The sequence below is a fragment of the Thermogemmatispora sp. genome, from assembly GCF_042408735.1.
In the GTDB taxonomy this organism is placed as follows: Bacteria; Chloroflexota; Ktedonobacteria; order Ktedonobacterales; family Ktedonobacteraceae; genus Thermogemmatispora.
On record NZ_JBHOQV010000017.1, the window covers coordinates 1 to 52771 of the forward strand.

General features: G+C 62.4%; 40 protein-coding genes and 1 pseudogene. 27 read left to right on the top strand and 14 right to left on the bottom strand.

The features are described from left to right. The first annotated feature begins 227 nt into the window (after positions 1 to 227). The 4 genes from ACFMO7_RS01345 to ACFMO7_RS01360 all read left to right on the top strand — a co-directional run bounded on the left by ACFMO7_RS01345 (position 228) and on the right by ACFMO7_RS01360 (position 6067). Positions 228 to 2123 carry a PrkA family serine protein kinase gene (locus ACFMO7_RS01345; protein ID WP_376793740.1) on the top strand — a complete coding sequence of 632 codons (1896 nt, stop codon included), beginning with the start codon at positions 228 to 230 and terminating at the stop codon, positions 2121 to 2123. Positions 2124 to 2383: 260 nt separating this feature from the next. Continuing rightward, the gene (gene yhbH / locus ACFMO7_RS01350; RefSeq protein WP_376793741.1) at positions 2384 to 3532 is read left to right on the top strand and encodes a sporulation protein YhbH; all 1149 of its coding nucleotides are present in this window, start codon (positions 2384 to 2386) and stop codon (positions 3530 to 3532) included. A gap of 18 nt (positions 3533 to 3550) precedes the next feature. Further along, positions 3551 to 5008 carry a SpoVR family protein gene (locus ACFMO7_RS01355; protein WP_376793742.1) on the top strand — a complete coding sequence of 486 codons (1458 nt, stop codon included), beginning with the start codon at positions 3551 to 3553 and terminating at the stop codon, positions 5006 to 5008. 258 nt (positions 5009 to 5266) lie between these two features. Then, positions 5267 to 6067 (top strand): hypothetical protein, encoded by an 801-nt coding sequence (locus ACFMO7_RS01360; RefSeq protein ID WP_376793743.1) that lies wholly within the window; start codon positions 5267 to 5269, stop codon positions 6065 to 6067. Positions 6068 to 6244: 177 nt separating this feature from the next. Here ACFMO7_RS01360 and ACFMO7_RS01365 read toward each other — a convergent pair whose 3' ends face one another. Then, on the bottom strand, positions 6245 to 6862 hold the full coding sequence (locus ACFMO7_RS01365; protein ID WP_376793744.1) for a sulfite oxidase-like oxidoreductase: 618 nt from the start codon (positions 6860 to 6862) through the stop codon (positions 6245 to 6247). A gap of 438 nt (positions 6863 to 7300) precedes the next feature. Between ACFMO7_RS01365 and ACFMO7_RS01370 the strand changes: the two genes are divergently transcribed. The 4 genes from ACFMO7_RS01370 (at position 7301) to ACFMO7_RS01385 (ending at position 12404) form a co-directional block, all read left to right on the top strand. Then, entirely contained in the window at positions 7301 to 9259 is a 1959-nt protein-coding gene (locus ACFMO7_RS01370) for a hypothetical protein (protein ID WP_376793745.1), read from the top strand. Positions 9260 to 9335: 76 nt separating this feature from the next. Continuing rightward, positions 9336 to 9737, top strand: a complete 402-nt coding sequence (locus ACFMO7_RS01375) for a DUF2203 domain-containing protein (RefSeq protein ID WP_376793746.1) — start codon at positions 9336 to 9338, stop codon at positions 9735 to 9737. 75 nt (positions 9738 to 9812) lie between these two features. Continuing rightward, positions 9813 to 10682, top strand: a complete 870-nt coding sequence (gene prmC / locus ACFMO7_RS01380; RefSeq protein ID WP_376793747.1) for a peptide chain release factor N(5)-glutamine methyltransferase — start codon at positions 9813 to 9815, stop codon at positions 10680 to 10682. 327 nt (positions 10683 to 11009) lie between these two features. Next, the gene (locus ACFMO7_RS01385) at positions 11010 to 12404 is read left to right on the top strand and encodes a glycosyltransferase family 4 protein (RefSeq protein WP_376793748.1); all 1395 of its coding nucleotides are present in this window, start codon (positions 11010 to 11012) and stop codon (positions 12402 to 12404) included. Positions 12405 to 12790: 386 nt separating this feature from the next. Here the strand turns inward: ACFMO7_RS01385 and ACFMO7_RS01390 are convergent, their stop codons facing one another. Beyond that, on the bottom strand, positions 12791 to 14431 hold the full coding sequence (locus ACFMO7_RS01390; RefSeq protein ID WP_376793749.1) for an FAD-dependent monooxygenase: 1641 nt from the start codon (positions 14429 to 14431) through the stop codon (positions 12791 to 12793). Between the two features lie 223 nt (positions 14432 to 14654). Between ACFMO7_RS01390 and ACFMO7_RS01395 the strand changes: the two genes are divergently transcribed. The 4 genes from ACFMO7_RS01395 to ACFMO7_RS01410 all read left to right on the top strand — a co-directional run bounded on the left by ACFMO7_RS01395 (position 14655) and on the right by ACFMO7_RS01410 (position 16783). Continuing rightward, positions 14655 to 15149 (top strand): MarR family winged helix-turn-helix transcriptional regulator, encoded by a 495-nt coding sequence (locus ACFMO7_RS01395; RefSeq protein ID WP_376793750.1) that lies wholly within the window; start codon positions 14655 to 14657, stop codon positions 15147 to 15149. A gap of 417 nt (positions 15150 to 15566) precedes the next feature. Then, positions 15567 to 16217: a hypothetical protein gene (locus tag ACFMO7_RS01400; RefSeq protein ID WP_376793751.1), complete on the top strand. Its 651-nt coding sequence runs from the start codon at positions 15567 to 15569 to the stop codon at positions 16215 to 16217. A 103-nt stretch (positions 16218 to 16320) separates the two neighbouring features. Next, the gene (locus ACFMO7_RS01405; RefSeq protein WP_376793752.1) at positions 16321 to 16512 is read left to right on the top strand and encodes a hypothetical protein; all 192 of its coding nucleotides are present in this window, start codon (positions 16321 to 16323) and stop codon (positions 16510 to 16512) included. A gap of 1 nt (position 16513) precedes the next feature. Beyond that, a complete protein-coding gene (locus ACFMO7_RS01410) occupies positions 16514 to 16783 on the top strand; it encodes a hypothetical protein (RefSeq protein WP_376793753.1) in 270 nt (89 codons plus the stop codon). Positions 16784 to 16908: 125 nt separating this feature from the next. On the opposite strand, the gene ACFMO7_RS01415 is transcribed toward ACFMO7_RS01410, so the two are convergent. Then, entirely contained in the window at positions 16909 to 18414 is a 1506-nt protein-coding gene (locus tag ACFMO7_RS01415; protein WP_376793754.1) for an NB-ARC domain-containing protein, read from the bottom strand. Between the two features lie 510 nt (positions 18415 to 18924). On the opposite strand from ACFMO7_RS01415, the gene ACFMO7_RS01420 reads away from it, so the two are divergent. From ACFMO7_RS01420 to ACFMO7_RS01435, 4 genes are all read left to right on the top strand, one after another. After that, a complete protein-coding gene (locus ACFMO7_RS01420; RefSeq protein WP_376793755.1) occupies positions 18925 to 19692 on the top strand; it encodes an ABC transporter ATP-binding protein in 768 nt (255 codons plus the stop codon). Beyond that, on the top strand, positions 19673 to 21205 hold the full coding sequence (locus ACFMO7_RS01425) for a hypothetical protein (protein ID WP_376793756.1): 1533 nt from the start codon (positions 19673 to 19675) through the stop codon (positions 21203 to 21205). The genes ACFMO7_RS01420 and ACFMO7_RS01425 overlap by 20 nt, the downstream gene beginning before the upstream one ends. A gap of 76 nt (positions 21206 to 21281) precedes the next feature. Next, positions 21282 to 21614, top strand: a complete 333-nt coding sequence (locus ACFMO7_RS01430) for a hypothetical protein (RefSeq protein ID WP_376793757.1) — start codon at positions 21282 to 21284, stop codon at positions 21612 to 21614. A 661-nt stretch (positions 21615 to 22275) separates the two neighbouring features. Beyond that, positions 22276 to 23253: an SMP-30/gluconolactonase/LRE family protein gene (locus tag ACFMO7_RS01435; protein WP_376793758.1), complete on the top strand. Its 978-nt coding sequence runs from the start codon at positions 22276 to 22278 to the stop codon at positions 23251 to 23253. A 156-nt stretch (positions 23254 to 23409) separates the two neighbouring features. On the opposite strand, the gene uvrA is transcribed toward ACFMO7_RS01435, so the two are convergent. Continuing rightward, the gene (gene uvrA / locus ACFMO7_RS01440) at positions 23410 to 26622 is read right to left on the bottom strand and encodes an excinuclease ABC subunit UvrA (protein ID WP_376793759.1); all 3213 of its coding nucleotides are present in this window, start codon (positions 26620 to 26622) and stop codon (positions 23410 to 23412) included. A 444-nt stretch (positions 26623 to 27066) separates the two neighbouring features. Between uvrA and ACFMO7_RS01445 the strand changes: the two genes are divergently transcribed. Next, on the top strand, positions 27067 to 27744 hold the full coding sequence (locus ACFMO7_RS01445) for a hypothetical protein (RefSeq protein ID WP_376793760.1): 678 nt from the start codon (positions 27067 to 27069) through the stop codon (positions 27742 to 27744). A gap of 281 nt (positions 27745 to 28025) precedes the next feature. After that, positions 28026 to 28868, top strand: coding sequence for a signal peptidase I (lepB, locus tag ACFMO7_RS01450; RefSeq protein WP_376793761.1), 843 nt, complete (start codon positions 28026 to 28028; stop codon positions 28866 to 28868). A gap of 553 nt (positions 28869 to 29421) precedes the next feature. Here the strand turns inward: lepB and ACFMO7_RS01455 are convergent. Then, positions 29422 to 29571 (bottom strand): annotated as a pseudogene (locus ACFMO7_RS01455) (zinc-ribbon domain-containing protein); the annotation flags it as partial. Positions 29572 to 29642: 71 nt separating this feature from the next. After that, entirely contained in the window at positions 29643 to 30128 is a 486-nt protein-coding gene (locus ACFMO7_RS01460; protein ID WP_376793762.1) for a hypothetical protein, read from the bottom strand. 349 nt (positions 30129 to 30477) lie between these two features. On the opposite strand from ACFMO7_RS01460, the gene ACFMO7_RS01465 reads away from it, so the two are divergent. Continuing rightward, entirely contained in the window at positions 30478 to 32937 is a 2460-nt protein-coding gene (locus tag ACFMO7_RS01465) for an endonuclease MutS2 (protein WP_376793763.1), read from the top strand. Between the two features lie 69 nt (positions 32938 to 33006). Here the strand turns inward: ACFMO7_RS01465 and ACFMO7_RS01470 are convergent, their stop codons facing one another. Then, a complete protein-coding gene (locus ACFMO7_RS01470) occupies positions 33007 to 34074 on the bottom strand; it encodes a DUF1611 domain-containing protein (RefSeq protein ID WP_376793764.1) in 1068 nt (355 codons plus the stop codon). A gap of 263 nt (positions 34075 to 34337) precedes the next feature. Between ACFMO7_RS01470 and ACFMO7_RS01475 the strand changes: the two genes are divergently transcribed. Together ACFMO7_RS01475 and ACFMO7_RS01480 are read left to right on the top strand one after the other, a co-directional pair. Beyond that, positions 34338 to 34808, top strand: coding sequence for a hypothetical protein (locus ACFMO7_RS01475; protein ID WP_376793765.1), 471 nt, complete (start codon positions 34338 to 34340; stop codon positions 34806 to 34808). A 240-nt stretch (positions 34809 to 35048) separates the two neighbouring features. Next, entirely contained in the window at positions 35049 to 35738 is a 690-nt protein-coding gene (locus ACFMO7_RS01480; protein ID WP_376793766.1) for a molybdenum cofactor guanylyltransferase, read from the top strand. Positions 35739 to 35777: 39 nt separating this feature from the next. On the opposite strand, the gene fni is transcribed toward ACFMO7_RS01480, so the two are convergent. The 3 genes from fni to purB form a co-directional block, all read right to left on the bottom strand. Then, the gene (fni, locus tag ACFMO7_RS01485) at positions 35778 to 36974 is read right to left on the bottom strand and encodes a type 2 isopentenyl-diphosphate Delta-isomerase (protein ID WP_376793767.1); all 1197 of its coding nucleotides are present in this window, start codon (positions 36972 to 36974) and stop codon (positions 35778 to 35780) included. Next, entirely contained in the window at positions 36971 to 38653 is a 1683-nt protein-coding gene (locus ACFMO7_RS01490; RefSeq protein ID WP_376793768.1) for a hypothetical protein, read from the bottom strand. Before ACFMO7_RS01490 ends, fni begins: the two co-directional genes overlap by 4 nt. Before the next feature lie 73 nt (positions 38654 to 38726). After that, positions 38727 to 40040, bottom strand: coding sequence for an adenylosuccinate lyase (gene purB, locus ACFMO7_RS01495; RefSeq protein ID WP_376793769.1), 1314 nt, complete (start codon positions 40038 to 40040; stop codon positions 38727 to 38729). Between the two features lie 443 nt (positions 40041 to 40483). Here purB and rpmE point away from each other — a divergent pair, with 443 nt between their 5' ends. From rpmE to ACFMO7_RS01515, 4 genes are all read left to right on the top strand, one after another. Next, a complete protein-coding gene (gene rpmE, locus ACFMO7_RS01500; protein ID WP_376793770.1) occupies positions 40484 to 40705 on the top strand; it encodes a 50S ribosomal protein L31 in 222 nt (73 codons plus the stop codon). A 297-nt stretch (positions 40706 to 41002) separates the two neighbouring features. After that, entirely contained in the window at positions 41003 to 42346 is a 1344-nt protein-coding gene (locus tag ACFMO7_RS01505) for a glycosyltransferase (RefSeq protein ID WP_376793771.1), read from the top strand. Then, complete coding sequence (locus tag ACFMO7_RS01510) at positions 42343 to 43326, top strand: DUF1385 domain-containing protein (RefSeq protein ID WP_376793772.1); 984 nt, start codon at positions 42343 to 42345, stop codon at positions 43324 to 43326. The genes ACFMO7_RS01505 and ACFMO7_RS01510 overlap by 4 nt, the downstream gene beginning before the upstream one ends. Positions 43327 to 43478: 152 nt before the next feature. Next, positions 43479 to 44216: a dual specificity protein phosphatase family protein gene (locus tag ACFMO7_RS01515; protein ID WP_376793773.1), complete on the top strand. Its 738-nt coding sequence runs from the start codon at positions 43479 to 43481 to the stop codon at positions 44214 to 44216. Here the strand turns inward: ACFMO7_RS01515 and ACFMO7_RS01520 are convergent. After that, positions 44153 to 45052 carry a Cof-type HAD-IIB family hydrolase gene (locus ACFMO7_RS01520; protein ID WP_376793774.1) on the bottom strand — a complete coding sequence of 300 codons (900 nt, stop codon included), beginning with the start codon at positions 45050 to 45052 and terminating at the stop codon, positions 44153 to 44155. The two genes, ACFMO7_RS01515 and ACFMO7_RS01520, sit on opposite strands and share 64 nt — an antisense overlap. Before the next feature lie 670 nt (positions 45053 to 45722). On the opposite strand from ACFMO7_RS01520, the gene ACFMO7_RS01525 reads away from it, so the two are divergent. Continuing rightward, positions 45723 to 47228, top strand: a complete 1506-nt coding sequence (locus ACFMO7_RS01525) for an HD domain-containing protein (RefSeq protein ID WP_376793775.1) — start codon at positions 45723 to 45725, stop codon at positions 47226 to 47228. 93 nt (positions 47229 to 47321) lie between these two features. Here ACFMO7_RS01525 and ACFMO7_RS01530 read toward each other — a convergent pair whose 3' ends face one another. Next, positions 47322 to 48356: a tetratricopeptide repeat protein gene (locus ACFMO7_RS01530; protein ID WP_376793776.1), complete on the bottom strand. Its 1035-nt coding sequence runs from the start codon at positions 48354 to 48356 to the stop codon at positions 47322 to 47324. A 429-nt stretch (positions 48357 to 48785) separates the two neighbouring features. Between ACFMO7_RS01530 and ACFMO7_RS01535 the strand changes: the two genes are divergently transcribed. Continuing rightward, positions 48786 to 50090, top strand: coding sequence for a S1C family serine protease (locus tag ACFMO7_RS01535; RefSeq protein WP_376793777.1), 1305 nt, complete (start codon positions 48786 to 48788; stop codon positions 50088 to 50090). Positions 50091 to 50281: 191 nt separating this feature from the next. Here the strand turns inward: ACFMO7_RS01535 and ACFMO7_RS01540 are convergent, their stop codons facing one another. Next, on the bottom strand, positions 50282 to 51070 hold the full coding sequence (locus ACFMO7_RS01540; protein ID WP_376793778.1) for a hypothetical protein: 789 nt from the start codon (positions 51068 to 51070) through the stop codon (positions 50282 to 50284). A gap of 547 nt (positions 51071 to 51617) precedes the next feature. Next, on the bottom strand, positions 51618 to 52340 hold the full coding sequence (locus ACFMO7_RS01545) for a hypothetical protein (protein WP_376793779.1): 723 nt from the start codon (positions 52338 to 52340) through the stop codon (positions 51618 to 51620). Positions 52341 to 52771 lie beyond the last annotated feature (431 nt).

The following is a 52771-nucleotide window of genomic DNA, read 5'->3' on the forward strand; positions in this document are numbered from 1 at the left end:
GAAAACCAGCCCTTTGATATCATAGTTTACCTGTTTTTCGCGCCGGAAGGAGCAGCAGTCATTGTAGTCATAGCAGGCATAGAAGGAAAGGAACCTCGGCAAAGGCGTACACCCGGTGTAACGGTCAGTAAGCGTTCTTCCCGTCCCGCCGGCGGTGGTCTGCGGCGAAGCGTCCCGCCTGAAGGGCCAGCCGGCAGCCTAGCAGACAGAAGAAGAAAGGGTAACCTATGGACCTGGTGAAGCGGTTAGAGGAATATCGGGACCGAGAGCGAGCACTTGCGTGGGAGGGGACGTTCGCCCAGTACTTTGAGATCGCGTGTAAGAGGCCGAAAGTCGCCCGCCTCTCGCATGAGCGCATTTACGACATGATCATGGAGGCGGGGGTCGAGACTACGCGCAACGGCGAACTGCGGTACAACTTCTTCAGCCAGGAGATTTTCGGCATCGAGAAGGCGCTGCAGCAGATCGTCGACTACTTTCATTCGGCAGCCCAGCGCCTGGAGGTGCGCAAGCGCATCCTGCTGCTGATGGGGCCGGTCGGAGGCGGCAAGTCGACCATTGTGCAGTTGCTCAAGCGGGGCCTGGAAGCCTACACGCGCACCGAGGCCGGCGCCGTCTACGCGATCAAAGGTTGCCCGATGCATGAGGAACCTCTGCATCTCATCCCCCAGGAGCTGCGCCCCGATATCGAGAAGGAGTTCGGCCTCTACATCGAGGGCGATCTGTGCCCGCGCTGTCGCTACATGCTCGACAACGAGTATCACGGGCGCATCGAGGATGTGCCCGTCCAGCGCATCGCCTTCAGCGAGAAGTATCGCATCGGCATCGGCACCTTTACCCCGTCCGACCCCAAGAGCCAGGACATTAGCGAGCTGGTGGGGGGCATCGACCTCTCGACGATCGGGGAGGTCGGTGTCGAGAGTGATCCCCGCGCCTACCGCTTCGATGGCGAGCTGAATGTTGCCAACCGCGGCCTGATGGAATTCATCGAGATGCTCAAAGTCGATGAGAAGTTCCTGTATGTGCTGCTCACCCTCAGTCAGGAGCAGAACATCAAGACGGGCCGCTTCAGCATGATCTACGCCGACGAGGTGGTGGTCAGCCATACCAATGAGCACGAGTATCAGGCCTTCGTCGGGAACAAGAAGTCCGAGGCGCTGCAGGACCGCATCATTCTGGTCAAGGTGCCCTACAACCTGCGCGTCTCCGATGAAATCAAGATCTACGAAAAGCTCCTCAAGCAGAGCGCCCTGCGCAACGTGCATATTGCCCCCTACACCCTGCGCATCGCCAGCATTTTTGCCGTTCTGACGCGCCTGGAACCTTCGAAGAAGGCCGGCATGAGCCTGATGAAGAAGTTGCGCCTCTACGACGGCGAGGACATCGAGGACTTCAAGCAGAAGGATGTCCGCGAGCTGCAGGAAGAGGCCCAGCGCGAGGGAATGGATGGCATTTCGCCGCGTTACGTCATTAACCGCCTCTCGAACGCTCTGGTGCGCCAGAACGTGGCCTGCATCAATCCCATCGATGCCCTGCGGGCCTTGCGCGATGGCCTGGATCAGCATACGAGCATCACGCGCGAGGAACGTGAGCGCTACCTCAACTTTATCAGTGAGGCGCGTAAAGAGTACGACGAGCTGGCCAAGAAAGAAGTGCAGCGGGCCTTCGTCTACTCCTACGAGGAGGCGGCGCGCACGCTGCTCAATAACTACCTCGACAACGTCGAAGCCTACTGCAACAAGACCAAGCTGCGCGATCCCATCACCGATGAGGAGATCGATCCTGATGAGCAGCTGATGCGCTCGATCGAAGAGCAGATCGGCATTACGGAGAACGCGAAGCGGGCCTTCCGCGAGGAGATTCTGATCCGCATCTCGTCGCTGGCGCGCAAAGGGCTGACCTTTGACTATACCAGCCACGAGCGACTCAAGGAGGCCATCGAGAAGAAGCTCTTTGCCGATCTGCGCGATGTCGTCAAGATCACAACTTCGACGCGCACGCCCGACAAGGAGCAGCGGCGCAAGATCAATGAGGTGGTTGATCGCCTGGTGACGGAGCATGGTTACTGCCATATCTGCGCCAATGAGATCTTGCGCTACGTTGGAAGCCTGTTGAATCGCTAGACCACCGTTCGCAGGGGGTGAACCGGCCAGCCGCCGCCAGCGCTTGCCCCGCCCTGCCGACTCAGGTTGGCGGTGGCCGCGCGCAAGAGCAAGCGAGCAAGCAAGCAGGCAAGCAATGGCGACTGTCGGACCGTCCGGGGCCAACCAGGGTCCCGTGGGAGCCTCCCATGGGACGCGGCCAGGCGGCCTGGAGGCCGCGCTCTGGTTCATCCCCTGCTCTCTTTTCCGCTTCCGCTTCCGGCCAGGAAGGAGTGTGCGCTATGTCCGTCTCGCAGCACGATTGGTCGCTGCACCGCAAGGGGCAGATCGATCAGGAGCGCCACAAGGAGAAGATCCGCGAGGCTATCAAGAAGAATCTGCAGGAGATTGTCAGCGAGGAGAGCATTATTCTCTCCGATGGCAAAAAGACTGTTCGCGTGCCCATTCGCTCGCTAGAGGAATATCGCTTCCGCTACGATCCAGGGCGCCAGGCCCATGCCGGCCAGGGCGATGGCAAGAGCCGGGTCGGCGATGTGATCGCTCAGGAGCCGCGCGCGGGCCGCGGCAAGAAGGGCGAGGCCGGCAAGGATCCTGGTTACGACTACTACGAGGCCGAGATCAGCATGGAAGAACTCTCCGAGCTGATCTTCGAAGATCTGGAGCTGCCCAACCTGGAGCAGAAGCGCCAGCAGGAGCTGCAGACCGATGCCGTGCGCTTCACCGATATCCGTAAACATGGCCCGCTGACGAATCTCGATAAGAAGCGTACCATTCTGGAGAATATGAAGCGCAACGCCGCCAAGGGCGAGCCACGCTTTAAGGATATCAAGAATGAGGACCTGCGCTTCAAGGTCTGGGAGCCGACGATCCGCTATGAGTCGAACGCCGTCGTGATCGCCATGATGGATGTCTCCGGCTCGATGGGGGAGTTCGAGAAGTATATCGCCAGAAGCTTCTACTTCTGGATGGTACGCTTCCTGCGCACAAAGTATAACAACGTGCACATTGTCTTTATCAGCCACCACACCGAGGCCAAGGAGGTCACGGAAGAGGAGTTTTTCCATAAGGGCGAGAGCGGCGGCACTCAGGTCTCGTCGGCTTATGAGCTGGCGCTGCAAATTATTAAGGAGCGCTTCAATCCCCACGATTGGAATATCTACCCCTTCCACTTCTCAGATGGCGATAATCTCCCCTGGGACAACGATCGCTGCGTGCAGTTGGTGCAGCAACTCATCGAGCTGTGCAATATCTTCGGCTACGGCGAGATCCGCGAGGGCCACTATCGTTCCCCAAGTACGCTGATGTCGGCCTATAGCCGCATTACGGATAAGAAGTTTGTGGCGGTGACGATCTCCGATAAGAAGGAGGTCTATCCGGCGCTGCGCAAGTTCTTCGCGCGCCGTGGCGATGCTGTGCCTGCGGGCAGATAAAGCAAGGGAGAGATGCCTATGGCGGATACCGATCTGGAGCGCCTGCGTGATCGCATCGGCTATGCCTGGGATATTGCTCATGAGTTCGGGCTGGACCCCTTCCCGACTCATTTCGAGCTGGTCCCGGCAACCATCATGTACGAGTTCGCTTCCTACAGCCTGCCGGGCCGCTTCAGCCACTGGACCCACGGGAAGGCCTACTATCGGCAAAAGATGCTCTACGACCTGGGGCTGAGCAAGATCTACGAGATGGTGGTCAACACAAACCCCAGCTACGCCTTCCTGATGGAGATGAACGATCTGCTCCAGAATACTTTTGTGGCGGCGCATGTCTTCGGCCATACCGACTTCTTTAAAAATAATGTCTACTTCCAGCATACGTCACGCCGCATGATCGAACGCGCCAGCCTGAACGCGGAGCGGATCGCGAAGTATGAGTTCGATCACGGCAAGCTGGAGGTGGAGCGCTTCCTCGACGCCGTGCTCTCGATTCAGGAACATGTCGATTACCACCTCTTCTTGAAGGGCGAGGAGGATGAGGACGAGCCGCAGTGGCGGCACGAGGAGACGCGCACTCGGCCTTCAACGGAGTATGACGACCTCTGGGAGCTGGACCGCGAGGAGCGGGAGCGCCGCGCGGAGGAGGAGCGTGAGCGCCGGCGTGGGCGCCCTCCTAAGTTCCCCGAGAAGCCCCAGAAGGATCTCTTGCTCTTTTTGATCCGCCACTCGCCCATTCTGGAGCCGTGGCAGCGCGATGTCATCGAGATTGTGCGCCAGGAGTTCTTATACTTTGTGCCACAGATGCAAACGAAGGTCATGAATGAGGGCTGGGCCTCGATCTGGCACTCGCGCATCATGCGCGAGATGGCCGACCGCGGGCTGATCTCCGATGCTGAGGCGCTGGAGTTCGCCCGCATGCATGCCAGTGTCCTCTCGCCTTCGCGCACGTCTCTCAATCCCTACTACCTGGGGTACAAGATCTTCGAGGATATTGAACGTCGCTGGGACCAGCCGACAAAGGAGGAGCAGGAGCGCCTGGGACGCAAACCAGGCATGGGCCGCCAAAAGATCTTCGAGGTGCGCGAGCTGGATAACGATGTCTCGTTTTTGCGCAACTATCTGACCAAGGAGCTGGTCGAGGAGCTGGATCTCTACCTGTATAAAAAGGAAGGCGATGAGTGGGTGATCGTGGAAAAGAACTGGGAGAAGGTCCGCGATGGCATCGTGGCCAGTATGACCAACTTTGGCTTCCCCTATATCGTTGTCGACGATGGCGACTATCGCGGCAATCGCGAGCTGTATCTGCGCCATTTGCATGAGGGCCAGGACCTCGACCTGGTCTACGCCGAGAAGACGCTTCAGCATGTCTATCAGCTCTGGGGACGCCCCGTGCACCTGGAAACGGTCTACGATGGCAAGCGCATTCTGCTCTCTTACGATGGCGAGCGCAACAGCAAGACAACCCTGGAGCGCTGAGTTGGCCCGCTTGCCTGCCCGAGCCGTGGCCAGCACGGCAGCAGGGGCAAGACCTGTCTTCTTCTTCTGCTGCCGTGTTCCCTTTCCCTCTCTTGTCTGCTGCTCTTTTCTGGTCTAGAATAAGAGGGCGCGCAAGTACACGGCGCTATCCTTTCTTGCGTTCCTTCCAGGCACTTGAGGAGCCGGGTCCATCCTGTATGGAGCCTCCCCTCTTTCTCTCCTGGCATGGGTTGGCTATCTCGTCTAAAGGAGGACCCTATGCCATTTGGGCCCCATATGCTGATTTCTACTGAGGAAAAGGGTTGGATCATCAACCGCGTGTACTATGAGCCGCAGCAGGACGATGGGGAGACCTTCGTGAAGGCTCTGGACGATGTGATCGAAGACGCTCAGCGCTATGCGGTGACGGAGGATTTGCCCTATGATGCTGGCCTGCCCAGAGGAATCTTGCTGCGCATCTGTTGTCAGAGAGAGGAGGTATTGCCCTCGCCCCATCAGGAGGCGCTGCAGGAGAGGGGGTTTGTCCCCGATCCTTTGGGATGGGCACTGGCCTTTCCGCTGAGTTGGGAGCTGGATCAGGGCTATCGCTCCCTCCAGGAGGAGCTGAATCGTCGCGTTGAGCAGGGCGACCCGCGTGCTCCTCATGGAAAGGAGACCACTATCGCGGCATATAATATGCGCGTGCTCAGCGAGGTGGCCCGGACTACGCTTGGTCTTGAACTGGACGGCTCTTTTGAGAGCATCCAAAAGCTGGATGAGCTGCTCTTGATGGAGAGGGTGGAGCCGGAGTGGCGCTTTCGGGTCTTCTCGCCGGCGACCCTGGTGGCCTGCGGGGACTATACGTCCGAGGTGGCCATTCGCTCCTTCCCCGAACTGCATTGGGGCAGCGATGAGAAATATCCGCTGGAGTTCGAGGGTCACCTCAGACCTGGTGGAGCCGGCGGCGGCAAGCTTAATCCGCGCGGTAAAGCTGTCAAGCGCTGCCTCTACGGAGCTTCCGACTCGCTCTATAGTCTGATCAGCGTGATTATCTCCCTGGTTCGCCAGAATCGTTCCTAGCGCGAGAGGGATTGGTGGAGCGCCGGGGGCCTCTCGCTGTCGGCGCTGTCCGACCGTGGTCAGGAAGGCCTTTTCTGGCTAGCTGGCTCGTGAGCGCACTGGCAGGACAGTCGCGAGACGAGCCAGCCGGCGCTCCACCTGCTGTTGTCGGCAGAGCCTCAGCGGAGGCTCCCCTATCTACCAGTAGCGCTCTTCTTCCCAGGGGTTGCCGCGGTTATGGTAGCCGCGCATCTCCCAGAATCCTGGCCGATCCTCGGCCATGAACTCCAGCCCGTCGAGCCACTTCGCGCTCTTGTAAAAGTAGAGCTTGGGCACGACCAGGCGGACAGGACCACCGTGGTCCGGCTCCAGGTCCTTGCCGTCGTGCTTAAGGGCGATCAGGACGTCATCGTCATCCAGGCTGGACAGTGGCATGTTCGTCGTGTAGCCGGTCCAGGAGTGGGCCATGACATACTTGGCCGTTGGCAGCGGACGGGCCCGTTTGAGAATCTCGCGGATATGGACACCTTCCCAGGTGTTATCGAAGCGGCTCCAGGTGGTGACACAGTGGATGTCGGTTGTAATGGTCACCCGTGGCAGCGCGAGAAATTCTTCCCAGGTCAGTTCAAAGGGATGTTCAACCTCACCGGTGATCTTGAGCCGCCAATCGGGCGGAAAACTCGGCGTGCGCTCATAGCTCAGCACTGGCCATTTCTTGGTCAGATACTGGCCGGGCGGTAGCCGATCCTGCCTGGCCTCCTCTTTGGCGGCGGCGTTGGTGGCTGTGTCGGAGGTCTGTCGTTTGAACAGACTCATGCTACTTGACTCCTTATTGCCTGATAATGCCGGATAGGCATTTGTTGGCTGGCCTCTTCTTTCCTTCTGTGGGTATGTTACAACACTAACAACAGTCTCGCCCAGGGGAAAATTCCCTGAGCCGCCGGCGGACCAGCTTGGGGAGTGCTGCCCGTTGCCTTGATGGGCCAGGTGTTGTGCTTTATCCGACCAGCCACTACAATAGAGGGGCGCCTGTTCTGACGAGGGGCTGGCCTGTGAAGGCGGAGGCGAATTGCAGAAGCCTGGGGCGATCGACAGGAAGGAGGCCAGCGGGCGCGCTGGCTGCGACCGGGCTGGCTCCGCTCCAGGCTGACATGGAGCCTGGCCTTACCTGGCCGACCAATGGCTAGCCCTTCACAAAAGGAAAGAAAGCCTATCCCATCTCCTATCGGAGGCCGAGGCAGGAGGGAGCGAGCGATGATCACGATCTTTCTGGCAATCTGCGGCGCGCTGATTGTCATGGCGATACTGACGGTGGGGCGTCTGGGATTTGGCCGGCGGGAACCGTTTGAGGTCCGCGGCTTCCTGCGCTGGTTCGGGGGCTATTTTCTCTTCAATGTTCTCTTTTGCTTTCTGCTGGTCTATTTTGAACTACCGGCCCTGACTGGACCGCTGGGGGGCTGGCAGTGGGTGCTCTGGCCACTGGCCATCAGCAGTCTGGCCAATCTCTTATCCCTCTTGCGTCCCATTCTGGGAGCCAGAGAGGAGGAGCCGGAGGGAGCGGGGAGGCGCAGGTCGGGGGGACGAGGGCAAGGGAGTGGATTGGAAGAAAGCCAGGGGCGGAGCCGGATGATCTCGCGGGCCAGTGTGGCGGCTGGCCTCTTTGGGCTGGTGGTTGTGGGGGTAGTCGGCCTGCTGGTCTCGGGACTCATCGTCGTCTTCACTACCTGGTTTGACGGCAATGCCAAAGCGCTGGCGGCCATCCCTCAGCTGAAAACGGCCAATTCGCCAACGCTGCCGCCGACAGATCCCAATCACATTGTACTGGTCAGCCAGGGTGTCGCGGCCTACGAGGGCCAGCAGATCCTGGGGTCCACCGGTCAGAATCTGGGGTCGACCTATAATCTTGATCCCAGCAGCTACACGCTGCAGTCGATCAACCACCATCTCTACTATGTGGCCCCGCTGAGCTACAACAACATCTTCGTCAACCTCTCCAACCCCTACACTCCTGGCTTCGTGGTCGTCGACGCCGAGAACCCAGAGGCCACGCCGAGGCTCATGACGGGAGGAGATAAGACGCTGGCCTATCTACCGGGCGCCTTGCTCAATCAGGACCTGCTGCGTCATGTCTATCTGAGCGGCTACACCTATGGGCGCCTGGTTGATCCAACGCTAGAGCTGGATGACCACTATCATCCCTACTGGACCATCTCTTTGCTGCAGCCTTCGCGGGGCTACAGTGGGGACGTGCTCAGCGAAGTCTTGCTGGTCGACGCCCATACCGGTCAGATTACGCGCTATCGTCCCCAGGATGTGCCGGGCTGGGTAGATCGCGTCATGCCGGCCGCGACCGTCACGCAGTATCTGCAGTGGTGGGGACTCTACCATGCTGCCCCCTGGTTCAACCCGTCGGGGGCCAATCAGCAGGTGCCGGCCAGCGAGCCTCAGCTCCTCTACAACAGTGTTGACCAGCCAGTTTGGCTGGTGCCGATGACCTCCTCCTCGCTCAACGACAATTCCAGCACTGGCATTGTTCTCTTTGACACGCACGCCAATCGGGGCACCTTCTATCCGTTGACCGGCATCGGCATTGGCAGCAATGTCGAGAACACTATTCAGTCGACGCGAGCCAATCTGCGCAGCTACGACGTCGATAGCGTTCAGCTCTATCAACTCTATGGAGAGCCGACCTGGGTTGCCATTTTTGTCCAGCATGTCAGCAGCGGCAGCATCTTTCAGGCGGTAGGCATTGTGGACGCGCGCAACCTCAATGGCAGCAATGTCCAGTACGATACCACACTGAGCGGCGCCCTGCAGGCCTATCAGCAGTGGCTGACGCAGCAGGCGAGCGCTGCCAATCGCCCGACCAGTGGGGTCGTCAAGAGCGTGGTCGCCCGCGTGCTGCGCATCTCTTCGGTCCAGGAAGGATCAAATACTGTCTTTTACCTGCAACTGGCCGGCCAGCCGTATATTTTCACGGCCAACCTCTCGCTTTCGCCGAAGTTGCCGCTGGTGCAGCCAGGGGATGTGGTGAAAGGCGATTATTATGATAGCGGTGGGCAGGTGATGGTCTTCAAGACCTTCGATGATCTAAGCATTCAGCTGGCGGGATCATCGTCGACCCCGCAGCCGACGGCTTCTCCGCTGGTGACGCCGACGCTGACCCCGCGGCCGCAGCCCACTGGGACGCTTACCCCCTCTGCAGGTCGCTAGCCGCAGAAACGGATGAACGGGTCAGAGAGGGACAGACGGGACCTGTGACCGTCGAAGCAAAGGAAGGAGGGTTGGGATGCCTCACTATTTTACGCGCGAGGAGGCCGAGGCCCTGCTGCCAGTGGTCGCGCCGATCCTGCGCCGTATTCAGGAGCAGCGCAGCAAGCTCAGGGAGGGGGAGGAGCGTGCTCATGCTGTTCGGCTGCGCATCATCAAGAATGGTCACGACATCAACGAGACCATGATGGAGATCCAGCGTGCTCAGGTGCTCCATCTGCAGCGCCTGCAGGAGGCGCTGGCTCAACTGAGCGAGTTGGGTTGTGAGTTGAAAGATCCCGATATGGGTCTCATTGATTTTTTGAGCTTGCGTGATGGGCGCGAGGTCTATCTGTGCTGGCGTTTGGGAGAAGAGCGCATCAAGTACTGGCATCCGCTCGATGCGGGCTTTCAGGGGCGTCGTCCCCTCGATGAGGAGTAGCGGGAGAGAGGAGCTGAGGCCAGCTCTCTGTGGCGGAGTGCGGGACCAGTCAAGAAGTGTTATGGGAGAACGGCTATGACCGTGAAGGAGGCCCTGGAATGGGGGCGACGCTGCTTACAGGAGGCGGGCCGTGAGGCGCAGGAAGCGGGACGCGATGTCCAGGTCTTGCTCGGCCATGTTCTGGGAGTAGAGCGAGCCGCCCTCTTCGCCCATCCTGAGCGGGAGCTGAGCGAGGAGGAGAGGCGGCGCTTGATAGCTTTGCTGGAGCGACGGCGGCGTGGCGAGCCGGTGGCCTATCTGCTCGGTCACAAGGAGTTTTTCGGGTTGGACCTGCTTGTCGATCGGCGTGTGCTTATCCCGCGCCCCGAAACAGAGCTGCTGGTAGAGGAGGCCCTGACCGAGACGCGCGAGCGCCTGAGCCGTGGCGAGGTGCCGCTTCTGGCCGATATCGGCACTGGTTCGGGCGCCATTGCCGTTGCCCTGGCCGTCAACGAGCCGCGTTTGCCCTACCTGTATGCCTGTGACTGCTCGGCAGCGGCCCTGGAAGTGGCGCGGGTCAACTGCCAGCGCCATGGGGTCGCTCAGCGGGTGCGCCTGCTGCAGGGGGACCTGGCCGGGCCGTTGCCCGAGCCGGTTGATCTGCTGGTGGCCAACCTTCCCTATGTGGGCACCGAAGAGCGGGAGCTGCTTGCCCCGGATGTACGGGATTTTGAGCCGCCGGAGGCCCTGTTTGCTGGCCCCCGCGGTTTAGCTCTTCTTGAGCGTCTGCTCCTGCAGCTCCGTGAGCGTCCCGTCCTCAAGGAGGGGGCCACGGTTTTGCTGGAGATCGGCTATCGGCAGCGTGAGGCGCTTGAAGCCTTGGTGCGCCAGCTCTGGCCCATGCTGAAGCTGACCTGTCGACGAGATTACGCCGGTCAGGAGCGTCTCCTCGTCCTGTCCTTCTAAGGGGGGCTTCTGGCTGCGGGCGACTCAGCGTAGCGCGAGGAGGAACCCGCCGCCGGGCCCGGGCCTGGGGAGATTCAGCAGAGGCGCGCAGCTTAGGGAAGAGCCTGGCAGGAGAGGCCCTATTCTTCTTGCTCCCCCCATTCTAGACTAGTATAAATCGGGGAACTCGTTGCGTTCCTTTTGAGGGAGTCCGTATAATCGGACTACCGCTACGTCCCTGGTTGGGCCTCTCCAGAGTGGTGGTGGCGGAGCGGCCAGCCAGGATGACGGAGAGGCAGATGAAGAATACGGTGAGGGGCGGTGAACGGCCCTCACAGGAGACGGTACATGGTCCAGGCCGGTGACTTGCAGTTGACTGTGGCGGCGCTTCTGCCCGTGGCTTCCTGGCTTCCTCCGCTGGCGCTGCCCTTGCTCGGAGGCATTGCGGCTTTTGTCCTGACCTATCTGCTGACCTTTGCGGTGCGGGCCCTCTGTCTACGCATGGGTTGGCTCGACTATCCTTCGGAACGCCGAGTGCATACGGTTCCGGTTCCCCGTTTGGGCGGTGTAGCCATTTTCCTCTCGTTTGTGGTGGCTTCCTTGCTCTTCTATACCCCGGCGCGCAACATCCCTACTTCTCTGTATATGGAGAGCACGGTCTATTGGCTCTTCTTGCTAGCTTCCCTGCTCTTGGTAACGGTCCACCTTATTGATGATCTGATCGGTTTAAAACCCCTGATCAAGTTGCTGGCTCAGACGGTGGCGGCGGCGATTATGCTCGCTCCCTGGGAGGGCCGCTTTCATGGGATCTTCCTCTTCTCGTTCAATAATCCTTTTGCGCCTGGTCTGGTTTATCTCGGCGTGCATGATAATGCGATTACGCTGGCGGCTATCCCTGCTCTCTGCTTTACCTGGTTCTGGATGGTAGGGATGATGAATACGGTCAATCTGATCGACGGGGTTGATGGGCTGGCGGCAGGTGTGGTGGGGATCACTGGTCTGTTTACGGCCTTGATTAGTTGGGTCTTCCATCAGGAAAGCATTGCGGTCCTGGCGGCGATTTTTACTGGCGCTGTGCTCGGCTTTTTGCCGCACAATTGGAATCCGGCCCGCATCTTTATGGGAGATACGGGAGCGATGTTCCTGGGTCTGGGGCTGGCGGTGATGTCAACGATCGGTGGGGCGAAGCTAGCCCTGGCCTTGATGCTGCTCGGGGTGCCCATCCTTGATGTTGCGGTGGTGGCGATCAATCGTATCCGCCACGGCCAGCGTCCCTGGCACTACGATAAGACCCATCTGCACCATCGCCTGATGGCGGCCGGCCTGACGGTCAAACAGATCTGTTATCTCTTCTACGGGGTGACCCTGGCCTTCGGGTTGCTGGCTGCCGGTCTGTCGATCCTGTCACTGGATATCGCTAATCGCCAAAATGCTCATCTTTTTAAGTTCATGAGTATTCTGCTGGTGGTAGTAATTATGGTGGCGCTGATCGTCTGGATCGATTATCGTCAGCGCCAGCGTGGAGGGCGTTTGCAGCTCAGTGGCCCTACCGACAGCCCGACTGACCCAGCTCTGAGTGCGCGCGAAGTGGGGCTGCCGCCAGTCTCGCTGGAGTCGGCGCCAGGCGCGGGGGAAGGGCAGTCTGGGGCAGATGGGCACGGGCAGTCGTCCGAGGTAGATAGTGCTGGCCCGGCTGGCTCGGAGCCAGGTGAGCTGCGCCTGCAGGCTGGTTGGGAGCCATAAGTCAAGTCAAGCCAAGCCAGCTTGCAGGTCCAGGCTGGGCCGCTCTCTTCGACGCTCAGGCTGGCTTTGGGGATCTGGCAGACAGTCATCGGCTCGCGCCCTGGAAACCTGGCCTCGCGGTCAGCGCTTGATCGCTGACTCCGCTTCTCTTTGCTTTGATGCGCCAGATCCTCCTTAGTCCTCTTGTCTCCATGTCCCTTTTCATCCTGGCCCGATCGGTCTCTAGGGTTGCGGAGCCATCTGAGTGGCCTGCTCTGCCTTTATGGAAGAGCATGTGGCCTGGCTCTCTCTCGATGAGCAAAGGGCCGTATTTGCGGCCTGCCAGCGACGATCGTCTCCTTCGCCGCCGGCAGGCGTGATCTCGCGGTAGTGGCGGGATCCTTAGCTCAACGAAGACTCAGTAGATGTCTCAGAACCCGCTCCAGCTCCGGCCCTGTTTGGGCACCAGGACCAGTTGTGCGCCAGGCTACGACGCCGTCTGGGCGTACGAGGACAGCCCCGATCTTTCCGATGCTGTAGGCTTTGAGAAACGAGCCATCGACATCTCTGAGACTCTCTTCTGGGCCGATGGGGCAGATTAGCAGGGGCAGCCTATTCCATCGGCGCTGTACTGCCTCTTCCCAGCCGGCGGGAGGAGCGACAGTGAGCAGGACCCAGCCTTTTCCGAACAGATCGATGCTTGAGAGTCGAGAGCCATTGCGCTCCAGGATCACCTGTGGGGCGCGCGTTCCTGCTTCACCACTGAGGGTACTGGGGTGTTGGGTAAGTGGAGCAGTCTCCGATCCTGGTTCAGGCACCAGCGCTCCGCTGCGGTAGCGAAAGCCGAAGATCAGGGAAGCATCATCCACCAGGGTACTCTCCTGACTGCCCGTACGAGAGAAAAAGCGGTGCAGCGTCTGCTCGACGGTCAGTGTCCCAATAGGGAGACGTTCCTCCTCATAGGACTCCAGTAGGGCGGAACCGGCTTTGCCGGCCAGCACGAGTGCCAGCTTCCAGGCGAGATTAAAGGCATCCTCAATGCCGGCTCCGGCCCCCAGTGAGCCGCTCGGCAGAGTCGTATGGGCGGCATCTCCTGCCAGAAAGACTCGACCTTTGTGATAGTGTGAGGCCCATTGTGCTGCCAGCTCCCAGATGTTGACCTTGACTGGATCCCAGGGGTAGGCTGGCAGGATCTTGACGGCCAGATCAGGGATGCCCACCGCAAGGCGAATCAGCTCAATACAGCGTTCATCGCTCAGGTCCTCGCGCCGCTCCCCGCGTTCAGGATGGAAGGCCGTATTGAAGCTCCACAGCCTCTGGTTATCGATTGGCATCAGCATTCCCTGCCCATCGGGAAGAGCAGGGTTATTGACATAGCAGAGCATAATCCTGCGTCCCCGCAGGGCCTCGCGCAGATCCGCCTCGAACAAGATGGTCATCACATGAGCGATGCTTCCTGGCCCTTGGGTCGTAATCCCGAGCATCCGACGGACCTGACTGTTGGCTCCATCAGCGGCGATCAGATAGCGTGCACGCACGTGCCGCTCTTTCCCTGTGGTTCGCTCGACGATAGTGGCCGATACGCCGCTCTCGTCCTGGGTAAAAGCCACTAACTCAGTATTAAGGCGGATGTCACCACCTAGGAGCTTTGCCTGGGCGTAAAGAATGGGTTCGAGATGATCCTGATCGATGAGACACCAGGTGGTGGGAGAGACGGCTGTCATGCTCGACGGCCCTCCCTCGTTGATCCGCATCAGCTCGCGCCCGGCCAGCGACTCGACGCGCACTATCTCTGTATTGCCAGCGATAGGCGATTGAGCGGCACGGATAGTCTCCTCCAGGCCTGGCCAGCGGAAAAGTTCCATCGCCCGCGGGTTGAGCGCCCGAGCGCGAGGTAAGCGCGCCAGCTCTGGATGCCTCTCCACTACCAGCGATGCGACGCCTCGCCAGCTCAAAAAGAGTGACAAGGAGAGTCCAACTAGCGAACCACCGACAATCAGAACGGGAATCTGGAGCGTTTCTTCGGCTCGCAGTTTATCAGAAGACATGGAAGTGTTTCCTTCCCTGTGGGAAGCTGAGCATCGCTACGATAGATCGTGAGGGAGGCTGCTCGCCAACGCTGACCAGACCAGCATTGACCAGGACCCTCGCGGATCTTCCTTCTGTCACCTGCCCGGCTCCTGTGCTATACTAGAGCCTGGTAATTTGATCGCTTGATATCTAGATTTTCTAGATATCAAACATTCGAAGTATAGCAGGGAGAAGCCACCCTTGTCAAGCGAACGTGCTCGCCTTGAGCAGGCTGTCAAAGAACATTTTGGGCGTGAGCTGAGCGCGTATACGCTCATGTTTCACCAGGCGGTCGCAAGCCGTCTTGGTTTGAATATGACCGACCTGAAGTGCCTGGATCTGGCGCGCGAAGGAAGGCAGTTGACACCAGGTCGCTTAGCCGAATTGACGGGCCTCACCACTGCGGCGGTCACAGCGATCCTTGATCGACTCGAAGAAGCTGGATTTGTGCGACGCGAGAGGGACCCCAACGATCGCCGCAAAATCCTGGTGCGGCCACTTCCAGACCGCATTGAGGAGGTTACCCACCTCTTCGCTCCACTCGATAAAGCCGTGACTCACCTCCTGGGGCAATACACCACCGAGGAACTTGCCTTCCTGGATACCTTTGCCCAGCGGATGAGTCAGATCCTCCGGCAAGAAACTGCCAGACTGCGAGAGCCATCGTCTACGCAGGTCGAGAGGACGCGAGACTAAGCGAATCTCTGGCCTGGGGCACAGTCGTACTTACGCTCGTTGTTCGACGAGCACTGGAGTAGGCTGGCGCCCTCTGCCCTTATCTCTATGCTGCTGTGACCTGCAGGCTACTTCAGACAGAGTTTTGCTTCCCCCGCCCGTAGTCCTCCTGGGCATCAGTGGCAAGGCAGGGGAGGCATCGTTGTTGTGGTCAGGACTGGTGATTTGGAGAGGCGGCTGACTGGGCGGGCGCTTCTGGCCTGATAAGGAGAGACGCAGCGTATGTTGGAGAAGAAGACTAGCCAAAAGACTAGTAAAGTGCTGGCACTGCTGCTGAGCATCTGGCATCCTTGACTCAGACGTCCTTCATACCTACATCTGGCGAGATGTGAAGGACGAAGGAATGAATCTATGAGTAGCTGAAAGGAGTCAGGCAAGATGCTGCAGAGAGGTCGTCTCTACTTTCTAAGCGCATTGGCTATCGTCTTTGTCCTGGGCCTGGCGCTGGCACCGACTGGATCTGCTCATGCCCGGGCCGCCAGCAAGCAGGAAGCGAAGAACGCTGCGGCTTCTGGAAGCGTGATCAACGCGATACCTGAGTGGGTGAAAGAGGCTTTGCCCTATGTGCACGTAGTGAACTATACTGCTTCCATTGATCCTGCGCTTGCTCACGTCGTCAGTTCCCAGATCCTTGCTCAAGTCCAGCAAGCCGTGAGCCGATATAATGCCTTGCCACTAGCTGTCAAGCGGTCGTCAGGAGGTGCCCATCCTGCAACGGCGGTTTCTCCGGCTGCAGGGTGCCAGCCTCAATTCAGGGAGTATATCAACTGGTGGGGATACTCCTTTTATCTCAATCATTGCCTTGTCTATGACATAGCCTCTGGTCTTACTGGTGGTGCTGCGCTGGCTGGCATCGTTGCTGCTCTCTGTGGCCCTTGTGCTCCGGTTGCTGGAACTATTGCAGGCGTACTTGTGATCTATAGCGCCTGGCTCTTCTGGGCTGACAGCCAGTGTAATGGGGCGGGGGCCTATTTGAATGAAACCAGCCTTGTCGGTTCTCCAGTCGTGTGGGTGAGTACCGCTTGTTGACCTTGCTCGATACTGGCCGTGGCTGGAGGGAGAGGCTCTGCGGCCGCTCGCTGGCCATCGGTTGTGGATGGGCCGTTTCGACTCTCGTAGAGAGGAACCAACCGTGCTTTTACGAGTTTTTGCTCTTCTCTGCTTCCTGACATTGCTGATCAGCGATGTGGTCCTCTGGCTACGAGTGTGGCGTCTGCCGCCGGGGCAGGAGCGCACCGGGCAGCTAGTGGGAGCTGTAGGGGTACTCGTTGCCCTGGTAGCCGCTACTTTCATTGTCTACTTGACGCTCAAAGGAGGTTCCTGAGATGCCCTGCCCCGAACAGCTCGTGATCATGGAGGTGGCAATCCCCGTACTCAGCGTGACACTGCTGCTGGCCCTGGTAGCGCTTGCCTGGGAGGTCCGGCTGAGTATGGCGGCCTGGCAGGCGCGTCGGCAGCGGCAGCGAGCGCTGCGGGAAGCCCTGGAGGTGCTGCAAGCGGGGGCCGCCAGGCTGATTGCGGAAGAGCACAGGACCGCTGCCCGGTCCCTGGCCTCCTCCTGCGGTTCTGACAAGTGCCAGGTCCTGACGGTCTAAGTGCGCTGTTGCACCAGTGGGCCGATCCACGGTCACAGGAAGCGGGACAGCCCTCCAGGGTTGTCCCGTTCTGGTTTCCTCTGGCCCTTCGGCTGACAGCTCTCGCCAGGTCCAGGTGCTCATGCTCATATTGCCCCGGCGAGAGCGTTGGCAGCCGCTTCAAGGAAACGTTGCTCCTCGAGGAGGGCATGCTGTCTGGCCAACTGCAGGGCGGTCTGCACGTTCTCACTCTCAATGGGTGCTAGCGAGGCGCCGGCGCTGAACTGCTCCCTGACCAGCGCAGCATAATAGCCAACCAGGGCCTGCTCGGCGGTCATAAGCTCCTGCCGCCGGACGAGGCGCAGGAAAGCCCGGATCACTGGGTGGAGATGGTAGCGTGCGGACTGGCAGGTGACCAGACCACTGTCGCAGAGCTGGTCGATGGCACTGGCGAAGGTGGCTGGATCGAGCTGGCCTACGGCGGCAGCGGCCTCTTCGCTGAAGCTGGCAGGTTGAGGAGGAAAAACTGCCAGAGAGTGGATCAGGGTTAGGGCTGCCGAGGACAGGCGAGCCAGGCTGCGTTGCAGCGTCTCTCCCAGCAAGCCCGAGCTTTCTTGGCCTGGCAGCGAGAGAGAGAACCAGCGTAAGGGATGGTCCAGAAGCTGCTGAAAGGCGGCCCGAATGCGGCGCGGCTGCTCGTACAGCGACTCCTCGTAAAGATAGGTGCCTATGAGCTGCAGAGCCAGAGGTAGGCCGCCGGCAGATTCGCTCAGGCGCCTGGCCAGGGCTGGCTCCTGGCCGATGGCCTGGGGAGCAAGCAGGCGCAGCAGTTCCAGGGCTGGCACTGCTTCAAGCGGAGGCACGTAGACAATCTGGTGTGGGGCCAGCCGAGCTGCTAAACGAGGTGAACGAGTTGTAAAGAGATGGACGCTGCCCGCGGCGCCCAGACGAAAGCGCAGAGCCGTCTCATGCTCCCAGACATCGTCGATGATCAGCAGCAAACGAGGGCGGGTGCTGACAGTGGGTAATGATTGGTGGCCCGCTCTGCCAGAGCGGGCTGCGAGCTGTGAAGGCCGGGAAGAAGGAGGAGGAGGAGAAGAAGAGAGGCCCAGAGGAGCAAGGTGGCTGCTCCAGCGAAGAAGCAGCCCATCGATGTCGGGAGACTCTCCCAGCGAGACCCACAGCACCCCGTCGCAGAAGTGCTGCTGGATCTGCCGATCCCGGCTGAGGGCACAGGCGAGGGCGGTTTTGCCACTCCCCGGCAGGCCGTAGAGGGCGATATCTGTCGGGGGCGACTCACAGCAGAGCAAGTTCCGCAGCCGCTCAAGTAGAGCCTCACGCCCCTGCAGCGGAACAGGAGGCAGAGGCTGAGGCGCCGCGCCAGTCACAGCGAGCGAAACGCCAGGCAAATTCCCTGCCCGCCTGGGCCGCACACCGAACAGACCAAGAGCCGCAGGCTCACAGCCGAAGACCGCAGACAGCTTCTGCCGAAAGTAGGGTCCCGGCCTGGCCCGCCCGCTCTCCCAGCGATAAATTGTAAAGGCATTCGTTCCAAGCAATGCGGCGAGCTGCTCACGGGTCCAGCCGCGTTCCTCGCGGGCATGCCTCAAGGCCTCGTTCGCTTCCTGCTTCTGGCTAAATTCCTGACCCATGAATCCCTCCAACAGCGTTGCCGAAGGTCCTCCTGTATTGCCTCTTTAGTCTAACCAGACAACCTGCGTTGGATTATAGAATATAAGCTCTTCGATGTCAATCTGCCAGGATAGAGATGAATATAGACACGATTGCCAGAAAACAGAGCTTGGACTGGAGTATCATCCCTGGCTCATAAATGATCCTATCTCTGGTACAATGAAGTCGACGTCAGTCGCAGATCGCTCATGAATAGCTCTGAATGCTGATTGTAAAAAACCATGTGAGAGGCGTTCCTAGTATTAGTGAATGAGCGAGTACGACAGTCAGTGTGTCCACGAGACGAGAGAGATGGAGCGCGCAGCGGCTATGGTCGGCGAGGAGCTTATCAGGCGCAGCGGAATGAGCAAGAGAGGTAATGAAGCGACGCGAGAGGGAAAAGCCGACACTCCAGGCTCGCCGATTGTGGCGCAGTGTGACGAAGTGCTTGCGCTTCCCAGGTTTCTCAGCCAGGAGGAAGACAGCAACGGATGCAGTCAACCTTGCTTGAAGTGCGCCAGCTCACCCGGCGCTTTGGTCCCCTGACGGCGGTCAATGCCGTCTCATTCAGCGTCCCCCGCGGGCAGATCGTGGGCCTGCTGGGCCCCAACGGAGCTGGAAAGACAACCTTACTCTCGATGCTCGTTGGTCTCCTGCCGCCCAACGCCGGCACGATTATTCTTGACGGCGAGCCGCTGCAGCGCATTCCGGCCCACAAAAAGCGTCTCTTCGGTTTCGTCCCCGATTCCCAGGAAGTGATCAATCATCTCACCGGTCTGGAGTATCTCCAATTCTTGCGCCGTATCTACGGCCTCTCAGAAGAGCAATGGCGCATGGCTCAGGAATATCTGACCCTGCTGCGCCTGGAAGAGAAGGCGCGGCACTTGCTCGAGACCTATTCCCATGGTCAGCGCAAGAAGCTGCAGTTCATTGCGGCGCTGGTGCATCAGCCTCGTCTCCTATTGCTCGATGAGCCGCTCTCGGGACTCGATCCCGAGATGGCCATTCTCATCAAGCGTCTGCTGCGCAAGCTGCGCGAGCGCGAGGTGGGCATTCTCGTCTCAACCCATGATCTGCTGATGGCTCAGGACCTCTGCGATATAGTGATCCTCTTGCATGAGGGCCGTGTTCTGGCCCAGGGCAAGCCACCGGCCCTGCTGGCGCAGTACGCAGTCGCGAATCTCGAGGAAGCTTTCTTGAAGGCTCTCGGTCTAGAAGGACAGGAGGAGGCGGTCGATCGTGTCCTGGCAAATTTCTAGCCTGGTCCTGCGAACCTGGCGCCATTGGCTGGGGCAACTCCTGCGCCGCACCCCAATCCTCTGGCTGCTTTTCCCGTTGGGGTTGGCCCTGTTGCTCTGTCTGGGCCTGCTGAACTACACCCTCTTTGCTCGTGTGACAAGCCTGGTGCTGGCCGGGCCGCAGCTGCAAGCTCTGGCGCCGCTCTTGCTGGTGGGGTTCTTCAGCTTCTTTGGGCTGATGGTCTTCCTGATTCTAACGCTGGTTTTGCTGATATCGCCCGAAGATACGCTGCTTCGGCGGCTATTAGCGCCCCTGCCGATCTCGTCGATGCAGATAGGTATCGGGCTGCTCCTGCCCGCTCTATTTCCCTTGCTCTTGATTCAGGGAGTATTTTGGTTGCCGGGACTGCTGGCCCTGGTCCAGGCGGGACTGATCACGCCGCTGCAGCTTGGGCTGACCTTTCTGCTTGGCCTGCTGTGCTATAACGCCCTGACGCTGGCCTTTCACCAGGTTGTGCTCTACGGGGCGGCGCGCCTCTTCGGAGTGGAGCGTCAGGGCCTGCGCATCAGCACCCTGGGTCTGAGCTGCGCCCTGGGAATAGTGCTCTTGACGGTACCCGAAATGCTGCTCGGGCCGGCCCTCCTGGCGCACCAGATCGGTTTACTGGCCCTGGCGCCATCCTACTGGATGACCCTGATCCTGGAACCGGGCCTGGGTTCCCCTCTCCTTGGCGCGGGACTGCTCACGTTGGTCACGCTCCTGGCGGGAGGACTCTACGCCTTTATGTTGGATCGCTACCAGCGTCTGACAACGGGCACACGCGGGCAATGGGTTCCCTTGCGCCGGCTGCCCTTTGGCCCCTCGCTCTTCCTGTCGGCCTGCGTCTACGAACTCAAAAGCATCTGTCGCGATCAGCATCTGATCGTTGGATGGGTGCTTCTGATTGGTCTCTGGCTGGCCGCCCTGGTCGGTATCTGGCTAACACGGGCAACGCAGCCGCTCGTCTGCCTGGCGATAGCGGTGCTGGCCCTGGGCGTCCTGCTCCTGGGACTTGTCAGTGTCAGTCAAACTTCCTGGGGACGCGATCGAGTAGCCTATCGCCTGTTGACGGTGACGCCGCTGGAACTGCGACGGCTATGGGCCGGCAAATTCTGGACATGCCTGGCGCTCACTGAGCTGAGCTGGCTGCTGGCGGCGCTCGTGCTGGTCCTGGCCGCCGGCCTGCCTGCCTTGCTGCTGCAGTGGTTGCTGCCCGCCTTGCTGCTGGCGCCGCTCTGCTTTCTGCTTGGCATCCTCTTCCCTTATTCGTCCGACGACCAGCTCAGCACGCTGGTCATAGGAGGAGTGTTGTTGCTGCTTGAGCTGCCGCTCTTCCTGGGCAGCGCCCTCCTGCAGAATGAGCTGAGCGCCTTGCCCGGTGGCCTTCCGACGCAACTGCTGTTGCAGTTGGGGCTAGGGCTTCTGCTGATCGGCCTACTCTACCGGGTAAGCCTCTGGCTGGCGGCGACCATGCTGGAGCGCGAGCGGGCCTGAGCCTGACGCTGGCTGAATGAGTCAGAGACTGAGAGACTGCTCGTACTGGCCATCCTCAGTAAGGAGTGGAATACTGATGATTGTCTTGAAACTGCTCTCCTCCGTCGTCACCGGCCTCTTCTTCGGGCTGGTCATGGGTTGCTCACTGCTGTTGCTCCTGATAGCGGGTCTCCTGGCCTATGCCATGTTTGCTGCGCCGCAGCTGCTGCACCTGGCCTTCTTCTCTCTGCCGCTGCTCGATCTGCAGACCGGTCCGGCCCTCGCCCTCACTCTGCGGCTGCCAGGTCCCCTCTACATAGCTGGCCTGCTGGGCCTGATCTGCGCCTGCCTGTTCTGGGGTCTGCGCCTGCGGAACTGGTCGCGGGCCTACTCGCCTGGGAGAAGTCAAGACCTGGCCGAGAGACAGTGAAAGCAAGAGAGGGAGGGGCTTTCCCTGGATGAGCCAGAGAGGGGCCTTTCAGGGAGGCCCCCGACCTGGCCGGCCGGACCTGGCCTGATCTCCGGTGTCCTGGTCTTCGAAGTGCTGCGCATCCCTCGCTCTATCGGAGCGAGAGAGCACCACGGGACGCGCTCAGACGGTGCCTGAGCCTGTGGCAGCGGCGCTCATCCGCGCTTGTATCCCGCGGGCGCCCAGCCCAGGCTGACGCGCAGGCTGCCCTGCTCGCGTTGCGAGTTGCGTGGGGGGTGCCTGCCTTACTGCCTGCCTCACCATCCTTCATTCACCTGTCCCCCTTGGAGCTTCTGCGACCAGGCCGCCAGGAGCGGGCCAGAAACGTCCGCCATCGCTTTACTCAGCTGCGGCTGAGTGGGTTGCCGCCAGCCAGCCCCAAAGCTCTGCTGGCGATGAGGGAGGGCGAGCCGCCGTCTGAAGACGGGGATCGTTGATTGCATCAGCATCAGGCGATAGTATACAATCTGTCACAGGCTGATATACCAGCTCCTGTTTGTCTGTTTCTGTATCTAAGGCCGGTAGCGGTGTCGAGACGACACCAATCGTCGAGGACGATCAAAGCAAGAACGCATGGTCAAAGCGGCAAGACATTCTTCAAAGAAGAAAGGGAGTAAGCAGTATGAGTGACAGCCGTCCCCCTATCAAAGAGTTCCGCCTGAACCTGAGCGACCTCAGCTACACTGGCCACGATCTGGTCCGACCCGAGTCGATCATTGCTCAGCCGGACGGCACCCTCTGGACCTCAGACGGCCGCGGCGGTGTGACTCGCATTGCGCCCGATGGCAGCCAGCAGTTTTTTGGCGGGCTGGGGGGTGAGCCAAACGGGATAGCGATGGCCCGCGACGGCTCGCTCTACATTGCCAATATCGGCAGCGGGCGCATCCAACGGCTCTATCCCGATGGTCACAGCGAAGATGTATTGACCGAGGTTGACGGCGTGACCACCACCTGCGCCAACTACGTCTTCATCGATAGCCACGATCGTCTCTGGCTGGCCTTCTCGACGCGGGAACAGCAGTGGTGGCCCGCGGCAGCGCAGCCGCGTCCGGACGGCTATATTGTCCTCCTCGACGAGAAGGGTCCCCGCATTGTCTACGATGGCATCTATTTCACCAACGAGATCCGTCTCGATGCCAGAGAGGAGTTTCTCTACGTTGCTGAGACCATGAAGAACCGCATCCTGCGCTTCCGCGTCAGGCCAGACGGCAGCCTGACCGATAAGGAGGTCTTTGGTCCCGATGGTCTCGGCGTGGGAGCCGTGGTCGATGGCTTTGCCTTTGATGCCGAAGGCAACGTCTGGGTAACAACTCCTCTGCGCAACGGCCTGGGAATCATCACCACCGACGGCGACTATCACGTCGTCTTCGAGGAGGCGAACGAGGAGATCCTGTCTACCTTTGAAGAGAAAATAGCCAACGGCACAGCGACGCCTGCCGATATGGCTGCCTGTGCGGGGCAGACCCTCCAATTGCTGACCAGCATCACTTTTGGCGGACCGGACCTACAAACCGTCTACATCGGCTCGCTGACCATGTCTCGTCTGCCCACTTTCCGCTCGCCTGTGCCTGGACTGCCGATGCGCCACTGGACGCCCTAGGCCCTGGTCGCAAGAGCCACCTGGATGCGCTGAGGCAGATCGCTGGCCGAGGCAGGCTGCCATGATCTGTGCCGGCGGCCAGCGGCCCAAGTGAGCAGCCGGGGAACAAAAGCAAAGAGAAGCTGGACCTCGGAAGGCCGGAAGAGTGCCGTTGAGCTAGACCCTGACCTCCCGGCCTTCGCGAGCGAAGAGCTGCTTCAGGAACTGACCGGTATAGGAACGCTCCTGGAGGGCCACCTCCTCGGGCGTTCCCTCGGCGATCACCTCCCCGCCGGCCTCGCCGCCCTCGGGGCCTAGATCGATAATCCAGTCCGCGCATTTGATCACATCCAGGTTATGCTCGATCACCAGCACCGTATTGCCGGCATCGACCAGGCGCTGAAGCACGTTCAGCAGGCGCTCGATATCGGCGAAGTGCAGGCCCGTTGTTGGCTCATCGAGCAAGTAGAGCGTGCGGCCCGTCGCGCGGCGCGACAGCTCCGTCGCCAGCTTGACGCGCTGAGCCTCGCCGCCCGAGAGCGTTGTCGCCGGCTGGCCCAGACGGATATAGCCCAGCCCCACATCGTAGAGCGTCTTCAGCCTGCTGTAGACCGTCGGCACATGCTCAAAGAAGTGCATAGCGTCCTCGACGGTCATATCCAGCACCTCGGCGATATTCTTCCCCTTATAGCGGATCTCCAGCGCCTCGCGATTGTAGCGCTTTCCCTTGCAGACCTCGCAAGGCACGTAGACATCGGGCAGGAAATTCATCTCGATACGCACGATACCTTCGCCCTTGCAGGCCTCGCAGCGTCCTCCTTTGACGTTGAAGGAGAAGCGCCCGGGCTGGTAACCGCGCAGGCGCGCCTCCGGCACCTGGGCGAACAGATCGCGGATGCCAGTAAAAGCGTTTGTATAAGTCGCGGGGTTCGAGCGTGGCGTTCTGCCGATCGGCGACTGATCGATATCGATCACCTTATCCAGGTACTCGATGCCCTCGATGCGCTCGTGGAGGCCCGGCTTCTCGTGGGCCCGGTTGAGAACCTGCGCCAGCTTACGGTAGAGGATGTCGATCATCAGCGAGCTTTTGCCCGAGCCTGAGACGCCGGTGATGGCCACCAGCTTGCCGAGCGGGATGCGCACCGTAATGTTCTTCAGGTTATTTTCGCGGGCGCCCACAATGGTCAGAAAGTGGCCATTGCCTGGACGGCGCTGGGAGGGGGTTGCGATACGGCGCCGGCCCGAGAGATAGGCGCCCGTCAACGACTGCGGGTGGGCGGCCACCTCCTCGAAGGTGCCCGCGGCCACCACCTGGCCGCCGTGCTCGCCCGCTCCGGGGCCGATATCGATAATGTAGTCGGCGGCGCGCATCGTGTCCTCGTCGTGTTCAATCACCAGCACCGTATTGCCCAGATCGCGCAGGCGCAGCAGCGTCTGAATCAGGCGATGGTTATCGCGCTGATGGAGACCGATGCTTGGCTCATCCAGGATATAGAGCACGCCCATCAGGCCCGAGCCGATCTGGGTCGCCAGCCGGATGCGCTGGGCCTCGCCGCCGGAGAGGCTCATCGCCGTGCGATCCAGCGTCAGGTAGTCAAGGCCGACGTCGACCAGGAACTGCAGGCGGGCGCGGATCTCCTTAAGAATCTGGCGGGCAATCAGCCGCTCGCGCTCGCTCAGGCGCACCTTGACCAGCGGCTCATCGGGAGGGATCGGGGCCAACGGATCGGGGGCCCTTGGCTCTCCGTCCTCGTTCTGGCCGCCCGTCAGCGGCTGCACACCCAGCGAGGGCGCCGGGCCGGCGTCCAGCTCCTGGAAGAAGCGCTGGGCCTGCTTGACCGAGAGGCGCGTCACCTGCACGATGTTGCGTCCACCGACCGTGACCGCCAGCGCTTCCGGCTTCAAGCGGGCCCCGCGGCACTCGGGGCAGAGCCGCGTCGACATGTAAGACTCGATCTCCTCGCGGATCAGCTCGCTCTCGGTCTGGCGATAGCGCCGCTCCAGCATGGGGATTACGCCATCGAAGGTCACCGTGTACGAGCGCGTCTGGCCATGCTGGGGCGTGTAGCGGATCGTCAGCGGCTCCGGAGTCCCGTAGAGAATCAGCTGCTGCTGCTCGGGGGGAAGCTCGCGCCAGGGGCGGTCGAGATCGATCTGAAAACGTTTGGCCAGAGCTTCCAACTTGGCCGACTCCCACTGGCTGCCGTTGACCATCTTGCTCCAGAGAGCGATCGCCCCCTCACGGATCGTCAGATCGGGATTGGTCACGATCAGCTCGGCGTCCAGCTCGCGCTGTGTTCCCAGCCCGGTGCAGGCCGGACAGGCGCCGTGTGGACTGTTGAAGCTGAAGGTGCGGGGCTCGATCTCCGGCAGGCTGATGCCGCAGTAGACGCAGGCGAAGCGCTCCGAGAACAAAACCTCCTCACCGCCGACGATCGAGACCAGAGCCACGCCGTTGCCCAGCTTGAGCGTGGTCTCCAGGGAATCGGTCAGGCGCTGACGAAAGGCAGCATCCACCTCGTCCAGCTCCGCCGGCTGAGACGAGACCTCGTGCTCAGGAGCCGTGGCCCCGGCGCTCTCCAGGGCGCGCCCATCCTGGTTGGCAGACGAGGGCGAAGGCAGGCTATAAGGCTGGCTCTCCTCGGCCACGCGGCGCAGCCCTGACCGCTCGGGTAGACTGTTGACCTGGCTAAGGGAGAGCGCGCCGGGCGCGGCTGACCGTCCCCCCTTGCGGATCACCAGGCGGTCAACCACGACTTCGATCGTGTGCTTCTTCTGCTTATCCAGCTCGATAGTATCGCCCAGATCATAGATCGTGCCATCGACACGCACGCGCACGTAGCCCGAGCGGCGCATCTCCTCGAAGATATGCCTGTACTCGCCTTTGCGCCCCTGCACCAGCGGCGCCAGGAGCATGATGCGCGTCCCCTCGGACAACTGCAAGATTGCGTCGACGATCTGCTGAACCGTCTGGCGGCTCACCTCGCGTCCGCAGCGTGGGCAGTGAGGATGGCCGACGCGAGCGTAGAGCAGGCGCAAGTAGTCATAGATCTCGGTGACGGTGCCGACCGTGGAACGCGGATTATGGGTTGCGCCTTTTTGGTCGATCGAGATCGCCGGCGAAAGCCCATCGATGTGGTCGACATCGGGCTTATCCATCTTATCGAGAAACTGGCGCGCGTAGGCCGAGAGCGACTCAACATAGCGGCGCTGGCCCTCGGCGAAGATTGTATCGAAGGCCAGGCTGCTCTTGCCGGAGCCGGACAGCCCGGTGATCACCACCAGTTTATCGCGAGGAATAGTTAGATCGATATTCTTTAGATTATGTTCTCGTGCGCCACGGATAACGATCTTATCCACTGTTGCGATCCCCAAGCTTTTCTTTATCATCAATTACGTTGTGAAGTCCGTCTCGCTGCGTCTGTAACAAATAGAGTATGGCGCGGCTAACTCATGGAAGTCCTGTCCTGGAGGAGGGGATCCTGGGCAGGGCAGGCAGGCAGACAGACAAGCAGGCGGGGACTGCGAGCCTTCTCTGACTGAGACAAACGTTCCAGATTGCTATCAGGGTACAACACAGGACCTACGGCGTCAAGTGGCAGAGAGATGATGGCAACTCGCTGCCGGCCTGGCACTGCGGTGGGGCCGAAGCTGGGACTCTGTCACTTGTGCGTCTAGCCAGAAAATCTCTTCTGCTGGCTGGCCAGGATATGCTATAATAACGCCCGTTGCGCAACCTGTCGCACAAGCCAGCTTCTTCGAGACGCGCCTTTCAGGGCGTTGAAGGCCCAGAGAAGCGGCCATAATTTCTATTATGAGGAACGGGGGAGTGCCATGTCCCGATCCACCTGCTCCGCCTGTCGACGACGACCGCTGCGCTGCTATGCCTGGCCTTTCCCTCCACATCTGCTCGGGCTTCTCTTCTTGCTTGCGCTCTCGTTGGTGGCCTGTGGCGGAGAGAGCGGCGGCACCGGCGCCTCCAGGCCGACCGCCTCTGTTGGGGCCAGTCCGACGGCCAGCCTGATCACGGCTCCTGGCGGCGTCCAGCTCAAGCTCTATCGGGGCGACGGCTTCAGCATCGGCTATCCGCCAGACTGGCGGGTCAGTCCTGCTGGCAGCAGCGTCGAGTTCAGTCACGAGGCCGACAGCGCCACCGTTTCGGTCCAGGTTGTCCCCAACCCCAACGCCATCACCTCACCTGAAGAGACCGTCACCGTCAGCCTGGACACCATCGGCAAGAGCGGACTCTATAAAAACTTCAAGAAGATCGCCCTCGAGCCTACTGCCAGCGTGGGGGGCGAGACCTGGCAACAGCAGGGGGCCACCGGCGATGTGCAGATCCTGGGGCAGCAAGTCAGCATGGAGATTATTCTCCTGGCGGCCAACCATCCGGCTCACTCGTCGCAGACCAGGCTATTCAGCATCTACATCGCCGTGCCGGTGGCGCGCTATCAGCAGCTCTCTGCGAGTGCCCTCAAGCCGATGCTGCAGTCCTTCCGCTTTCTCAGCTAAGGAGCAAGCCGGGCGGGTCCTGCCGGACTAGCCTGCTCCTCGGCCGGCCCTGGGTGGGCGCGAAGTGGCAGCCACGGGGGGAGGGGAGCGGAGCAGGGCCGTCGATAGCCCAAAAGGAGGAGGGTGAGATGGGCGACGACCGGACGGCCTGGCAGGCCGTCCCCGACCGCTGGTCCTGGCGGAAGCGCTCTCGGACTGTAGAGTTTGCCATCACAGTGCCTTATAATAGTACTGGCTGAAATACCCTGAGCACACTGGCGTGTCTGGCGCCGGGAGTTCGCATGAATCCTGAGCTTGATTTTGAGAAGCGCTGGCGTCTGGTCCGTGAAGTGATCGAGACCCTTGTCCTCACGGCGCTCATGTTCTTCATCATTCGCTTTGCCATCCAGAATTTCTACGTTGAAGGCATGAGCATGGAGCCGAATCTGCACGATAAAGAGCTGATCCTCGTCGATAAATGGTCGTACCTCTTCCATGAGCCAGCGCGTGGCGATGTGATTGTCTTTGTGGCCCCTCCCAATCCCAGTCAGGATTACGTGAAGCGCATCATTGGCCTTCCTGGCGACGTGATCACCATCCAGGGCACTACGGTCATTGTCGATGGCGTGACCTTGCACGAGACCTATGTCGATCCCCATCGACAGGGGAATCCCTACCCTTCCTTTTCCAATCGCGTTGTACCTCCCGACAGCTATTTCGTGCTGGGAGATAACCGGGCAGGCAGTTCGGACTCGCGCGACTGGGGCTTTGTCCCGCGCAAGAATATCATTGGGCGCGCGGCGCTGGTCTACTGGCCCCTGGGACAAGATAACAATGGCTTCCTGCCCGACGTCTCCTCGGTCTTTGCCCAGGTGCATCAGCGCCAGAGCGCGGCCCATCTGCCGTCGGCAGCAGTGAGTCAGGTCAGCACCTCCTCGCCGCCTAAGCCCTGGCAGCTCGATCAGTCGCTAGTCTGGCTGCTGCTTGCTCCCGCGCTGGTCAAAGGGCGCTGGCAAGGCTGGAGGCGGCGGCCTCATTGGCGCTGGGAGGAGGGCCAAGGAGGAGGTCAATGGCGTGGTTCTCCAGCGAGACGGCCAGCACCGGGTGCTGTAGCCGCTGCTGGGCGGCGGCCAGGTGTTGGTTGACGATGGTGGTGAGGTCCTCGTCGGAGAGAATCCAGCCGATGAGACCCTGAGTGTGAAGGCTGCCGACGCGCAGTTGTCCGCCGCTGGCCTGGGGTACGGCGCTGATGCGGTTGGCCTGGCCATAGAGGGTGAAGTCGAGGGTGATGGCCTCGGGCGTGACGTTGAAGCGAGCGTTCTGCATGGGGCTGGCGGGCGAATGCGCCAGAGTGAGCAGGTTGTTGAGCACAGTCTCGCTGATGCGCACCGGGCCGCCGGGAAGCTGGGCGGCGCGCGTAGAATCGATCTGTTGGACGGCGCTGTCAAGGGCCGCGTTGAGCTGCTCTTTGGCCAGCCGGTTGAGCGTGGGACGAACGAGCAAGGCCCACACCGCCAGCAGCAGGATAAGCAGGAGGAGGAGCGCGCCGCAGCAGCCGAAGAGCCAGCGCCTGCCGCGGTGTCGCGCGCGTCTCGGGGAGGTGACTGTCCCATAACTGGCCAGATGCTGTGGGGCCTGAGCTGAGGGCGGACCCCCGCCAGGGCGAGCAGACTCAGGACCGCCTGGCGAGACCAGAACGGCGCCACAGGCGGGGCAGAAGCGTGCCGCCGCTACTAAGGGGGCAGAACAATGTGGACATTGCACGGTGTTCACCTCATCGCCGTTTTCGGCGTGATGGCCCAGCGAGCCGCTTCCTCCGCTTGCCGTCACGCCCCTCGCATAGAGCATATCATATCTGGGCCAGGGCCAGAGCTGCTCGCTTTGGCCGGGTGAAAAAAAGGATGCTCATCCTGACAGAGTCAGGCCGGCTGGTCAGGCTCAGAAGGCGCGCGTCGGCTCCCCAAAAAGTCCAGGCGTAGAATCTCATCCATCGTTGCCAGCGTCCGTGCGCGCAGGGCTGGATCGGCCTCCAGCATGGCCCGCACCTCAGTGATAAGGGCCTGCTCTTGTTCTGCCGGCAGGCGGTGATAGCCGTAGAGCTGGTGCACGGCGGCGGCAGCAGCGCGGCGCAGCTTCTCCGCCTCGTCCATCGCCGGCAGCGGTTGCCGTTCGGTCACAGGGTGGTCCGTCAGGCCCGGCGGCAGTTCGCCCAGGGCCGTCAGCGGCTCCAGACCATCGGCAAAAAACTCGGCCTCCTGCCCGATCAGGTGTGCCGCGTTGGGCGTTGCCCGCTCAATGCGCACCGTCACAGTCTGGCGCTCCTCGTCCAGAGCGGTAATTGTCCCGGCCAGAAAAATCACCTCGACACTGCCCCAATAGACTGCCTCGCCCAGATGAAGAATCATGCCTGCTCTCTCCTCTTTTTTTACAGTGCTGCTGCCAGCGAGCCTCAGCCGATGGCTCTCTTCTCACTCCTACGGTAGCAACAGCAAGATAAACGCAGGGCAGAGCCGTTTTTCCAAAGAGGGAACGGGGAGGCTCTGCCAGATGGACGTCAGCCGGGCATAGTGGTGCCGTTCCCTCGTGTTTGTATTGTATGGTATCCTGAAGACACCTTCATTTTTTTTGACGCTCTGGCCCTGGATTGCGATGCAGAGAGCTGACCCTGATCTGGTGTGGCGGCGAGCGACCAGGAGCGGAGCGTCTACCAGCACTTATCGTGAGTGATCCAACGGAAAGCGTTGACTGGTATCTATGCACGAAAAAAGTATCCAGACCCTGGAATATCCCAAAATTCTGGAGCGGGTTGCCCGTGAAGCGAGCTTCTCCGCCAGCAAAGAGCTGGTGCTGGCCCTCCAGCCAGCGACCAGTCTCGAGGAGGTGCGCGAGCGGCAAGCCTACACCAGTGAGGCGGCGCGTCTGCTTGACATCCAGGCCAATGCCAGCGTGGGGCCGGCGCGAGATATCCGCCCGCTGATCACCCGAGCCGCCCGTGAGGGGGTCCTGACACCCAGCGAGCTGGTGGAGGTGCTCAGCACCCTGCGCAGCGCCAGCCAGGTGGCCCGCCTTCTCGAAAAGCTTGATCCCGACGAATTCCCGCTGCTGCGGAGCCTGGGGGAGAGCATACCCGAGCGGCCTCACCTCATCCGGCGCATCGAAGAGACCGTCAACGAGGACGGCGAGATCCTCGATAGCGCCAGTCCTCTGCTCAGACGGCTGCGCTTCGACATCCGCAGCGCCACCCAGCGCTTGCAAGAGCGGCTGCGCACCATCGTCAACGAGCTGGCGCCCGCTCTCCAGGAACCCATCATCACCATTCGCAACGAGCGCTACGTTGTGCCGGTCAAGGTCGAGAACCGCAACCTCGTGCGGGGCATCGTTCATGACCAGTCGAGCAGCGGCGCCACCCTCTTTGTTGAGCCGCTGGTCATCGTCGAGATGAACAACCATCTGCGCCAGTTGCAGATCGAGGAGCGGCAAGAGATCGAGCGCATCCTGCGTACCCTCTCGCACGAGATTGGGCGTGAAGCTGCGGCCCTGACGGAGATGGTCGAGCGACTGGCCGAATTCGACCTGCACCTGGCCAAGGCTCGCTACAGCCGCCTGTTGCGCTGCAGTGAGCCGCGTCTCAACGGCGAGGGGCGCATTGAACTCCGGGGAGCGCGCCATCCGTTGCTCAGCGGGCGGGTTGTCCCCATCGACTTCCGCATTGGGCGCGACTTCTTTATGGTGGTCATCACCGGACCGAACACCGGCGGCAAGACGGTTGCCCTCAAGACGGTGGGCCTGCTGACTCTGATGGCGCAGGCCGGACTGCACATTCCCGCCGAAGACGGCTCCGAGATTGCCGTCTTTGAAGAAGTCTTTGCCGACATCGGCGACGAGCAGAGCATCGAGCAGAACCTGAGCACCTTCTCCTCCCACCTGAGCCGCATCATCGAGATCGTTCGCCAGATCGAGGCCTGGGAAGAGGGCCGCCGGCCCGCCATTGGCGGGGAGCGTGCCCACGAGCTGGTCGCCAGCCAGACTGGCGGTGAGAGGCCGGTGCCGCCCATTCTGGTGCTGCTCGACGAAGTGGGAGCCGGCACCGATCCCAGCGAAGGCTCCGCGCTGGCGCGGGCCATTCTCAGCTTCCTGCTGGAGCGACGCATTACGACCGTGGCTACCACCCACTACACCGAGCTGAAAGCCTTTGCCCACGAACAACCAGGGGCCGTCAATGCCTCGGTGGAGTTCGATATCGAGACGCTCTCGCCGACCTATCACCTGAGCATCGGCCTGCCGGGCCGCAGCAATGCCCTGGCCATTGCCAGCCGCCTTGGCCTGGATGAGGGTATTATCGAACGAGCACGGGACTTTCTGGGCAGCGCTGGCGTCCGCATGGAGACCCTGCTAGAGGGTCTGCAGAGCGAGCGCAAGGCGATGGCCGACGAGCGCTTCCGCCTGAGCATGGAGCGGGCCGAGGCTGAACACCAGCGTCGCCAGCTTGAGGAGGAGCGGCGACGGCTCGAAAGCGAGCGCGTGCGCATCCTCAACGAGGCCCGGGCCCGCGCGCGGCGCGAGGTTGAAGAGGTTCAGGCTCAACTGGCACGCATCAAGCTGGATGTGCACCGCGTCAATTTGACGCGTGAGCGCCTCGATCAGGCGCGTCGCCAGGTGCGTCAGCTTGACGAGAAACTGGAGCTATTGCCGGAACCGGTCCAGAGCCAGCCGCGGGAGGGGCGCGAAGAGTTGAGCGAGGGACCCTTGCAGGTTGGCGACCTGGTGCGAGTGCTCAATTTTGGCCAGAATGCCGAGCTGGTGGCTTTGGCGCCCGAGCGCGGGGAGGCCGAGGTTCAGATGGGGGCCTTGCGCTTCCGCGTCCCTCTGGAGAACCTGCGGCGCTTGGGCGGACGGCAGGCGGTCGCAGGCCAGAGCCAGCGCCAGGCTCCGGCGGTGGTTCTGCCGCGGGTTGAGGATCGGCCCGAGGTCTCTATGCAGCTCGATATCCGTGGCTGGCGCGTTGAGGAGGCGCTGGAGCAGCTAGAGAACTATCTCAACGATGCCGCCCTGGCCGGTCTGGCGGCGGTGCGCATCGTCCACGGCAAAGGCACCGGCGCGCTCCGCTCGGCGGTTCGTGAGCGCCTGGCCAAGCATCCGCTGGTCAAGTCCTATCAACCGGCGCCGGCGCGCGAGGGCGGCGACGGCGTGACGCTTGTCAGCCTGGACGCTTGAGGGCGCCCTGGATGGGAGGAGCGCCCCAGGCTGGCCAGGGCGGGCTAAGAGGTCCGCGGCCCCCCAGCGTTAGCCGGCGACCTTAAAATGCTGCAGCAGGGCTGTGAGCAGCTTCTCCGGACCAAAGCGCAGCACATCCGTGGTTGGCAGGCCCGTTTCATCCTCTGTACGGCGAATGGCCTCCTCGGCCTGCTGCAGCGAGAGACCGCGCGTGATCAGAGAGATGCCCACCACTTTGCTGTTGCGCTGACGGTGCAGCCAGTTGACTACCTCTTCGTTCATCTGGATCAGGCGCGGCAGGGGAGGGAGCGGGCAGTGCGGGTAGCCCTCGATCGTGGTGGCCCCGGCCTGGTGACAGAAGATCATGGCATCGGGCAGCGAGCCATGCAGCAGGCCCAGGGTCACCGGTGAGTAGCCGGGGTGGTTGATCGACCCCTGGCCCTCCACAAAGACCCAATCGTGTTGAGCTGTCAGCTCCAGCGTCATTTCTTCGACCATGCCGGCGATAAAATCACTAATGATGCGGTCGACGGGGAGGCCGCGCCCGGCGATCATGATCCCGGTTTGCCCGGTCGCGAAGAAGGCGCTGTTCAGCCCGCGGGCGCGCGCGGCGCGGTCAAGCTCGATCGCTACGGTCATCTTGCCGGTGGCGCAGTCGGAGCCAACGGTGAGCACTGTGCGACTGCCGGGTCGATGTGGCTTGTAGGCGGCTACCACCTTCTTGTCGGGCGGACGGCGCACATCCCAGATGGTCACTCCGTGCCGCTCGGCGGCGGCCCGCAGCTCAGGATCATCGGCGATGAAATAATGCAGGCCACTGACGATCTCCAGGCCGGCCTCGATGGCGGTGAGGAGCTGGGCCCGCCAGGCCCGCGGCAGGTCGCCCCCGATGGGGGCCACGCCGATGATGAGCGTCGTGGGCTGGTAGCGCAGGGCTTCCTGAATATCGCGCACCACGGGAATGCCGTGCCCCAGGTCACCGCCCAGGGCCTGGGCGGCATCCTGACCAGCGCGCGTGCTGTCAATGACGGCTACCACCGGGTCCTGGCTGTAGCGGAGGATGCCCGTGGCCGTCTTGCCATAGTGCCACTCGAAGTGACCCTCGGCCATGATCACGATGCGTCGCGTCGGGGACATACGGGGACTCCTTGGCATTAGGATAAGATAGGGTCGCGCGGAGACCGCTTGCTCTTCATTATATCAGAGGGAAGCGCCTCCTCTCCGCTGGCCCTTTGGCCCGTTCCTTCGCACGCCGGCTTGCCTGTCTGACTGCTTGCCCAGTGTCAGGCCGCGCTGCAACCTCTAGACGCCTTAGCCCGAGCATGGTATCATGTCCTCTGATATCTGCTGATATCTGCGCAGCGCAGCGAACTCATTCGCTCGGAGCAGAAGGGAGCACGATGAATTTTAATCTGATTAGCTGGCTCTTCACCGATCCCTGGACGGCAGGGCAGAACGCTGGCCTGGGCGGCCCCGAAGCCTTCCATTTCTATGTGCCCTGGCTCGTTTTCTGCACCGCCGGACTGCTGATCTGCTTCTACTACGCAGTCGAGGGACGCAAGCGCTTCTTCAAGAACCAGGCGGTGATCAAGTACATGCTGGACCGCTATCTGAGCTGGTTCGCGGCGATCTGCCTGGTTGGCTATCCGCTGATTTTCGCCCGCGCTTATCTGGATCAGTACTTCTTTGCCTGGCGCATCTGGCGCTATCTGTGGCTGCTGTGGCTGGTCGGCTGGGCAATCTGGTGGGTGGTCTACCTGGTGCGCAAGTTTCCTGAAGAGCAGGCGAGTTTCCTGGCCTATCGGCAGCGCCAGCAGTACATTCCCAAGAGCAGCCGCCGCAAGGCCAAGGCGCGCGCGGCCTCTCGCTGAGCAAGGCTGGGCTGAGCTAGCCAGAACAGGCACTCTCTTTCCTCGGCTTGCCCGCCCATCAGTGAGCGAGCAGACAGACAGATAGGCAAACACGTAACCTGGCTCGTGAGCCAAAAGTCATCGGGCCTGCCCTCGCCCTCGCGCCGTGGATAGGCGCGGGCCAGGGGGCCTTTTTGGTTGATTGGACGGCTGTCCAGGCTCGAAGCCCTCTGAGGCAGCCTGCTCTCTGGCCATCCGCCGATGAAAAAGATTCTGCGTCCCGCTGAGCGTCAAAAAACCTTTGCGCCCACGCGTTCAGCTACCGCCTGTCTGATTCTGGCCGGCGGGCGCAGTCAGCGCATGGGCTACGATAAGGCCCTCTTGCCGCTGCCGGCTCCCGAGATGCAGGGCCGGACCTTTCTCGAACACCTGGCCTCGCTGGCGCTGGCGCAGACGCCGGAGGTGCTGGTTGTGGCCCGCGATCAGGGCACTGCCGCGGGCTATGCCGACCATCTCCCGCCGGGGGTCCGCCTGGTCATTGACCTCGTCCCCGATCAAGGTCCCCTGATGGGTCTCTATAGCGGCCTGCTTGCCGTGCAGGCCCCCCAGGCCGTGGTTCTGGCCGTCGACCTGCCGCTCGTCGAACCTCGGCTTCTGGCCTGGCTGCTCGGTCTCTCCGAGCACGATGAGCGGCTCTTTGTCCCCCTGGTTGAGGAGCGTCCGCAGGTACTGCTGGCGCGCTACCCGCGCTCCCTGCTGGCTACCATTGCCGCTTTGTTGGATCAGGGCCAGCGCAATCCGCGCAGCCTGCTGACTGTTGTGCCCGTCTGCTTTCTCGACGAAAAGGAGCTGCGGCCTCTTGATCCCGAACTGCGCTCCTTCACCAACGTCAACACCGTCCAGGACTGGCAGGCTCTGGAGGAGAGACTGAGCCAGCGTCCTGGCCGGTGAACCTTGCGCGGGCGCGGCCAGGGCGCTGACCACCTTTGCTCAGCCGTGACCATCGGCCTGCGAGGGCCACTCGTTCTGCTCGGGCAGCCTCTCGCTGACAGGCAGCTTGTAGGCAGCGGCCCTGGCGCGGCGGTTGGCCAGGGTGCGCAGCTCCTCCTCGAAGCCGCGCAGGCTGAGCCAGGCCCGCGTCTCCCCCCCAATTACCACATCCACCTGGCGCAGGGCTGTCAGATTAGCGGCCCCGCTGAGCTGCATGGCGATTTTCAGCTCCGTCAGCGTTTGCTCTAGCAGCTCGCAGACCCGCTCGTAGCTCTCGCTGGCTGCCCGCAGAAACGGAAAGCCCATGCCGACCAGCGTTGCCCCAAGGGCGAGCGCGCGGGCCACATCCAGCCCGCTGCGCACGCCGCCGGTGGCGATCAGGGGGAGGCCCGCCGCTCCGGCCTCCACCAGGGCGATAGGGGTCGGAATGCCCCAATCGCGGTAGAGTTCGCCGATCTCCTGGGCCTGTTTCTCGCCGTGAGCGCGGGCCCGGGCGGCCTCCAGGGCCGACATACTGCTGCCACCGGCCCCACCCACATCGATGGCGGCCACGCCACAGGAGCGCAGGAGCAGAGCCTGCTCGCGACAAACGCCGGCCCCTGTCTCCTTGGCGATGACGGGGACCGGGCTTTCTGCCGTCAGGCGTCGCAGGGCTGCCGCCACCCCGCGCATGCGCCGGTCACCCTCGACCTGGGTGGCCTCCTGGAGGGCATTCATGTGGACGGCCAGGGCGTCGGCCTCAATCATGGCGATGGCCTCCTCAACCTGGGTGCGCGTGAAGGCTGAGTGGCGCACCTGATCGATCAACTGTGGGGCGCCGATATTGGCAATGAGGAAGGCGTGGGGAGCCTCCTCGCGAACAACGGCATAGGTTGAGGCCAGAGCCGGATTGACCAGGGCGGCCCGCTGGCTACCTACTCCAAGCGCCAGCCCATAGCGCTCCGCCGCTCGCGCCAGGTTGCGGTTGATGCTCACCGCCTCTGGATGGCCGCCGGTGAGGGCCGAGATGACCACCGGCGAGGCCAGGCGCCGCCCGAGAAAGAACGTTGTCGTGTCGACCTCCTCCAGATCGACCTCGGGCAGGGCCTGGTGCACAAGGTGGATATCCCTCCAGCCGGCCCGTTGACCGACTCCGATTCCTTCCTCCAGAGCTACAGTAATATGTTCGAGCTTGCGCTGTTTGATCTCGTCTGTCATGCGCTGCTTCGCGCCTCCTTGAAAATGGCTCGTCTTCCTCTCCAGAAAAATACTCCTGTGAGATAGACGAGAGGAGGTGCAAAGATGAGTAATCCCTCCAGGGCTAACCCGAGAAAGCTGCCCACTCCCAGCAGGGCAAAACTCAGCAGGGACGTCAACGAGAAGAGCAGCCCACTCCGGCTCAGGGCATCCGGGCGGCGCAAGGCGGCCAGCCCCAGCCCGGGCAGGGCATACCAGGGCCAGAAGTTGAAGCCGAGCAAGAGAAGCCAGGCCCCGAGCGCCAGCAGACAGGTGGCGATCAGCGAAGAAAAAGCCTGGACGTGGGCGAACGACCCGACGAGGGCCTCCTGGCTGGCTTCCTGGCGGCGCCCGTGGAGCTGGGCACGCAGGCTGACCAGCAGCCAGATGAAAAGCCAGGTGAAGCAGAAGAGGGCCCCACCTTTGACGGTCAGCTCGGCGGGCTGATCGGGCCGCCGATAGCGCGGCGAATCCAGAAGCACGGCTAATGGGGCATAGAGCCGGCGCAAAGGAGGAACCACCAGCGCCAGCGGCGAGCGGGCAAAGGAGGTCCAGCCCGCTGCGGCCATGACCGCGCGGTAGCTCTCGCCACCACGCCAGAGAGGCAGCGCCAGCAGAAGCGGCACCGCCACAGGCAGCAACAGGCGCCAGGTCCAGGCCCACAGCCGGGCCGAGAGCGTGCGGACCTTCCCAGCTCTCCGCCATAAAGAGAAGCCGACCAGCAGCGGCCAGAGAGGCAGGGCCAGGGGACTAAGGGCGACGGCCAGGCCGAGCGCCAGCAGGGCCGCTACCTCGGCAAGCAGAGCGCTCCTCTCCGAGGTCCTCGCCCACTCCTCCCGGCGCAGCAGCCACCAGAGGGCAACCAGCAGCAGGGTCAGCAGCAAGCCCTCGCTATGCCCATCAGCGACCATGGCCAGCAGGGCCAGTGGGTTCCAGGCGTAGAGCAGGCTAGCGGCAAAGCGCGTTCCCGGCGCAGCGGCCAGCCGACCCAGGAGCGACCAGATGAGGAACGTATTGAGCAGATGGACCAGTAAGAGCAGGCTCCTGAGCAGAAGCAGCCCCAGGGCCGGCGAAGCGCTGGCGGGCAGCAAGGCCACGAGCGCACAAAGCCATTCCCAGAGCGGGCCAGCGACCAGCGGACCATGCTGGGTGAGCGGCGTAAGCCAGGGCCAGTATGGATCGGAAACCAGCGCCGGCGAGACTGTGCGCCAGGGGGAGAGGCCGTAGAGAGCGATCAGACGTCCGCTGAAGAGAGAAGCAAAGAGGGTATCGGAGAAGAGAGCCGGCAAGGGCAACAAGGTGAGGCCGAACAGCAAAGGGGGACCCACAAGCAGACCGGACATCCACCCGACCTGGCCGGGATAGTCGCCGGCCCAGGCCCGCCAGATGGCCAGCAAATAACAGGCGGCCAGCGCCAGCAAGAGAGTCAGCAGCAGACTGATGGCGCCGATGCGCGAAAGAGGAAGGGCCAGGCCATTCCAGGAAGGCAGGGCCGACAGGGGAGTTGGAACCAGTCCCAGGCCCGCGATCGGTCTCAGCATCAGCACCAGGAGGACATAGAGTCCCTCAGTCACGAGTGCCAGGCCGAGCAGCCCAGGCCACCGACGTCGCGCGATGGCCCGCGGCTGCTCGACGCTTGAGGCAAGCAGGGTTCTAGTCACACCTCAGATCCTTCACCGGGCAGAAATCGCTGCCCCGCCGCAGTCGGAAGCATAGTGCCCGGTGCCTCCCTGTCTAAGATAATCCCAGACGTTGGAAGGCGGTGTCAATATAGGGAAGGTAGTAATCGATCTGCATCAACTGCTGCAGCTCCTCGGGCGAGAGATAGCGCGTCACCTCGGAATCGCTGCTGAGGGCCTCCAGCAGGGCGGGGCCGCGAATGGGACCATCGCTGGCCAGGCGCCAGACCCGCTGGGCGTTGCGCTGGACCATCTTGTAAGCCTCCTGGCGCCCGACCCCCTTCTCGATCAGCGCCAGCAAGACCCGCTGTGAGAAAATCAAGCCCCCGGTCATCTGCAGATTGGCCTGCATGCGGCGCGTATCCACCTCCAGACCGGCCATCACCTGCCCGAAAATATGGAGCATATAGTGCAGAAGCGTAAAGGCATCGGGCAGAATAATACGCTCAGTTGAAGAATGGCTGATATCGCGCTCGTGCCAGAGGGCGACATTCTCCAGGGCTGTGACCGCGAAGCCGCGCAGGACGCGCGCCAGGCCGCAGAGGCGCTCGCACAGCTCGGGATTGCGCTTGTGCGGCATCGCCGATGACCCCTGCTGACCAGAGGCGAACGGCTCAAAGACCTCGCCGACCTCAGTGCGCTGCAGATGGCGAATCTCCTGCGCCATCTGTTCCAAACAGGCGCCAACCAGCGCCAGCGCCGTCATGAGCTGCGCATGGCGATCGCGGGTCACGATCTGGCTGGAGACAGGGGCCACGCCGATGCCCAGCTCCGAGCAAACGAACTCCTCGATCTGTGGAGGAATCGTCGCGTGCGTGCCCACAGCGCCAGAGATCTTGCCGACAGCCGCTTCCGTCAGAGCCGCCTCCAGCCGCCGGCGCGCCCGTCGCAGCTCATCGACCCAGAGCGCCAGTTTCAGCCCAAAGGTCAGCGGCTCGGCATGGATGCCGTGCGTGCGCCCGACCATCACGGTCTGCTTATGGGCGCGGGCCTGCTGCTCCACCGTTGCCAGGAGGCGGTCGAGACTGGCCAGCAGCAAAGCGCCAGCTTCCTTGATCTGCACCGCCAGGGCCGTATCCAGCACATCCGAAGACGTCAGGCCCAGGTGGATAAAGCGGCCCTCTGGTCCCAGCCGCTCCTGAATCGAGCGCAGAAACGAGATCACATCGTGGTGGGTCTCGCGCTCGATCTCGCGCATGCGCTCGGCATCGTAACTGGCCTGGCGGATCTTCGCCAGCGCCTCGGCAGGGATCACGCCCTGACGGGCCCAGCCCTCGCAGACCAGCAGCTCCACGCGCAGCCACGTATCTGTTTTATGCCGGTCCGACCAGATAGCGGCCATCTCCGGCAGGGTATAGCGTTCAATCATTGGGCAAGTGCCTCCTCTTCTAACCGCTCCGCTCCTATCCTGCGGGCGGGAATAGATCACCTTGTCCAGGTGCAGTGTACCACATGAGCCAGCAGCGACGGGCGAAGGCCGGCGGGAGAATCGGGCATAAACCCCGCCAGATTTGTGTTTCTATGATAGAATAAACCCGTGTGCAGGCATCCGTCCCCGGGTCCAGGGCAGAGTGACCGATTGTGTCCTGCTCGGGGGAAGGAGAGAGAAGGGGAAGAAAGCTCCCCCGCAGGAGGGAGCGAGCTGGCAAGGGCTGGCCGCGGTCGCGCTGGCGTGGACAGGCCCCGCCTTGCGGGGCGCCGCGCCTTGACGTGCTCCATTCCTCTCGCTACAATCGTGTCGCTACCAGCGTAGGCAATACCATTGTGCTTGCCATTAATCCTACGTGTCAATATGACTAGGGAGTCTGTGTCATGAAGAAGGGCATTCATCCGACCTACGTCGAGGCCACCGTCGTCTGTTCCTGTGGCAATACCTTCCAGACCTTGAGCGTCAAGCCGGTGCTCAAGGTCGACATCTGCTCGAAGTGCCACCCGTTCTTCACCGGTCAGCAGCGCATTCTCGATACGGCTGGCCGCGTGGAGCGCTTCCGCCGGCGCTTTAACCTGCAGGAAGAAGAAGCTACGATGAAGTGAGAGCCGTCGGCAGATGGAAGAGGGCCGATCGCCTGTGCTCCTCCGCGCTGTCTCGCGCTCAGTTCAGCCCGGCCCGCCACGAGCGGGCTGAGCTGGCCCGAGCCTACCGACCTGAGCGCGGCCCAGGACAGGAGATCGGCCCTCCTGTCTATTCGCCTCTTCGATTAGTAAGTGATATATCGTGCAGGAGCAGGGAGAGAGAACGCTGCTTGCTTCTCTGCTCTGGGCTATGCTATACTCGTCCTACCGGTTCCTGCCAGGGAGCCGGGCAGTGAACGGAAGGGGGAGCGTGCCCCGGTGAGTCAACGCTGTATTGTCTTTCTGATCTCCGATACGGGAGGAGGCCACCGTAGTGCGGCCCTGGCCCTCAGCAGCGCCATTGAGCAGCTACAGGAGCGCGCGGCGAGTAATGGGGACGGCGGGCGGCTGGGGCGGGGCGAGCCGGAGGCGGCGCCAGAGCCGCAGCCGCGCTCAGAGGCGAGCAATGGAGCGGCTGCCGGACGAGAGGCCAAAGGAGGAGAAGAGGCTAGCCCAAAGCTCCGTCTTGAAATCGTCGAAGCCTTCGAGGAATGTGGAGGCTTTCCCCTGCGTCAATTCGCCAGGCTGTATGGTCCAGCCAGTCGCTACGCGCCTGGACTCTATGGGTTGGTCTTTCACCTCTCCAATCATCCCCAACGCATCAACGAAGTTCAGCGGCTCCTCAGTCCTTTGATGCTCAAAAGGCTGGAGCGACGACTCAGCGAGCTACGGCCTGACGTCATTGTCTCTGTTCATCCGCTGCTCAACTATGTTACCGTGGCCGCGCTGCGGCATCTGGGGCGTCCGGTGCCCTTCCTTGTCGTTGTCACCGATCTCATTTCGGCTCATCATTCCTGGTTTACCGAGGGAGCCACGGCCTACGTGGTGCCCACTGAAGAGACCAGACAGCTCTACCTGGAGCACGGGCTAGACCCGCAGCGTGTCCATTTGCTTGGTATGCCCATTCATCCGCGCTTTAGCCTGCCGGTGGCCAGCCGCGAGGAGCTGCGGGCGCGGCTTGGACTGGAGCCTGAGCCTCCGGTTGTGCTCCTTGTCGGAGGGGGAGAAGGCAGCGGGGGGCTGCGTACGGCGGCTGAAGCCATCTCGCAGGCGCGGCTGCCGGTGCAGCTAGTAGTTGTCACAGGGCGCAACCGCCGTCTCTATGAGCAGCTTTGCAAAGAGCAGAGCAAGTGGCAGGTGTCCGCCAAAATCATGGGGTTTGTTACCAACATGCCCGAGCTGATGCATGCCGCCGATGTCATTGTCACCAAGGCTGGCCCGGGCACCATCTGCGAGGCGCTGGCCTGCAACCTGCCCATCATCCTCAGCGGTTACGTTCCCGGGCAAGAGGAGGGCAACGTCACCTTTGTCGAGCGCAACGGCGTTGGCGTGCTGGCGCGGGAGCCGAAGCAACTGGTGCGGGCCTTGCAAGAGCTGCTCGAACCGGGATCGACCCTGCTGCAGCGGCGGATCGAGAACGCCCGACGTCTGAGCCGTCCCCAGGCCTCCTTTGACATTGCTCAACTCATTCTCAGCTACCTGCCGCCCCCGGGCCAGCCGGGTCCTTGGGAGGAGCGGCCAGTCATGGCCCAGGTGGCCACTGCCAAAGTCAAGGGGAAATGATGGCCAAGCGCTTCAAAGCGGGATCTTCCAGGTTTTACTATGGCGGCCAGGCCGTCATGGAAGGCGTCATGATGCGCGGACGCACCTCGGTAGCGATGGCCGTGCGCCGCCCGGATGGGAGCATCTACCTGTACGAGGAGCCGTTGCAGCCACGGCTCTATCGCAATCCTTTGTTCCGGCTGCCGTTTCTGCGTGGTCTGCTGCTGCTCTGGGAGATGCTGGTGCTGGGGACGCGCCTGATGGCGCTCTCGGCCAACGTGGCCCTGGGGATAGAGGAGCCATCGACAGCCCAGACGCCTGCTGGAGAACAGGCTCCGGCTCGGCCCGCTGGGCTGGCTCTGGCCGGCCCGCTGGTGGTCTCGCTGGCTTTTGCCATTGCGCTCTTCTTCTTGCTGCCTGTTTTTCTCGCCGGCCTGCTGCCGCATCCGCCCGGGGCTGGCTGGCTCAATCTCTTGCTCGAAGGGTTGATCCGTCTGGCGCTCCTCATCGGCTATCTGTTGCTGATTGGGCGCCTGGCCGAGATCCAGCGTGTCTTTGGCTATCACGGGGCCGAGCATAAGGCCATCAATGCGATGGAGCGGGGCGAGCCCCTGGATGTCTCTCATGTGCGCGCCGCCTCGCGCGTCCATACCCGCTGCGGCACCGGTTTCCTGCTGCTGGTGGTCGTCATCTCGATCTTCGTTTTTGCCCTGCTGGGCTTCCCCTCGCTCTGGCTGCGCCTGCTCTCGCGCGTCTTGCTGGTGCCTGTCATTGCCGCCCTGGCCTATGAAGTCCTGCGCCTGGGAGCGGCCTGGTACCACCTGCCGCCGGTGCGCTTCCTGTTGGCTCCAAGCCTGGCGCTCCAGGGTTTGACGACGCGCGAGCCTGATGATAGCATGATAGAGTGCGCCATTGTGGCGCTGGAGCGCGTTATGCAGCGCGACGCCGCTGAGGAGCAGGGGCGGGCCACCGACCTGCCACCGCTGGTGGTCTCGCGCTAGCCCGCGCGCCCCGGCAGGGAGGAGCGAGCGAAGTTTCGTTGCCTCGCGAGGGGGGAGCGCCCTGAAGGGGGGATGGGCTGAATGAAGATGGCTGGCAAAGCAAGGCAAGGTACACGAACATGAAGATGAGGGGGCAGGTTTTCTTATAGAGCATGGAGCACAAGAAGCATCCGAATGAAGAGCTAAACAAAGGCCACACGTCGCAGCAGGCGCCCGTGGCGGGATATTCTGCCTGGGCTGATCCCCCGCTGACGACGGCAGGGACGGCGCCGGTCTCTGGCGAGGCTCCGCATCTCAAGTTCTCGCGCTGGCGCTGGGCCTTGACCGGCGTCGTGCGGGTTCTCTATCGTCGTTGGACGCGCATCGCCGCGCACCTCTTCCCGGAGAACTCGCCGACCGAGCGCCTGGCACGCGCCTTACATATTCCTCTCCCTGACCAGCTCAACCTGAGTTGGATCACCGATCAGCTCGCCGTTGGGGGGCGGATTCATCCCCAGGATATCAAGGCCCTGGCGCGTTTGGGCGTCACCCATGTGGTTGACACGCGCGCCGAATACGTCGATGACCGCCAGGCTCTGGCGAAAGCCGGCATTGAGCTGCTCCATTTGCCCACGCCCGATACGCAGCCGCTCTCGTTGGAGCAGCTGCTGGAGGGAGCACGTTGGGTCAACGAGCGTATCCAGCATGGCGGGCGCGTGCTCGTCCACTGCGAGCACGGGGTTGGTCGCAGCGCTCTATTGGCCTGCGCCGTCCTCGTCTATGGGGGCATGCATGCGCGCGATGCCCTGGCGCTGGTGCAGCAGCGGCGCTGGCAGGCGGCTCCGAATCATAAGCAGGTCGAGCGGCTGCGCGAGTTCGAATCGGCGGTGCGGGCCGGGCGAAGCAGGTAGCGCTCGATGGCGTAGGCCACGCCATCCTCGCTGTTGCTGGTGGTTATGGCCCGTGCCGCTTGCTTGACTGCCGCGTTGGCCTGGCCCATTGCGATGCCCAGGCCAACGAGCGAGAGCATACCGATATCGTTCTCGTTGTCGCCGATGGCCATCACCTGGCTCAGTGGAATGCCCAGCCGCCCGGCCAGGGCGGCCACGGCTGTGGCCTTGGAGCAGCCGGCGCGCAGGAGGGATAGCTCCCCGCTCTCGTAGTTGCCGCGCTCCAGCAGCAGCCAGGAGCAATCGAGAGCTGCCAGGGCTGGCAGCAACAGGCGCAGCCGTTCGGGCGCCTCCAGAGCGACCAGGCGCAGTACCGGCCTGTCCAGGTCAAGCAGGCGCTCCCGTGGCAGGCGACGCAGTTCGGCGGCGTGGACCGTAAAGTAGATCTGTTGCCAGGACGTATCAAGCTCGGTGGGGCCGGTCCAGACCTCCTCGTGCAGGGGGTCGCCCAGCGGCTGAATCACCGGCTGCAGGCCCTCGGCGAGAAAGAGGGCGATGCCCTGTTGAGCGACCTGGGCCGGCAACGGGTTGCTGTAGAGGATGCGCCCGCCGGGATGCTCGACGATCAAGGCTCCATCGTAGAGAATCAGCGGGGCCGTTAAGGCCAGCTCGCGCGCGATGCTGGCCGTGTTTCCATAGCGCCGGGCGGTGGCCAGGGTCACGGTCACACCGGCAGCCCGGGCCTCGGCGATGGCGGCGCGCGTCCCTTCGGTAATCTCGCCCCCGGGCGTCAGCAGCGTGCCGTCGATATCGATCACCAGCAGCTTGCAGGCCGGTTGAGCTGGTGGCGTAGTCATCGGTGCTGGTTCTCCCTCTTTCCACATGTTCCTGTGACAGACAGAAAGATGCTTGTGCATGCAGGAAAGCGCGACTACAAATGAGAAAGCGACGGGAATGAAGCGCCCGTCGCTTGCATAGCACGCTGTCTGGCTTCCCTGAAAGATACGCCTATTATAGGTGTTGCGCCGGGTCAATGCAAGGTCGGAGGGCCATGGCTAGGGCAAGAGTACTGCCCGATCCTGTAGCCCCAGCCAGGTCGCAGAGGAAGATCTCCGTGCAGGCCCAGGTTGAACACGAAGGAGAGAAATCTGATTGGGGAATACCTGCCGCCTCTGTGGGAACCCCCTGGCTTACTCCGATGGCGCCTGGCGCCTGATGAAGCTCGTCCTGTCCAATGGCCGCCGACTGCGCACAGCGGCCAGCAGGAAGAGCGGCAGCGACAGCGCGGACTATTCCCAGGCTGGTAGATGGTTTTCGCCCTGTTGAGGGCGTGTGCCGGCGGGGGACGGTTGGCCTGGGGTGTGAACCCAGCAGAGCAGATCTGTGCCCCCTTGATGGTAGCAGGGTCTATGCCAGTGCCAGCCACAAGCAACGCGAACTTGTCCAGGAAGCGAGGGCTTTCCTGATGGAAAGGAGGAGCGGCATTCCTCCCACGGTGGAACCCGTGGGTAGCCTGCCGACGGAGTTATGAAGGAGCAACCAAGGGACTGGCTCGCCCTGGAATCTCAGGCGGGACTGACCGGCGAAGGCGGGCGGCTGGCGGAGGTAGAGGAGGAGGAGGGGGAGGAGGCAGCGCCAGCGGGGACGGCGGTGATCCAGCCAGGCATGTGGCAGCCCTGGCGCGATCAGCGTGGCTTCCCGCTCCTGCCCGACGACAATCCCATCAGTACGGTGCGAGACAGCCTTTACGATCTGATTCCGCTCGGTCCCCGGGAAATCAAGCTGATTGGCAGCGCCCCTTTTTTGCGCCTGCAAAAGGTCAAGCAGTTGGGCTTTGTCTATCGCATCTGGCCGGGGGCGACGCATACCCGCTATGAACATAGCCTGGGCTGCTACCATCTGGCGGTGCGCGCCGTGCGGGCGCTGCTCCAGCGCGGCAACAACGGGGGTCTCCACGGGGTCTCTCTCAAGAGCGTGCAGACCCTGATTGTGGCGGCCCTGCTCCACGATATCGGACACTATCCGTTCTCGCACGTGATTGAGGAGCTGGGCCATCCTATTATTGCCCATGAGCGCGTTGGACGCTCGATTATCGAGAACAGCGAAATTGCCTCCATCCTGGAAGAGGAGTACCAGCTCTCGCCCGAGCGGGTGGCCGACTTTATTGATCCACCCCCGGGCAAGCGCCTGCCCGAGGATGACGAGCTGCTGCGCAGCCTGTTGAGTGGGGCTTTGGATGTCGACAAGCTGGACTATTTGCCGCGGGATGCGCGAGCCTGCAACGTGCCCTACGGGGGCGTCGATGTGGCGCGTTTGCAGGGAGCCTTACGTATCCATCCCGCTGTCCAGGGGCAGCGACGCATCGTGGTGACGCATAAGGGGATCAGTCCGCTGCATTCGCTGCTGCACGCCCGCCAGGAGATGTTTGACAATATCTACTGGCATCATACGAATCGCGCTTTTCAGGTGATGCTGATGCGCGCCGTGCAGGAGGCGCTCCTGGCGGGAGCCTTGAGCGCTGAACGGCTGACTGGCCTTGACGATGCTTCGCTGCTGACGCTGCTGGCTGAGCCGCAGATGCCGCCGGCCTCGCAGGCTCTGACGGAGGCGCTGGAGTTGCGCCGGCCCTATAAGGATGCTTTAGAGATCAGCCGCCCGGCGGGTCAGCTCTTTCAGCGCCTGGATGCGCTCTACTGGGATGCCCAGCGCCGACGGCGCCTTGAACAGGCCCTGGCGGCGGAGCTGGCGCGGGCCCTGGAGACGGAGATTGCCGACTACGAGGTGCTGATCGACATTCCGCGCCCGGTCAATTGGGAGATGGATGTCTGGGTCTGGTTTGCCAATCCCCCGGTGGGCATGGAGCCCCTGGTGACCTGGGTCCAGGCCACGGGCCTGCAACCGGACGATCTGGCCCGCTATGAGCTGCATCAGCGGCGCATTCGGGTGCTCGTCCCCGAGCGTCTGCGAGCGCCGTTGCGCGCCCACCGTCAGGATCTACTCCTGCCCCTGCTGCAGCGGCTGCTGGAAATGTAGGGTGAGAGGAAAGAGGGCGGCTGGTCCCTCGCCTCTCGACAGCTCTCCTGGCGCCTTGTATCTGGCCCGAGCGGGCTGGCGCGCCGGCTCGACTCAGCGCAGGCGGCGCTCCTTGTGCTGGTACATCAGGCGTACGGCCTTTTCGTGGATGCGCTGGGCTGGGCGATAGTCGGGAGCGAGCTGCAAGGCCTGGCTGGCGACGCGGGCCGCCTCGCGGTAGCGACCCAGGCGATAGAGGTTATCAGCCTTGATGGTCCAGAAGCGCACGTTGTGGGGATCAAGCTCCAGCACGCGCTCAATGGCTTCGACGGCCTCTTCGAAGCGCCCCAGGCTGCGCAAGGCCCGCATGTGCATCTCCCAGGCCAGGAGGCTACCGGGCGTCAGACGGGTCAGCTTGCTGGTAACCTCGAATAGCTCTTCCATCTCGCCCAGGGCGCGCAGGGCCTGGGCCAGCAGGGAGTGGGAGAGAGGATCATGGGGGGCGAGCTGCAGAGCGCGTTGCATCAGCTCGCGCACTTCCTGGGGGCGCCCCAGGCGCCGCAGAATTTCTCCTTTCATCTGAAGGGCGAAAAGATAGTCGGGATCGCGGGCCAGGCTCTGATTGAAGGCTTCCAGGGCCTCGGGCAAACGGCCGAGGTTCAAGAGGGCCGTGCCCTTGTTGGCCCAGGCGCGGGCGTCGCTGGGATCAAGCTGCAGGGCGCGCTCGGCGCTGCGCAGGGCCTCGGGAAAGCGCTGCTGGAGAATTTGCAGGCCGCTGCGGTTGAGCCAGGCGAGAGCCAGGTGGTTGTCGAGCAGCAGAGCCTGGTCGTTGGCGATCGTGGCCTCAGAGAGACGCTCGAGCTTCTGCAAGGCCCGCGCCTTGCAGGCCAGGGCCAGGGCGGAGAGGGGTTGTAGCTCTAGCGCCTGCTCACTGACGGCCAGCATCTCCTCATAGGCCCCGCTGCCATCGAGGGCCAGGGCCAGCCCTGTTAAGGCCGCTTCATCCTCGGGATCGCGCGCCAGAAGCTGCCGGAAGCTGGCGGCGGCGGCCTGCCAGTCGCGGCGCTGAAGCTGCTCTCTGGCCTCACGACAGAGGTCCTCGTCGCTTGACTGCCTTTGTCTCTCTTGGGGAGTTTGCTTCTCTGCCATTCCTTTTCTGCCTTGAGGGCTGCCTCTTCTCTGTCCTGCTAGCAGAGTACGCAGCCTCGCTATCTGTAGATGCCATTATCTCATGAGAAGGACTGTCCGGGCAAGAGGGGTCTGCGCCTCTCTGGTGCTCCATCCCTGATGCGGGCTTACAAATCCTTTACAGATCTCTAAGGAATCTCTGACGATCTCCCGCTATAGTACAGGCAGGAAGACAAATGCACGAACCTGGTTGTGACCGACATTATCCCAATAGTGTCTGGAGAGGCAGCACTGACCCGGAGGGTCGGGCGAGCGCGCCGGCGCGAGCTGGGAAAGCCGGCTCTGCGCTCTGCCTGTCTGGCCGGTCCGCTGTCTCACCCGGGAACCTTCTCTTTAGTAGTATTATAGAAAGCAGTGTCGGGAGAGAGTATAGACGGAGGTTGCAGGCTCATGTATAATCCGCACGCAGAAGACGAAGCGGGGATGGCAGATCCCCACGATCAGCAGACAGTTGCTTATCCGTACCATCCAGGTGGAACTGCGGCGGGAACAGGAGGGCCGGGAGGGCCGAGCGATCCAGGGCTGCTCGCCAGCTCCCCGTATTATGGGGCAGGTGGCCCGGTCATGCCGCCGACGGCGCCGCGACGAGGCTCCTCCTGGCGCGCGGTCGTGATCACTCTGGTCCTGGCCGTGCTCTTTGGCGGGCTGCTCTTCGGCGCTGGCTGGCAGTTTGGCAACGCCCATGGGGTTTCGTCGGCGACCCTGGAGACGGGCAGCAGCACGACCACAACGACCACGAAGGTCGTAACGACTGCCGAGCAGGCGCGCGAGGCGGCCATCGCAAAGGTGCAGCCTGCCGTGGTGCAGATCAATGTCTCGACGGCCTCCGGTGCGTCGGGCATCGGCTCCGGGGTCATTATTGACAAGCGTGGTTACATCGTGACCAACTACCACGTGGTGGAGAATGCTCAGCAGATCGAGGTCGTCCTGGCTGATGGGACGCACCTGGCGGCCCAGGTGGCTGGCACCGACCCCGCCGACGATCTGGCGGTCGTTAAGATCAATCCGCCGAGCAACATCACGGTCGCTACCCTGGGCGACTCTTCGAAGCTGCAGGTGGGGCAGGAGGTGCTGGCCATCGGCAACCCCCTGGGCGAGACGCAGACGGTGACCCATGGCATTATCAGCGCCCTGGGCCGCACGGTCTCTGAGGAGGGTCAGGGGAGCGCTGTGATCGCCAACGCTATTCAGACCGATGCGCCGATTAACCCGGGCAATAGCGGCGGCGCCCTCGTCGATCTCTCGGGCAACGTGATCGGCATTCCGACGGTGGCGGCCATCGATCCGGAGTTCAATACGCCGGCCAACGGCGTGGGCTTCGCCATCCCCTCGAACCGCGTGCGCTTCATCGCTCAGCAGATCATTGCCACTGGCCAGGTGACCCATACGGGCCGGGCCGCCCTGGGCGTGCGCGTGGCCTCGGTGACACCCCAGTTGGCGGCTCAGGATAACCTGCCTGTCGACTATGGTTCCCTGATCGTCTCGGTGACGGCTAATGGACCGGCGGCCCGCGCGGGCCTGCGGGCCGGCGATATCATCGTGGCCATCGACGGCCAGAAGGTCACCGATAACCAGACCCTCAGCGATATTCTGGTCAACAAGAGTCCCGGCCAGACCGCCAAGGTCACGGTCTACCGCGGCAATCAACAAATGACGGTCACGGTGACCCTCGGCGAGCTGCAGGCTGGCAGCTAGCCCAGCGTGCCGGACAGGAGCAGGCTGGTTCCGACCTTCGCTCAGGGCCAGCCCGCCTGCTGAAGATGAGGCGACAGACCAGGAGCGAACCGCGAGAGCCTTGTTCCCTGCCAGTCTCGCGCTCGCTCCTGGTCTTTGTTGGGGAAGACAGGTCCGCTGAGGCCGCGTGGGTTGACGTGGGTTGACGTGGGCTAGGATGAGGCCGGCTGCTGGCTGGAGAGTGGGACGCCGGCGCCGGTCGTCGTCTGGCCGGTGGGCGCCGCCTGGGATGCCCGCCGACCGGTGAGCAGGACGCCACAGAAGAAGACGATCCAGCCCAGTGCCATGAAAAGCCAGAAGGTGCTTTCCAGTCCCATGAAGCGCGCGAAGCTGCCGGCGGCGGCGTTGAGCAGCTCCCCGAGCAGGATCAGAATGTTGCCCCAGAAGATATGGCTGGTCTGCAAGCCGCGAATCGAGGACTGGCGGCGCAACAGCTTCCAGAGGGAGTAGAGCAGCACGCCGACCACCGCCACTACTCCCACCGTGTTGAGAACGATGATGGTGGCTACGCCAGCTCCAAGCTGGAGAACGCCGCGGCCCGAGCTGCCCACGACGTGCCTGAGCGCCTGCTGATCGACGCCCGCCGTGGCGATCGAGAAGATGGCCAGGAGGCTGACCAGGACAAGCCCGCTCAGGCAGGCCAGGGTCATACGCCGGCTGCTGACCAGGGCGATGCTGCCCAGACCGAGCCAGGCCGAGGTGAGGGCGGCGCCGAGGATGTAGTAGAGGCGGAAAAGGGCGATTCCCAGGGTGCTCGTCGGCTGGGCGGGAATCATCAGGACGTAGGCGAGCGTGGCCACAAAGGCCATGCCCAGGGCCAGCGACCAGTAGAGCTGATGGGGACGGCGACGCTGCAAATATTGGGCAAGGACAACGCCGGCAAAGACGGCGGTGACGACAACGTTAACGATGGCAAAGCTCACTAAGAGAATGGTCTCCATAGATGGCCTCCCGCAGGCAGTGCCCCCTTGAGAGCGGTGAACCCTGCAAAAGCTTGATTGGATCGTGTAGATTATACAAAAACCTATGGGAACTTGCACTGCCTGCCCCTCGCCCTCCCTGCCAGCTAGCTGACCTGCGAGCAGCTGTGATCTGGCTGTGATCTCTATCCATCTGCCCGCTCGTTCGTTCGTCCGTCCGCCCATCCGGGAGCGAACCTCCTGGCCCAGGGCGCACAGGCCGTTCCGGATCACGTGGCGCGTCGTGTTGACGGCTGCGGCCTCCTTCAGCGGTCCCTTCGTCCTGGCTTGCCCGTCCAGGTGGCCACTCTCCCTCCGCCGTTCGGTTCTCCCTGGCCCAGTTGCAGGCGCGGCAAGCCACTGTGGGCTTGCTTCCCCGATCAGTGCCGCTTCTCGACCTCGGAAGGCTGTCCCCCAGCTCCAGCCGCTTCGGCTGGTCAGAGACGGGCTTGTAAACTTCCCTGCAAGCCCTCCCGCTCAGGCCGTGGGGTTGAGATGAGAACGGTCTATGACTCCAGTGCGGCTTCGCTCATAGAGCCACGATGGCCTGGCGCAGATAGCCGCGAGAACAGGCCAGCCGCCGAAAGGCCCGTCGCTCTTCTGGGGGAGCGAGCAGTCTAAGACGAATGGCATGCCATCCCCAGCGCAGGGCCTCGTAGAGCTGGAAGCTGGCCACCTCGCCCGCGAAAGCCTGGAATAGCTCTCTGGCCTGCGCCAGGTAGGTCGTGAGGATGAGGGACTCCAGGCTCTTGACGATGAAGCCGCCTCTGGCCCAGTGCCAGCTTCCATCGAGCAGCATGAGTTCGGGCTGCTGCCAGACCTCAAGCGTCAACTGACAGAGTCGGCTGGATGCGCTGGGCGTCGAGAGGAGGGCGAGCTGCAGGCGAATCTGCTGCAGGTCTCCATCGCGCAGCAGACGCCCGCGCAGGCCGCGCGCAAGTTCCTGGGCCTCCTCCAGGGCGCTGCGGTCGTGGCGCAGCAGGGCGTATTCGCCCCACAGCACTGCCAGGTAGGCGCTGGCGATTTCTTCGTAGAGCTGGCCCCGGACCAGCTCGCGGCCTGCATGGGTCAGGCGTAGGGCCTCGTTGAGGCGCCCGGCCCGCTGAGTCAGGGTGGCCGCTCTGATGAGCAGGCGCGCCGAGGTTTCGCTTTCGCTGGCGGAGAGGATCAGTGTGGGATCTTCGCTGATGCCAGGGGCGGCCAGAGCCGAGGCCAGGAAAGGCGAGGCAACAAGCACCGTTCTTCTCAACATAAGCATGCTCCTTTCGGGATCGCTGCCAGACAAGGCAGGCTCCAGGATCTCATGATCAGGATCAGCCGACTGAGGCGGCCTGCACCAGGCCAGGTGGCTCGCCGGCCTGGCCTCCTCGGGGTGGACGAACCTGCTCCGGCGCCGCCGACCCAGGTGCAGCCCTTCCGGAAGGCCGCTCTCCCAAATCTGCACACATCTCGCTGTGCGCAGGATTTGTGTTCAAAACTAACATGTCTCTCATTTGATTTCCTGGCGGGCGGGTGAGCGATCATACCGGCCGCCCGCCGATGATCCCAGCCCTCTCTTTGAGGACTGGACCGTCGAACCGTCAGGCCCGCCCGGTCTTAACGGCCAGCCGGCCTCCCAGACGGCCCGGGCAGGGCATCTCAGGCGTCTTCAGCACTTGCGCCAGGCCGTTCATTGCCGCGCGC

What these genes read in the sequence shown, in the direction of transcription:
- ACFMO7_RS01345 (WP_376793740.1), top strand. Translation starts at nt 228, where the DNA reads ATGGACCTGGTGAAGCGGTTAGAGGAATATCGGGACCGAGAGCGAGCA.
- yhbH (WP_376793741.1), top strand. Translation starts at nt 2,384, where the DNA reads ATGTCCGTCTCGCAGCACGATTGGTCGCTGCACCGCAAGGGGCAGATC.
- ACFMO7_RS01355 (WP_376793742.1), top strand. Translation starts at nt 3,551, where the DNA reads ATGGCGGATACCGATCTGGAGCGCCTGCGTGATCGCATCGGCTATGCC.
- ACFMO7_RS01360 (WP_376793743.1), top strand. Translation starts at nt 5,267, where the DNA reads ATGCCATTTGGGCCCCATATGCTGATTTCTACTGAGGAAAAGGGTTGG.
- ACFMO7_RS01365 (WP_376793744.1), bottom strand. Translation starts at nt 6,862, where the DNA reads ATGAGTCTGTTCAAACGACAGACCTCCGACACAGCCACCAACGCCGCC.
- ACFMO7_RS01370 (WP_376793745.1), top strand. Translation starts at nt 7,301, where the DNA reads ATGATCACGATCTTTCTGGCAATCTGCGGCGCGCTGATTGTCATGGCG.
- ACFMO7_RS01375 (WP_376793746.1), top strand. Translation starts at nt 9,336, where the DNA reads ATGCCTCACTATTTTACGCGCGAGGAGGCCGAGGCCCTGCTGCCAGTG.
- prmC (WP_376793747.1), top strand. Translation starts at nt 9,813, where the DNA reads ATGACCGTGAAGGAGGCCCTGGAATGGGGGCGACGCTGCTTACAGGAG.
- ACFMO7_RS01385 (WP_376793748.1), top strand. Translation starts at nt 11,010, where the DNA reads ATGGTCCAGGCCGGTGACTTGCAGTTGACTGTGGCGGCGCTTCTGCCC.
- ACFMO7_RS01390 (WP_376793749.1), bottom strand. Translation starts at nt 14,431, where the DNA reads ATGTCTTCTGATAAACTGCGAGCCGAAGAAACGCTCCAGATTCCCGTT.
- ACFMO7_RS01400 (WP_376793751.1), top strand. Translation starts at nt 15,567, where the DNA reads ATGCTGCAGAGAGGTCGTCTCTACTTTCTAAGCGCATTGGCTATCGTC.
- ACFMO7_RS01410 (WP_376793753.1), top strand. Translation starts at nt 16,514, where the DNA reads ATGCCCTGCCCCGAACAGCTCGTGATCATGGAGGTGGCAATCCCCGTA.
- ACFMO7_RS01415 (WP_376793754.1), bottom strand. Translation starts at nt 18,414, where the DNA reads ATGGGTCAGGAATTTAGCCAGAAGCAGGAAGCGAACGAGGCCTTGAGG.
- ACFMO7_RS01420 (WP_376793755.1), top strand. Translation starts at nt 18,925, where the DNA reads ATGCAGTCAACCTTGCTTGAAGTGCGCCAGCTCACCCGGCGCTTTGGT.
- ACFMO7_RS01430 (WP_376793757.1), top strand. Translation starts at nt 21,282, where the DNA reads ATGATTGTCTTGAAACTGCTCTCCTCCGTCGTCACCGGCCTCTTCTTC.
- ACFMO7_RS01435 (WP_376793758.1), top strand. Translation starts at nt 22,276, where the DNA reads ATGAGTGACAGCCGTCCCCCTATCAAAGAGTTCCGCCTGAACCTGAGC.
- uvrA (WP_376793759.1), bottom strand. Translation starts at nt 26,622, where the DNA reads ATGATAAAGAAAAGCTTGGGGATCGCAACAGTGGATAAGATCGTTATC.
- ACFMO7_RS01445 (WP_376793760.1), top strand. Translation starts at nt 27,067, where the DNA reads ATGTCCCGATCCACCTGCTCCGCCTGTCGACGACGACCGCTGCGCTGC.
- lepB (WP_376793761.1), top strand. Translation starts at nt 28,026, where the DNA reads ATGAATCCTGAGCTTGATTTTGAGAAGCGCTGGCGTCTGGTCCGTGAA.
- ACFMO7_RS01460 (WP_376793762.1), bottom strand. Translation starts at nt 30,128, where the DNA reads ATGATTCTTCATCTGGGCGAGGCAGTCTATTGGGGCAGTGTCGAGGTG.
- ACFMO7_RS01465 (WP_376793763.1), top strand. Translation starts at nt 30,478, where the DNA reads ATGCACGAAAAAAGTATCCAGACCCTGGAATATCCCAAAATTCTGGAG.
- ACFMO7_RS01470 (WP_376793764.1), bottom strand. Translation starts at nt 34,074, where the DNA reads ATGTCCCCGACGCGACGCATCGTGATCATGGCCGAGGGTCACTTCGAG.
- ACFMO7_RS01475 (WP_376793765.1), top strand. Translation starts at nt 34,338, where the DNA reads ATGAATTTTAATCTGATTAGCTGGCTCTTCACCGATCCCTGGACGGCA.
- ACFMO7_RS01480 (WP_376793766.1), top strand. Translation starts at nt 35,049, where the DNA reads ATGAAAAAGATTCTGCGTCCCGCTGAGCGTCAAAAAACCTTTGCGCCC.
- fni (WP_376793767.1), bottom strand. Translation starts at nt 36,974, where the DNA reads ATGACAGACGAGATCAAACAGCGCAAGCTCGAACATATTACTGTAGCT.
- purB (WP_376793769.1), bottom strand. Translation starts at nt 40,040, where the DNA reads ATGATTGAACGCTATACCCTGCCGGAGATGGCCGCTATCTGGTCGGAC.
- rpmE (WP_376793770.1), top strand. Translation starts at nt 40,484, where the DNA reads ATGAAGAAGGGCATTCATCCGACCTACGTCGAGGCCACCGTCGTCTGT.
- ACFMO7_RS01510 (WP_376793772.1), top strand. Translation starts at nt 42,343, where the DNA reads ATGATGGCCAAGCGCTTCAAAGCGGGATCTTCCAGGTTTTACTATGGC.
- ACFMO7_RS01515 (WP_376793773.1), top strand. Translation starts at nt 43,479, where the DNA reads ATGGAGCACAAGAAGCATCCGAATGAAGAGCTAAACAAAGGCCACACG.
- ACFMO7_RS01520 (WP_376793774.1), bottom strand. Translation starts at nt 45,052, where the DNA reads ATGACTACGCCACCAGCTCAACCGGCCTGCAAGCTGCTGGTGATCGAT.
- ACFMO7_RS01525 (WP_376793775.1), top strand. Translation starts at nt 45,723, where the DNA reads ATGAAGGAGCAACCAAGGGACTGGCTCGCCCTGGAATCTCAGGCGGGA.
- ACFMO7_RS01530 (WP_376793776.1), bottom strand. Translation starts at nt 48,356, where the DNA reads ATGGCAGAGAAGCAAACTCCCCAAGAGAGACAAAGGCAGTCAAGCGAC.
- ACFMO7_RS01535 (WP_376793777.1), top strand. Translation starts at nt 48,786, where the DNA reads ATGTATAATCCGCACGCAGAAGACGAAGCGGGGATGGCAGATCCCCAC.
- ACFMO7_RS01540 (WP_376793778.1), bottom strand. Translation starts at nt 51,070, where the DNA reads ATGGAGACCATTCTCTTAGTGAGCTTTGCCATCGTTAACGTTGTCGTC.
- ACFMO7_RS01545 (WP_376793779.1), bottom strand. Translation starts at nt 52,340, where the DNA reads ATGTTGAGAAGAACGGTGCTTGTTGCCTCGCCTTTCCTGGCCTCGGCT.